Origin of the sequence: Neorhizobium sp. T6_25 (assembly GCF_002968555.1) — a bacterium.
Taxonomy (GTDB): domain Bacteria; phylum Pseudomonadota; class Alphaproteobacteria; order Rhizobiales; family Rhizobiaceae; genus Neorhizobium.
In genome coordinates this window covers 113,672-169,926 of record NZ_PVBL01000005.1, presented here as the reverse complement: position 1 = coordinate 169,926, position 56,255 = coordinate 113,672, and the positions used below count along the sequence as shown (strand labels likewise).

At 62.4% G+C, this 56,255-nt stretch carries 56 protein-coding genes (1 of these 56 cut by a window edge); 20 read left to right on the top strand and 36 right to left on the bottom strand.

Annotated features, from left to right (window positions below; translation table 11 throughout):
- Positions 1–134 precede the first annotated feature (134 nt).
- A complete protein-coding gene (locus C5L10_RS09040) occupies positions 135–332 on the top strand; it encodes a hypothetical protein (protein WP_105429364.1) in 198 nt (65 codons plus the stop codon).
- A gap of 46 nt (positions 333–378) precedes the next feature.
- Here the strand turns inward: C5L10_RS09040 and C5L10_RS09035 are convergent, their stop codons facing one another.
- The 4 genes from C5L10_RS09035 to C5L10_RS09025 all read right to left on the bottom strand — a co-directional run bounded on the left by C5L10_RS09035 (position 379) and on the right by C5L10_RS09025 (position 2,782).
- Positions 379–1,332, bottom strand: a complete 954-nt coding sequence (locus tag C5L10_RS09035) for a glycine--tRNA ligase subunit alpha (protein ID WP_105429489.1) — start codon at positions 1,330–1,332, stop codon at positions 379–381.
- Positions 1,333–1,538: 206 nt separating this feature from the next.
- A complete protein-coding gene (locus C5L10_RS34715; protein ID WP_256384673.1) occupies positions 1,539–1,667 on the bottom strand; it encodes a hypothetical protein in 129 nt (42 codons plus the stop codon).
- A 29-nt stretch (positions 1,668–1,696) separates the two neighbouring features.
- Entirely contained in the window at positions 1,697–1,888 is a 192-nt protein-coding gene (locus C5L10_RS09030; RefSeq protein ID WP_105429363.1) for a hypothetical protein, read from the bottom strand.
- 27 nt (positions 1,889–1,915) lie between these two features.
- Positions 1,916–2,782, bottom strand: a complete 867-nt coding sequence (locus tag C5L10_RS09025; protein ID WP_105429362.1) for a S49 family peptidase — start codon at positions 2,780–2,782, stop codon at positions 1,916–1,918.
- Between the two features lie 166 nt (positions 2,783–2,948).
- On the opposite strand from C5L10_RS09025, the gene C5L10_RS09020 reads away from it, so the two are divergent.
- Positions 2,949–4,289, top strand: a complete 1,341-nt coding sequence (locus C5L10_RS09020) for an Nramp family divalent metal transporter (protein ID WP_105429361.1) — start codon at positions 2,949–2,951, stop codon at positions 4,287–4,289.
- On the opposite strand, the gene C5L10_RS09015 is transcribed toward C5L10_RS09020, so the two are convergent.
- A complete protein-coding gene (locus C5L10_RS09015) occupies positions 4,258–5,058 on the bottom strand; it encodes a tRNA1(Val) (adenine(37)-N6)-methyltransferase (protein ID WP_105429360.1) in 801 nt (266 codons plus the stop codon). The genes C5L10_RS09020 and C5L10_RS09015 overlap by 32 nt on opposite strands.
- 324 nt (positions 5,059–5,382) lie before the next feature.
- The gene (locus C5L10_RS09005; RefSeq protein ID WP_105429359.1) at positions 5,383–5,604 is read right to left on the bottom strand and encodes a DUF2007 domain-containing protein; all 222 of its coding nucleotides are present in this window, start codon (positions 5,602–5,604) and stop codon (positions 5,383–5,385) included.
- Between the two features lie 106 nt (positions 5,605–5,710).
- On the opposite strand from C5L10_RS09005, the gene C5L10_RS09000 reads away from it, so the two are divergent.
- From C5L10_RS09000 to moaB, 4 genes are all read left to right on the top strand, one after another.
- Positions 5,711–6,727, top strand: a complete 1,017-nt coding sequence (locus C5L10_RS09000) for a polyprenyl synthetase family protein (RefSeq protein WP_105418655.1) — start codon at positions 5,711–5,713, stop codon at positions 6,725–6,727.
- A gap of 163 nt (positions 6,728–6,890) precedes the next feature.
- Complete coding sequence (locus tag C5L10_RS08995) at positions 6,891–8,726, top strand: tetratricopeptide repeat protein (RefSeq protein WP_105429358.1); 1,836 nt, start codon at positions 6,891–6,893, stop codon at positions 8,724–8,726.
- A gap of 5 nt (positions 8,727–8,731) precedes the next feature.
- Positions 8,732–9,661, top strand: a complete 930-nt coding sequence (locus C5L10_RS08990; protein WP_105429357.1) for a 4-(cytidine 5'-diphospho)-2-C-methyl-D-erythritol kinase — start codon at positions 8,732–8,734, stop codon at positions 9,659–9,661.
- Positions 9,658–10,206, top strand: coding sequence for a molybdenum cofactor biosynthesis protein B (gene moaB, locus C5L10_RS08985; RefSeq protein WP_105429356.1), 549 nt, complete (start codon positions 9,658–9,660; stop codon positions 10,204–10,206). The genes C5L10_RS08990 and moaB overlap by 4 nt, the downstream gene beginning before the upstream one ends.
- Positions 10,207–10,209: 3 nt before the next feature.
- On the opposite strand, the gene C5L10_RS08980 is transcribed toward moaB, so the two are convergent.
- A complete protein-coding gene (locus C5L10_RS08980; protein WP_105429355.1) occupies positions 10,210–10,728 on the bottom strand; it encodes a glycosyl transferase in 519 nt (172 codons plus the stop codon).
- 132 nt (positions 10,729–10,860) lie between these two features.
- On the opposite strand from C5L10_RS08980, the gene C5L10_RS08975 reads away from it, so the two are divergent.
- Both C5L10_RS08975 and C5L10_RS08970 read left to right on the top strand, forming a co-directional pair.
- Positions 10,861–12,018 (top strand): PA0069 family radical SAM protein, encoded by a 1,158-nt coding sequence (locus C5L10_RS08975; protein WP_105429354.1) that lies wholly within the window; start codon positions 10,861–10,863, stop codon positions 12,016–12,018.
- Positions 12,019–12,187: 169 nt separating this feature from the next.
- Positions 12,188–12,856, top strand: a complete 669-nt coding sequence (locus C5L10_RS08970) for a ribonuclease HII (protein ID WP_105429353.1) — start codon at positions 12,188–12,190, stop codon at positions 12,854–12,856.
- Between the two features lie 15 nt (positions 12,857–12,871).
- Here the strand turns inward: C5L10_RS08970 and C5L10_RS08965 are convergent, their stop codons facing one another.
- From C5L10_RS08965 to C5L10_RS08915, 12 genes are all read right to left on the bottom strand, one after another.
- Positions 12,872–13,378, bottom strand: coding sequence for a nucleotidyltransferase domain-containing protein (locus tag C5L10_RS08965; RefSeq protein ID WP_172716956.1), 507 nt, complete (start codon positions 13,376–13,378; stop codon positions 12,872–12,874).
- On the bottom strand, positions 13,351–13,620 hold the full coding sequence (locus C5L10_RS33575) for a nucleotidyltransferase domain-containing protein (RefSeq protein WP_172716955.1): 270 nt from the start codon (positions 13,618–13,620) through the stop codon (positions 13,351–13,353). The genes C5L10_RS08965 and C5L10_RS33575 overlap by 28 nt, the downstream gene beginning before the upstream one ends.
- A gap of 76 nt (positions 13,621–13,696) precedes the next feature.
- Positions 13,697–14,182: a F0F1 ATP synthase subunit B gene (locus C5L10_RS08960; RefSeq protein WP_105429351.1), complete on the bottom strand. Its 486-nt coding sequence runs from the start codon at positions 14,180–14,182 to the stop codon at positions 13,697–13,699.
- A 4-nt stretch (positions 14,183–14,186) separates the two neighbouring features.
- Positions 14,187–14,783, bottom strand: coding sequence for a F0F1 ATP synthase subunit B (locus C5L10_RS08955; protein ID WP_105429350.1), 597 nt, complete (start codon positions 14,781–14,783; stop codon positions 14,187–14,189).
- Positions 14,784–14,867: 84 nt separating this feature from the next.
- A complete protein-coding gene (locus C5L10_RS08950) occupies positions 14,868–15,095 on the bottom strand; it encodes a F0F1 ATP synthase subunit C (RefSeq protein ID WP_007774919.1) in 228 nt (75 codons plus the stop codon).
- A 70-nt stretch (positions 15,096–15,165) separates the two neighbouring features.
- On the bottom strand, positions 15,166–15,918 hold the full coding sequence (locus C5L10_RS08945; RefSeq protein ID WP_046603390.1) for a F0F1 ATP synthase subunit A: 753 nt from the start codon (positions 15,916–15,918) through the stop codon (positions 15,166–15,168).
- Positions 15,919–15,979: 61 nt separating this feature from the next.
- On the bottom strand, positions 15,980–16,345 hold the full coding sequence (locus C5L10_RS08940; protein ID WP_046611044.1) for an AtpZ/AtpI family protein: 366 nt from the start codon (positions 16,343–16,345) through the stop codon (positions 15,980–15,982).
- A 268-nt stretch (positions 16,346–16,613) separates the two neighbouring features.
- On the bottom strand, positions 16,614–17,768 hold the full coding sequence (locus tag C5L10_RS08935) for a cell wall hydrolase (RefSeq protein WP_245447956.1): 1,155 nt from the start codon (positions 17,766–17,768) through the stop codon (positions 16,614–16,616).
- 169 nt (positions 17,769–17,937) lie between these two features.
- Positions 17,938–19,839: a potassium transporter Kup gene (locus C5L10_RS08930; RefSeq protein WP_105429348.1), complete on the bottom strand. Its 1,902-nt coding sequence runs from the start codon at positions 19,837–19,839 to the stop codon at positions 17,938–17,940.
- Positions 19,840–19,853: 14 nt separating this feature from the next.
- Positions 19,854–20,825 (bottom strand): magnesium transporter CorA family protein, encoded by a 972-nt coding sequence (locus C5L10_RS08925; RefSeq protein ID WP_105429347.1) that lies wholly within the window; start codon positions 20,823–20,825, stop codon positions 19,854–19,856.
- A 304-nt stretch (positions 20,826–21,129) separates the two neighbouring features.
- Positions 21,130–22,338 (bottom strand): iron-sulfur cluster carrier protein ApbC, encoded by a 1,209-nt coding sequence (gene apbC / locus C5L10_RS08920; RefSeq protein ID WP_105429346.1) that lies wholly within the window; start codon positions 22,336–22,338, stop codon positions 21,130–21,132.
- Positions 22,339–22,715: 377 nt separating this feature from the next.
- On the bottom strand, positions 22,716–23,447 hold the full coding sequence (locus tag C5L10_RS08915) for an autoinducer binding domain-containing protein (protein ID WP_105429488.1): 732 nt from the start codon (positions 23,445–23,447) through the stop codon (positions 22,716–22,718).
- 411 nt (positions 23,448–23,858) lie between these two features.
- On the opposite strand from C5L10_RS08915, the gene C5L10_RS08910 reads away from it, so the two are divergent.
- From C5L10_RS08910 to C5L10_RS08900, 3 genes are all read left to right on the top strand, one after another.
- A complete protein-coding gene (locus C5L10_RS08910; protein ID WP_105429345.1) occupies positions 23,859–24,740 on the top strand; it encodes an SMP-30/gluconolactonase/LRE family protein in 882 nt (293 codons plus the stop codon).
- A 190-nt stretch (positions 24,741–24,930) separates the two neighbouring features.
- The gene (locus C5L10_RS08905) at positions 24,931–25,548 is read left to right on the top strand and encodes a PRC-barrel domain-containing protein (RefSeq protein WP_105429344.1); all 618 of its coding nucleotides are present in this window, start codon (positions 24,931–24,933) and stop codon (positions 25,546–25,548) included.
- A gap of 265 nt (positions 25,549–25,813) precedes the next feature.
- Positions 25,814–26,719, top strand: coding sequence for a thermonuclease family protein (locus C5L10_RS08900; protein ID WP_105429343.1), 906 nt, complete (start codon positions 25,814–25,816; stop codon positions 26,717–26,719).
- Between the two features lie 5 nt (positions 26,720–26,724).
- On the opposite strand, the gene C5L10_RS08895 is transcribed toward C5L10_RS08900, so the two are convergent.
- The gene (locus tag C5L10_RS08895) at positions 26,725–28,080 is read right to left on the bottom strand and encodes a bifunctional diguanylate cyclase/phosphodiesterase (RefSeq protein ID WP_105429342.1); all 1,356 of its coding nucleotides are present in this window, start codon (positions 28,078–28,080) and stop codon (positions 26,725–26,727) included.
- A 100-nt stretch (positions 28,081–28,180) separates the two neighbouring features.
- Entirely contained in the window at positions 28,181–29,854 is a 1,674-nt protein-coding gene (locus C5L10_RS08890; protein WP_105429341.1) for a response regulator, read from the bottom strand.
- A 362-nt stretch (positions 29,855–30,216) separates the two neighbouring features.
- Here C5L10_RS08890 and mutL point away from each other — a divergent pair, with 362 nt between their 5' ends.
- Both mutL and C5L10_RS08880 read left to right on the top strand, forming a co-directional pair.
- Positions 30,217–32,031 (top strand): DNA mismatch repair endonuclease MutL, encoded by a 1,815-nt coding sequence (gene mutL / locus C5L10_RS08885; protein ID WP_105429340.1) that lies wholly within the window; start codon positions 30,217–30,219, stop codon positions 32,029–32,031.
- Positions 32,032–32,097: 66 nt separating this feature from the next.
- Positions 32,098–32,331 carry a DUF2093 domain-containing protein gene (locus tag C5L10_RS08880; protein ID WP_046630976.1) on the top strand — a complete coding sequence of 78 codons (234 nt, stop codon included), beginning with the start codon at positions 32,098–32,100 and terminating at the stop codon, positions 32,329–32,331.
- Here C5L10_RS08880 and lpxK read toward each other — a convergent pair.
- The 6 genes from lpxK to C5L10_RS08850 form a co-directional block, all read right to left on the bottom strand.
- Positions 32,328–33,374 carry a tetraacyldisaccharide 4'-kinase gene (gene lpxK / locus C5L10_RS08875; RefSeq protein ID WP_105429339.1) on the bottom strand — a complete coding sequence of 349 codons (1,047 nt, stop codon included), beginning with the start codon at positions 33,372–33,374 and terminating at the stop codon, positions 32,328–32,330. The genes C5L10_RS08880 and lpxK overlap by 4 nt on opposite strands.
- A 90-nt stretch (positions 33,375–33,464) precedes the next feature.
- A complete protein-coding gene (locus C5L10_RS08870; RefSeq protein WP_105429338.1) occupies positions 33,465–34,193 on the bottom strand; it encodes an HAD family hydrolase in 729 nt (242 codons plus the stop codon).
- Positions 34,190–35,509 (bottom strand): lipid IV(A) 3-deoxy-D-manno-octulosonic acid transferase, encoded by a 1,320-nt coding sequence (gene waaA, locus C5L10_RS08865; RefSeq protein ID WP_046611054.1) that lies wholly within the window; start codon positions 35,507–35,509, stop codon positions 34,190–34,192. Before waaA ends, C5L10_RS08870 begins: the two co-directional genes overlap by 4 nt.
- Before the next feature lie 169 nt (positions 35,510–35,678).
- Positions 35,679–35,921, bottom strand: a complete 243-nt coding sequence (locus tag C5L10_RS08860; RefSeq protein ID WP_046630968.1) for a DUF4170 domain-containing protein — start codon at positions 35,919–35,921, stop codon at positions 35,679–35,681.
- A 63-nt stretch (positions 35,922–35,984) separates the two neighbouring features.
- The gene (locus tag C5L10_RS08855; RefSeq protein ID WP_105429337.1) at positions 35,985–36,788 is read right to left on the bottom strand and encodes a 3'(2'),5'-bisphosphate nucleotidase CysQ; all 804 of its coding nucleotides are present in this window, start codon (positions 36,786–36,788) and stop codon (positions 35,985–35,987) included.
- A gap of 5 nt (positions 36,789–36,793) precedes the next feature.
- Entirely contained in the window at positions 36,794–38,140 is a 1,347-nt protein-coding gene (locus tag C5L10_RS08850) for a TldD/PmbA family protein (RefSeq protein WP_105429487.1), read from the bottom strand.
- 104 nt (positions 38,141–38,244) lie between these two features.
- On the opposite strand from C5L10_RS08850, the gene C5L10_RS08845 reads away from it, so the two are divergent.
- Positions 38,245–40,059 (top strand): monovalent cation:proton antiporter-2 (CPA2) family protein, encoded by a 1,815-nt coding sequence (locus C5L10_RS08845; protein WP_105429336.1) that lies wholly within the window; start codon positions 38,245–38,247, stop codon positions 40,057–40,059.
- Here C5L10_RS08845 and C5L10_RS08840 read toward each other — a convergent pair.
- Positions 40,056–40,676 (bottom strand): TetR/AcrR family transcriptional regulator, encoded by a 621-nt coding sequence (locus tag C5L10_RS08840; RefSeq protein ID WP_105429335.1) that lies wholly within the window; start codon positions 40,674–40,676, stop codon positions 40,056–40,058. The genes C5L10_RS08845 and C5L10_RS08840 overlap by 4 nt on opposite strands.
- A gap of 79 nt (positions 40,677–40,755) precedes the next feature.
- Between C5L10_RS08840 and C5L10_RS08835 the strand changes: the two genes are divergently transcribed.
- Positions 40,756–41,361, top strand: coding sequence for an NAD(P)H-dependent oxidoreductase (locus C5L10_RS08835; protein WP_105429334.1), 606 nt, complete (start codon positions 40,756–40,758; stop codon positions 41,359–41,361).
- Positions 41,362–41,373: 12 nt separating this feature from the next.
- On the opposite strand, the gene C5L10_RS08830 is transcribed toward C5L10_RS08835, so the two are convergent.
- Genes C5L10_RS08830 through C5L10_RS08820 form a run of 3 tightly spaced genes read right to left on the bottom strand, consistent with a single transcriptional unit; the run spans position 41,374 to position 45,031 of the window.
- Entirely contained in the window at positions 41,374–42,255 is an 882-nt protein-coding gene (locus C5L10_RS08830; RefSeq protein WP_037087681.1) for a patatin-like phospholipase family protein, read from the bottom strand.
- 10 nt (positions 42,256–42,265) lie between these two features.
- A complete protein-coding gene (rsmD, locus tag C5L10_RS08825; protein ID WP_046630955.1) occupies positions 42,266–42,826 on the bottom strand; it encodes a 16S rRNA (guanine(966)-N(2))-methyltransferase RsmD in 561 nt (186 codons plus the stop codon).
- A gap of 6 nt (positions 42,827–42,832) precedes the next feature.
- Positions 42,833–45,031: a pseudouridine synthase gene (locus C5L10_RS08820; protein WP_105429333.1), complete on the bottom strand. Its 2,199-nt coding sequence runs from the start codon at positions 45,029–45,031 to the stop codon at positions 42,833–42,835.
- A 147-nt stretch (positions 45,032–45,178) separates the two neighbouring features.
- Between C5L10_RS08820 and C5L10_RS08815 the strand changes: the two genes are divergently transcribed.
- A complete protein-coding gene (locus C5L10_RS08815; protein ID WP_105429332.1) occupies positions 45,179–45,634 on the top strand; it encodes a nucleoside deaminase in 456 nt (151 codons plus the stop codon).
- A gap of 10 nt (positions 45,635–45,644) precedes the next feature.
- On the opposite strand, the gene C5L10_RS08810 is transcribed toward C5L10_RS08815, so the two are convergent.
- Positions 45,645–46,274, bottom strand: a complete 630-nt coding sequence (locus tag C5L10_RS08810) for a hypothetical protein (protein ID WP_105429331.1) — start codon at positions 46,272–46,274, stop codon at positions 45,645–45,647.
- Between the two features lie 134 nt (positions 46,275–46,408).
- Complete coding sequence (ileS, locus tag C5L10_RS08805) at positions 46,409–49,396, bottom strand: isoleucine--tRNA ligase (RefSeq protein ID WP_105429330.1); 2,988 nt, start codon at positions 49,394–49,396, stop codon at positions 46,409–46,411.
- A 280-nt stretch (positions 49,397–49,676) separates the two neighbouring features.
- Between ileS and C5L10_RS08800 the strand changes: the two genes are divergently transcribed.
- Both C5L10_RS08800 and C5L10_RS08795 read left to right on the top strand, forming a co-directional pair.
- A complete protein-coding gene (locus tag C5L10_RS08800) occupies positions 49,677–49,949 on the top strand; it encodes a type II toxin-antitoxin system Phd/YefM family antitoxin (protein WP_105429329.1) in 273 nt (90 codons plus the stop codon).
- Entirely contained in the window at positions 49,946–50,404 is a 459-nt protein-coding gene (locus C5L10_RS08795) for a type II toxin-antitoxin system VapC family toxin (RefSeq protein WP_105429328.1), read from the top strand. The genes C5L10_RS08800 and C5L10_RS08795 overlap by 4 nt, the downstream gene beginning before the upstream one ends.
- Positions 50,405–50,408: 4 nt before the next feature.
- On the opposite strand, the gene C5L10_RS08790 is transcribed toward C5L10_RS08795, so the two are convergent.
- Complete coding sequence (locus C5L10_RS08790) at positions 50,409–51,389, bottom strand: bifunctional riboflavin kinase/FAD synthetase (RefSeq protein ID WP_105429327.1); 981 nt, start codon at positions 51,387–51,389, stop codon at positions 50,409–50,411.
- Positions 51,390–51,429: 40 nt separating this feature from the next.
- A complete protein-coding gene (locus tag C5L10_RS08785; RefSeq protein ID WP_046630939.1) occupies positions 51,430–52,278 on the bottom strand; it encodes a TIGR01459 family HAD-type hydrolase in 849 nt (282 codons plus the stop codon).
- Between the two features lie 556 nt (positions 52,279–52,834).
- Here C5L10_RS08785 and groES point away from each other — a divergent pair.
- Together groES and groL are read left to right on the top strand one after the other, a co-directional pair.
- Complete coding sequence (groES, locus tag C5L10_RS08780; RefSeq protein WP_007752582.1) at positions 52,835–53,131, top strand: co-chaperone GroES; 297 nt, start codon at positions 52,835–52,837, stop codon at positions 53,129–53,131.
- Positions 53,132–53,189: 58 nt separating this feature from the next.
- Positions 53,190–54,833 carry a chaperonin GroEL gene (gene groL / locus C5L10_RS08775; protein WP_105429326.1) on the top strand — a complete coding sequence of 548 codons (1,644 nt, stop codon included), beginning with the start codon at positions 53,190–53,192 and terminating at the stop codon, positions 54,831–54,833.
- A 104-nt stretch (positions 54,834–54,937) separates the two neighbouring features.
- On the opposite strand, the gene C5L10_RS08770 is transcribed toward groL, so the two are convergent.
- A protein-coding gene (locus C5L10_RS08770) for a translation factor GTPase family protein (protein ID WP_105429325.1) crosses the window boundary here: on the bottom strand, positions 54,938–56,255 show its 3' portion. 620 nt of this gene lie beyond the right edge of the window; 1,318 of the gene's 1,938 nt are visible here — the last part of the coding sequence; its start codon lies beyond the right edge, outside the window; the stop codon is at positions 54,938–54,940.

The following is a 56,255-nucleotide window of genomic DNA, read 5'->3' as shown; positions in this document are numbered from 1 at the left end:
TCGATTATTTTTTACGGTCAATTTTTTGACTTACCGCAAAGTCCCGACCGTCCGGATACCCTAGATTCTCTTACAGAAAAACGGGCGATTCCAAAGATTCGGCCCCACCTCAAAACAATCTGGATGGAATTGCCATGGCGTGCCTGGTGCGAACCGCCAATGTGCTGGCGTTTGCCGTGCTGTTTTTTCAGTACGGGGTAATGATGAGGCCCCCGGAGCCGGCCGGCACGCGTCGGTTTCTGCAGATCTATGCCGGGCAGCTTCCGACCGGCGCCTACCCGACAATCAAACCCGTCTGGCAGCTGGGCACTCAGTGGACGGGCGCCGTTTGAACGGTTCGCAGCGCAGCGTCAGTCCGACTCCAGGAAAACCCGGACCTCAGGCGGCCCGGCCGAAATTCGCACCACCGGCATCCGTCATCAGGAAGGCCTCGCCGCAGGCTTTCGCCAGGGTGCGGACGCGCAGGATATAGCTCTGGCGTTCGGTGACCGAGATCACACCGCGGGCATCCAGCAGGTTGAAGACGTGGGACGCCTTGATGCACTGGTCATAGGCGGGGAAGACGCATTTGTGCAGCATCTGGTTGGCGTTCGCCCCCGGAGCGCCGGCTGCGAGCAGCGCCTGGCATTCCTTTTCCGCGTCGGTGAAATGCCGGTGCAGCATGGCGGTATCGGCAAATTCGAAGTTATGGCGGGAATATTCCTGCTCGGCCTGCAGGAAAACGTCGCCATAGGAGATCTTTTCCTCGCCCTCGCGGCCGTTGAAATTGAGCTCGTAGATGCTGTCCACGCCCTGCAGATAGGTGGCGAGGCGTTCGAGACCATAGGTCAGCTCGCCGGCGACCGGCGCGCATTCGATGCCGCAGACCTGCTGGAAGTAGGTGAACTGCGAGACTTCCATGCCGTCGCACCAGCATTCCCAGCCAAGGCCCCAGGCGCCGAGCGTCGGGCTTTCCCAGTCGTCCTCGACGAAACGCACGTCGTGCAGCAGCGGGTCGAGGCCGATCGCCGCAAGCGAGCCGAGATAGAGTTCCTGCAGGTTCGGCGGGTTCGGCTTCAAGATGACCTGGAACTGGTAATAGTGCTGCAGCCGGTTGGGGTTTTCGCCGTAACGACCGTCGGACGGACGGCGCGACGGCTGCACATAGGCGGCCTTCCACGGCTTCGGCCCGAGCGCACGCAGCGTGGTGGCCGGATGAAAGGTACCGGCACCGACTTCCATGTCGTAGGGCTGCAGGATTGCACAGCCCTTGTCCGCCCAGTAAGTCTGGAGCGCGAGGATCAGCCCCTGGAAGGAGCGGGTCGGAGACATGTGGTCGGGCAGCTCGGTCATGGCCATATCTGTGTCGGTTCGAGGATGCGGACGAGTGCCACGCATCAGGGGCGCGGGTCAAGGATTTCATAGAAGAGATGCCGTGCGCATCACCGCAGATCGCGAGTTGGCGGAAATCGAAACGGCGACCTACCGGCTGGGCGACCTGCCATCCTCTGCGGAAGTTATGCGGGCTCCGACCGGACTTCACGCGTGAAGGAACGGCTTTAGTCGTTATTCGGATCGCGGCTGTTGACTTCCTCGCGATCGAATTTCCAGCCGTCCGGCAACTTCCACTTGAAAGCACGAATCCTTTCCAGTGCCGCACGCCGCTTGTCAGCATCGGTCTCCGCCACAGCAGGATTCCTCTCCTCGGACATAACGCCTATTCCTCGTCCCGCTTCACCCGGTATTCGCCCGTCGTCGGGTCCCGTTCCAGGGTGCCGATGGTGCCGGTCTGGCGTTCCTTTTCCTCGCGGCGAGTGCGCGACGACAGTCTTTCGGCGTCCTTGATGAACTTCTTATAGAGCATCCAGCCGCCGCCGATGACGATGATCAGAAATAAAAGCTGCGCCATTTCCCCTCTCGCGCTATCCTGACGACCTCAAAGGCCGTAGCGGCTCCACATTGCCTTTTCTTCCAGGCTCGCGGCAAGTCCCGTGACTGCACCTGCGGCGATTTCTCCAGCCCTGCCCTCGCCGAAGACGACGCCGGGCACGCGGCGGCCGAACAGCGTGCGGGCACTGCCGATCAGTTCCAGCCGCGTATCCTTGCCGTAACGGCGCTTGAGGACCTCGCGCATGTCTCCGAGGCTGTCGATCAGGCCGAGATCGAGGCCGCGCAAACCGCTCCAGAACAGGCCCGAAAAGATCGTCGCATCGTCGGCGAGCCGCTCGCCACGACGCATCTTGACCATCTCGATGAAGACCTTGTGGATTTCGAGCTGCAAGGCCTTCAGGTATTCGATGTCACCTTCCTTTTCCGGCTGGAAGGGGTCGAGGATCACCTTGTTTTCGCCGGCGGTATAGACGCGGCGCTCCACGCCGATCTTGCGCAGCAGTTCCGGAAAACCGAAACCGCCGGAAACGACACCGATCGAGCCGACGATGGAGGTCGGATCGGCAAAGATCTCGTCGCCCGCGAGGGCGATCATATAGCCGCCCGAGGCCGCGACATCCTCGACGAAGACCAGGACCTTCTTGTTCTTTTCTTCCGCCAGCGAACGGATGCGCTGGAAGATCAGGCGCGACTGGACGGGCGATCCGCCGGGGGAATTGATCGAGATCGCGACGACCGGCGCATCCTTCTTGGCGAAGGCCTTGTCGAGCATCGGCGCCACGCCGGCCAGGTTGAGGCTTTGCTTGAACTGGCCGCCGCCAGCCATGATCGCTCCGTGAAGCCGGACGACGGGTATCGTCAGCCCCTTCTTACGGAACCTTTTCGGCATCAACCTCTGCAAAAACCCGGCCATTTCTTTTCCTTCTGTCGCGTTCGGCTCTGCCAGAGCATGTATGTGACGGATTTTCAAACGCAATGGCTGCGCCACTTAAAGCAGGATTTTGATTTTCTAGTTGCGAATGACTTGCATTACCATTCCAACAAGGCATTATCTGCTCGCGAACGAAGAGAGAGTGACAATGGACGTGTTGGGTTCAAAGCAGGACAGCGGCTGGCGGAACAAGCGGGGAGAGGCATCGCTTTCCGACGTCCATCGAAGCATCAACGTCTCGCAATCCGGATCCCGTTGGCGGCGGCTCGCTGCCTTTGCGGGGCCGGGTTACCTGGTCGCAGTCGGCTACATGGATCCCGGCAACTGGGCGACTTCGCTCGCCGGTGGCTCCAAATTCGGCTATGCGCTGCTCGCGGTCGCGCTGCTTTCCAACCTGATGGCGATCGTGCTGCAGTCGCTCTGCGCGCGCCTTGCGATCGCATCGGGCCGAGACCTCGCGCAGGCCTGCCGCGACGCGTTTCCGAAATGGGTTTCCATCCCGCTGTGGGCGCTTGCCGAAATCGCCATCATCGCCACCGACATCGCCGAGGTGATCGGCACCGCCATCGGCCTCAACCTGATCTTCGGCATTCCGCTCGAGCTCGGCGTGCTGATCACGGCACTCGACGTCTTCATCATCCTTTATTTGCAGAAGATGGGTTTCCGCTGGGTCGAGGCCTTCATCATCACCCTGCTCGGCGTCATAGCCGTCTGCTTCGGAATCCAGATCTTCCTCGCCGACCCGCAGTGGGGCGGCGTCATCCGCGGCTTCTTCCCGACAACCGAGATCGTCACCAATCCGGAGATGCTCTATCTGGCGCTCGGCATTCTCGGCGCGACCGTCATGCCGCACAATCTCTACCTGCATTCCGGCATCGTGCAGACCCGCAACTATGGCCACACCCTGCCGGAAAAGAAGCAAGCTCTCACTTATGCAACGATCGACTCCACTGTCGCACTCTGTTTCGCGCTGTTGATCAATGCCTCGATCCTGATCCTTGCGGCAGCCGCCTTCAACAGCACTGGGCGGACTGAGGTAGCCGAACTCGGCGAAGCGCATTCGCTGCTGGCGCCGCTGCTCGGCCTTGCCATCGCACCGACGCTTTTCGGGATCGCCCTGCTCTGCTGCGGCCTCAACTCGACGGTGACGGCGACGCTTGCGGGTCAGATCGTCATGGAAGGCTTCCTCAAGATGAAGCTGCAGCCATGGATCCGCCGGCTTATCACCCGGGCGATCGCGATCATTCCGGCGGCGTTCGTGACGATCTGGTACGGCGATGCGGGCACGGCGGAACTGCTGATCCTGACCCAGGTCGTGCTCAGCCTTCAGCTTTCCTTCGCGGTCTTCCCGCTCGTCATGTTCACCGCCAGCAAGGCCAAGATGGGTCAACTGGTGGCGCCGATCTGGCTCTCCGGCATCGCTTGGCTGATTGCCGTCGTCATCGCCGGCCTCAACGTCAAGCTTCTCGTGGATTTCGTTTGGGGCTGAGGCGGGAATAGGCGGCCCGGCCATTGTTCAGGTCGTCGACGAACGCCGAAAACCCATGGCCATCCGCGCCATGCACGAAAAGCGGCGCCCGGAATGTCAGCCGGGCGCGCGATCCCTTGACGGCGGTGACGAGGATGCGTGTGGCGCTTTCGTCCGGCCGGGGATGTAGGGCGGTGATTTCCAAGCCGCCGAAACGCCTGCCACAGGCATCGATGATCTCGGCGATCGATTGCGGCCGGGCGATCAGCGACAATTGCCCGCCGGGTTTCATGATCGCGCCGGCGGTGCGGATCCAGGCTTCGAACAGGTCCTCGGTCATCGCATGCGCCTCGGCCTTCAACGCATCGGGCGTCTTGCGGTCGCTGGCATCGTTGAAGGGCGGGTTCATGATCACGTGGTCATGGATTTCGTCGACAAGGCCGGCGGCGAGCCGCGGCTTGCCGGTCAGGGTCACGTCCGCTTCCAGCACCTCGATGCGACCTGCCAGGAAAGCGTTTTCGGGAAGCGCCAGCGTCCTGCGGGCATAGTCGGCCATCAGCGGCGATTTCTCGATCAGCAGGACTTTCGAATGCTGCAGCCGTGAGGCGACAGCAAGACCTGCCGCCCCCGCGCCGGAGCCGAGATCGGCGACGCTGACCGGCTTGTCGGAGGCGACCAATGAGGCGAGCAGCATCGCATCCACGCCTGACCGATGCCCGCCGCCCTTCGGCTGCATGACGTGAAAGCGGCCGCGATGGAAGGCGTCGACGGTGTGGGTTGGAGTGCTCATACTTTGCGGCACCATTGAGCGCTGGTAGTCGGCAGCCCCCCTCTGCCCTGCCGGGCATCTCCCCCACAGGTGGGGAGATCACAAGCGGCGTGATCATCGCCCTCCCAAATACGGCGTGCCGGAAGAGAGGCCAGATAAAAATGTGCGAGAAGATACGCCGCACGTTGGTGCGCAGAATGAGACGTCAAATTTGAAGCGGCGAGCGTGCGCCCAGCCGATCTCCCCACCCGTGGGGGAGATGCCCGGCAGGGCAGAGGGGGGCGATCCGCGAGAACGCTCAATGCTAAAGCTCCGGAAAAACTGAGGACCGAGGATCCACAACCATCAAGGCCGCAACTCCGCTTCCAGCCCCGCGTCCTTCAAGATCCGCCGGGCCTCGTCGGCGCGCTCGCCGTCGACCATCAGCCGGCGCTGCAACAGGCCGAGCGAGCCTTCGAGCACGCTCATCGACTGGTCGGCGACCATGCAGTAGATGCCCGCATCCTTCATCAGGCTCTGTGCCAGCGACAGGATCACGACGTCGTTGGTGCGGATGATCTCCAGCATGGCTTGTTTGTTACCCCATTATATCTGGCGGGATACGATTTGCGCTTGCCGCACTATCAGCCTCTTTCTATTGTCGTTTGAAAGATTTCGATAGGGAGGCCTGACATTGGGCGTCGTCATACCGCTTGAAGAAGGCAAAAACAAACTGGCATCCGTCAAACCGCTGGTGGATCTCACCAAGGCGGACATGGATCGGGTCAACCAGCTGATCCTTTCCAAGGCCGGCTCCGATGTGCAGATGATCCCGGAAGTCGCCAACCATTTGATCTCGTCCGGCGGCAAACGGCTGCGGCCGATGCTGACGCTCGCGTCAGCGGCCCTGTTCGGATACCAGGGCGAAGGCCATGTGAAGCTTGCGACCAGCGTCGAGTTCATGCACACAGCAACGCTGCTCCACGACGATGTGGTGGACGAAAGCGATCTGCGCCGCGGGCGTTCCACCGCACGGATGATCTGGGGAAACCAGGCAAGCGTTCTGGTCGGTGATTTCCTGCTCGGCCAGGCCTTCCGCATGATGGTGGAAGTCGGCTCACTCGAGGCGCTCGACGTGCTGTCGGCCGCAGCGTCCGTGATCGCCGAAGGCGAAGTGCTGCAGCTTTCCGTCGCCAAGAACATGGAGACGACCGAGGACGACTATCTTTCGGTCATCCGCGCCAAGACGGCCGCGCTGTTTGCCGCCGCCGCCGAAGTCGGGCCGATCATTGCCAATGCCGACAAGGCCGGCCGGGGGGCGCTGAAATCCTACGGCATGAACCTTGGCCTTGCGTTCCAGCTCGTCGACGACGCGCTCGATTACGGCGGCAAGGCTGCCGATCTCGGCAAGAATGTCGGCGACGATTTCCGCGAGGGCAAGATCACGCTGCCCGTCATCCTCTCCTATCGCCGCGGCACCGAAGCCGAACGCGCCTTCTGGCGCCAGGCGATCGAGAAGGGTGAAAGCAGCGACGAGAACCTGGAAAAGGCGCTCGGCCTGATCAACAAATACGGAGCCCTGAACGACACGATCGGCCGCGCGCTGCATTACGGCACGATCGCCCGCGATGCGCTGGCACCGCTTCCAGCCTCGCCGCTCAAGACCGCCCTTCTCGAAGTGATCGACTTTTCGATCCAGCGCGTCAACTGACGCTCGGCGTCCGTTGACGAAGGTGTGACCGGCGCCGCGCCCATGCGACGCTGGGGATTTCCTTGCGGACGTGCTTCAAAAAAGCCATTCTATCATGAATCAATAGGGCGGAATTGGCGGCGGTATCTCATCGAATCGCCATGCTCTTACGAAAGGCATGTTTATGCGGCAGAAATCCAGCCTTCTTCTGCTCTCCAGCGCGGCGCTTGCAACCGTTCTCCTGTTCGGAACGGTAGCCAATGCGGCGACGGCGGAAGTGAAGCCAGCGGTGAAAGACACGGTGACGTTCGCCCCTGGCAACGTGAAGACGTTTTCCGGTGCATTTCTGGCCGCGCGGACAGCCGACGTCGACCACGACTACGACACTGCGATCGCGCTCTACCGCAAGGCGCTGGCTTTCGATGCCGCCAACCTGGAAATCCGCGAGCGGCTGATGATCTCGCTGTTGCTCAACGGCGATTTCGACCAGGGCCTCGCTGAAGCCAACGCGCTCAAGGACGACAAGGCCGTCGAGCGGATCACCAAGATCGTCCGCGGCCTCGATGCCCTGCGCGCCAAGAAATTCGATACCGCCAAGAAGGTTCTCGCCTACGAAGGCCCGAACGATCTCGACCGGCTGACCCACCAGCTTCTTTCCGCCTGGGCGGATGTCGGCGCCGGCAAGGGCAAGCAGGCGATGGCCGGCATCAACAACCTCAAGGGGCCGGCCTGGTACAAGGTATTCACCGATTACCATCTCGGCGCCATGGCGCTGGTGACCGGCGATATCGGCACGGCGCGGCAGCACCTCAACACCGCCGTCACCAACAAGGAAGCCGTCGCCACCGCGCCGGACACCTTTATGCGCGCGGTGATGGCGCTTGCGCGGCTTGAAGCGGCTGCGGGCAACAAGCAGAAGGCGCTGGACGCGATCTCCGTCGGTGACGGCATGGTCTCCAACTATGCGCCGCTGAAGGCCCTGCGCCAGAGCATCGAGAAGGGCCAGAAGCCCGAACAGCAGGTGAGCAATGCCGCAGAAGGCGCGGCCGGCGTCCTGTTTTCGATCGGCGGGGCGCTGAACCGCCAGGGTGCCGAGGACATGGTCTCGCTCTACCTGCAGATCTCCCACGCACTCGACCCCAAAAGCGCCGACACGCTGATCCTGCTCGGCGGCATCGCTGAGAAGCTGAAGCAGCCGGAGCGCGCCATCAAGTTCTATGCCAGCGTCCCGGCCGATTCGCCGATGCGCCGCATTTCCGAGCTGCAGCTCGGCGTGACGCTTTCCGATACCGGCAAGGTGAATGAGGCCAAGCAGCACCTGAAGTCGCTGATCGATTCCGATCCGTCCGACATCCGCAGCTATATCGCCTATGGCAGCGTGCTTTCCGACGCCAAGGACTACAACACCATGGCGGAGACCTACGACAAGGCTGCCGAGGTCATCGGGCCTGTGCCGAAGCCCAGCGACTGGACGATCTTCTTCCAGCGCGGCATCGCCTACGAGCGGCTCAAGAACTGGGCGAAGGCCGAGCCGAACTTCCGCAAGGCGCTTGAGCTCAACCCGGAACAGCCGCAGGTCCTCAACTATCTCGGCTATTCGCTGGTCGACATGAACAAGAACCTCGACGAAGGTCTCGACATGATCAAGCGGGCCGTCGATGCACGGCCGGATGACGGTTACATCGTCGACTCGCTCGGCTGGGCCTATTTCCGGATGGGCAAGTTCGACGATGCCGTGACCGAGCTGGAACGTGCGGTGCAGCTGCGCGCCGGCGATTCGACGATCAACGACCATCTCGGCGATTCCTACTGGCGCGTCGGGCGCAAGCTCGAGGCCGTCTACCAGTGGAACCGGGCTTTGATCTCAGAAGGCGAGGACATCAATCGCGAGCAGATCAAGGAGAAGATCGAGAAGGGCCTGGCGCCGCTCGATCCGAACGCCACGACTGCCGACCGCAGCCCGACGGAGCCCGTGGCACCTGCCCCGCCGGCGCCGGCCAATCCCGACAAGAAATCCTGACGCGCATGTTCCTGGACAATTCGTCATCCGACAAATGGCTCGCCGACAAGGCGGGCCTCTTCGAACTGGCGCCCGCCAAGATCAATCTCGCGCTGCACGTGACCGGCCAGCGGGCCGACGGTTATCATCGGCTCGAAAGCATCGTGACTTTTGCGGACACCGGGGACCGGCTGTGCTTTAGCGAGACGGAGGCCGACGATTTTTCCGTTTCCGGCCGGTTCGCCTCGCTGCTGCCGACCTCGGCGGAAGGCAAGAGGGGCAATCTCGTGCTGAAAGCCCGCGATCTCCTGCGCACGGCGCTGGAGGATAAAGGCGTAGCGGCGCCGCCGGTTGCCATCCATCTCGAAAAGAACCTTCCGGTCGCAGCCGGTATCGGCGGCGGTTCGACGGACGCGGCAGCAGCCCTGCGCGGCCTGATGCGCTTCTGGAACGCCAGCCTGCCGGATGGGGAACTGGCAGCGCTCGGGCTTTTGCTCGGCGCCGATGTGCCGATGTGTCTCAAGAGCGAGGCGCTGATGGCGAGGGGCATAGGCGAGGAACTGACCGCGCTTCCGGACCTGCCTTCGCTGTCGCTGGTGCTCGGCAATCCGCTCGTCGGCGTCTCGACCCCCGATATCTTCCTGCGCCTGACGCAGAAGGAAAACGCCGCGATCGGCCCGTTCGACAGCGACTGGATCGGCTTCTTGAAAACCCTGCGCAACGATCTTGAACCGCCGGCGCGCTCGCTGGTGCGCGAAATCGACCAGATTTCCAGCCTGATCGGCGCGGAAGGCACGATGCTGACACGGATGTCCGGTTCCGGCGCCACCTGTTTCGGGATATTTCCTTCCTTCGAAGCGGCGGAAAAGGCGATGGAAAACCTTAACGGCCAGAAGCCGGAATGGTATTTTCAGGCGGTGAGAACCGTCGGACAGGTGCCCGAGAAAACCCAATGAACCGGATCGACGAAACCCGTTCCTTCATCCCCGTCGGCATCGCCGTGCTGACCGTCTCCGACACGCGCACGCTTGCCGACGACAAGTCCGGCGACACGCTGGTGGCGCGGATCACTGAAGCCGGCCACGAGCTGAAAGCGCGGGCGATCGTGACGGACGACAAGGACCGCATTGCCGGCCAGGTGCGGGAATGGACGCTCGATCCCGATATCGACGTGGTGATTACCACAGGCGGCACGGGCTTTACCGGCCGGGACGTGACGCCTGAGGCGCTGGAGCCGCTGTTCGAAAAGCGCATGGACGGCTTTTCGGAAGTGTTCCACCGGATTTCCTATGACAAGATCGGCACTTCGACGATCCAGTCGCGGGCGACCGGCGGCGTGGCGAACGCCACTTTCATCTTCGTGCTGCCGGGTTCGCCCGGCGCCTGCAAGGATGCCTGGGACGGTATCTTGAAGGCGCAGCTCGACTACCGCCACCTGCCCTGCAATTTCATCGAGATCATGCCGCGGCTCGACGAGCACCTGAAGCGCGGCGGCAAATAGCCGCTACCTGACTGCCGCCGCCACCCAGGCCGGAATAATCTCGCTGGAAAGCTTCGACACCTTCTGGCCGCGTGCCAGCGCTTCCAGGTCCATCCCCGATTTCGCCAGCGCGATCGCCTGCCGCTTCGGCAGCAGCATGCCGTATTCCAGCGGCGGCACCGCGCGGCCGATACGCTGGAAGAACGGCCGCCGGTAATTGCGCGCCGGCGCGAAGCGGGCCGGCTGCTTGTTGAGCGCTATATATTCCATCACCTCGTCGATCCAGCCGGCCTGCAACCGGGCGCCGGGTTCGACCAGCAACAACCATTCTCCGCGGGCGCCGCGCAAAATATCCTTGATGTCCCAATGGCCGTAAAAACGGCAGCCAGCCGCATCGGCGACGCGGGAGGAACCGTCCCGTGAACCGTGGTCGAGCACCACGACATCGCTCACAAGTCCCTCCACCGCAGCGGAAACGAGCACCGAGAGCGTTTGCGCCAGCTCGGATTCCTGATCGCGGCATTCCATGATGACAGTCAGCATTCCTGACATGTAACGCATTGCCACAAGGAACGCCAGAAACGCCGACCTTCAATTTTGTTCTTGCAATGTTCTCATTTCGGCGCTAGGAATTTAGTCATCAGGAACGGGGAATTTCCCCTTCAGGAGCTAACCATGAACGAGCTGCATCAGTTGCGGCAGGACGCTTTCGCGCCTGCCCATACGGCCGATATTGCCGATGCGTTGGTCGAATCCTCCGGTCTTCGGGTGGAGATCGACCGGCGGCGCGGGCGCGGCGCGGGACTTAACCCGAGCGGCCGTTTCGAGGAAGGGCGCCGCGAGGCATTCGATGACGGCTGGCAGACGCTGGAGGAGCTCGAACCGTTCAGGACCGAGGTGCAGGTGGAGAAGCCACGCACCGCGATCACCCGCAACGAATCTCCGGACCTTTCCTTCGATCGCTCGATCAATCCCTATCGCGGCTGCGAGCATGGCTGCATCTATTGCTTCGCCAGGCCGACGCACAGTTTCATGGGGCTTTCGCCCGGCCTCGATTTCGAGTCGAAGCTGTTCGCCAAGCCTGACGTGCCGAAACTGCTCGAACGGGAGCTGAGCCGCCCGGACTACAAGGTGCGGGCAATCGCGATCGGCACCAATACCGACCCCTATCAGCCGATCGAGCGGGAATGGCGGATCATGCGACAGATCCTCGAAGTGCTGCAGAAGGCCAATCACCCGGTCGCGATCGTTACCAAGTCGGCGCTGATCACCCGCGACATCGACATCCTTGCCGACATGGCTTCGAAAGGGCTGGCGAAGGTCGGCATTTCGGTCACCACGCTCGACCGCAAGCTTGCCCGCACCATGGAGCCGCGCGCCTCGACCCCTCCCAAGCGCCTCACTGCCATCAAGGCGTTGACCGATGCCGGTATTCCGACTGCGGTCATGGTGGCACCTGTCATTCCGGCGCTCAACGACCATGAAATCGAGCGGATTCTCGACGCCGGCCATGCGGCGGGGGCGACGGAAGCGACCTACGTACTCCTGCGCCTGCCGCTGGAGGTGAGCCCCCTCTTCCGCGACTGGCTGCTGCAGAACTATCCGGACCGCTATCGGCATGTGATGTCGCTCGTCCGCTCGATGCGCGGCGGCAAGGATTACGACGCCGAATGGGGAAAGCGGATGAAGGGTGCCGGTCCCTACGCATGGCAGATCGGCCGGCGTTTCGAGATGGCGACCAAGCGGCTCGGCATGGTGCGGCGCGGCCTGCCGCTGCGCGACGACATTTTCCTCCGCCCCGACGGCGGCGGTATCCAACTCTCGCTGCTCTGACCGGACCCTCTCCCGGTTTCATTGCGAATTCCAATTTTCGACGCGGCCCCGCCCTGTCCCCCGCGTCGGAAAATACCCCGGTTCCACCGCCGCCCCTCGGTGGATAGCGACGCCGCAATCGCTTGGCCGGGGGTTGCAGGAGGTCGGGACGACGTGCGAGGTTGCCGCCATGTTACCTCGCACGTCGCCCGATTCTCCGATGCTTTTCGAAGATGTCCCGCTGGTTCCGGATTTCAGTCTGGAGCTTGTGGCACGCCAGGCCGGCCATTGGCCTGTCGCGGGCACCGACGAGGCAGGACGCGGGCCGCTGGCAGGCCCGGTCGTGGCGGCCGCCGTCATCCTCGACCCCGACAATATCCCGCACGGTCTCAACGATTCCAAGCAACTCACCGCAGCCCAGCGGGAAAGCCTGTTCGAGGCAATCATGGCGACGGCCGAAGTGTCGATCGCCGCGTCCGGCCCACGCCATATCGACGAGCGCAACATCCTGCGCGCCAGTCTCGACGCCATGCGCCGCGCGGTGGCGGGGCTTGCCGTGACGCCGGCCTATGTGCTCGCCGACGGCCGTGACGTGCCGCAGGGGCTCTGCTGCCCCGGCAAGGCGGTCATCAAGGGCGATGCCCGCTCCGTGTCGATCGCCGCCGCCTCGATCATCGCAAAAGTCACCCGCGACCGGATGATGACCCGCGCGCACCTGGTCTTCCCCGGTTACGGTTTTGCCAATCACGTCGGTTATGGGACGCCCCAGCATCGCGCCAGCATCGAGGCGCATGGGCCGTGCTCGCTGCACCGGATGAGTTTCCGGCCGCTTAAAAAGGATGATCTGCCGGAAAGCTAACCGGCACTCCTTCCCTCATTTACGCCATTCGGGCAACGCATCGGCGCGATAGCCATCGAACAGCAGTCCCCCATGTGCGGCGAAGACTTGTTCCGCGCAATCCAGGGCCGGCTTAGCCTCTCCTTCGCGAAACAGCATGTCGAAGGCCTCGACGAATGCACCGCCCAGCACCGGATCGAATGCCGTCATCTGCCGCGGCAGCCATTTTCCGGCTCCCGACCATTGCCCGTTGCTGCGCAGGATGAAATCACCGAGCGCCTGATAAAGCGCCGAGCCAATCGCCACCCGCTCGAAGTCAGGCCGTTCGTCGGCAAGATCGGTCAGCAGGCTCGAGATGACATAACGCATGCGGTCGAGCGCCTCCTGGTCCAACTGCGGCGGACCTTTGACCAGGAGAGCCTCGGCCTCGCGGCGAAGCTCATCCGCTCGCTGCGGCCGCGGACCAATAGGAATTCCTTCGATCACCATGCGGATCAGCACGGGGCGGCCCGCTTTTACATCCGCCTCAAGGAACCAGCGCACGGTCCCCTCGTCATGTACCAGGGCTTCGAATGGCACGCCTTCGAAGACCTCCGAGCGACGATGGGATGCGGCAGGGCAGAATGCAGCACGACGAGATCGATATCGGAGGACGGCGTTCCTGTGCCACGCATGATGGAGCCGGCCACGAAGGCGAAATCCGCATCGGTAAGGCGCTCGGTCAGAAACCGTTCGGTTAGCGACAGTGCTCGTTCCCTCGACAGCCTTCCCACAACCAAAGCCATCACGATCCTCCTTTCGCCCAAAACAAAAAAGCCGGGGTTTTCGCCCCGGCTTTTGGAAAGTCTTGCGTGACTGAAATCAGTTCAGTCTCGACTGTACCTTGCCGACGGCGTCCTGGAAGAGCGTGTCCTGGGTGGAGGCGTCGGCCTTGCGGGCGATGACGCTCTGGGCGGCGGCAATTGCCAGATCGACTGCGGCAGCGCGCACAGCGCCGATCGCTTCGGCCTCGGCCTGTTTGATCTTCTGCTCGGAAAGCGCGTTGCGGCGAGTGACGAATTCGTCGGTCTTCTGACGAGCTTCCTCGGTCAGGGCCGCGGCCTCACGCTCGGCGACGGCTACGATCTGCGCGGCTTCCGCTTCGGCTTCCTTGCGCTTGCGCTGGTATTCGGCGAGCAGGGTTTGCGCTTCTTCGCGCAGGCGCTTGGCTTCGTCGAGTTCCTTGCTGATGTTGGCGGCGCGCTCGTCGAGCGACTTCGCCATCATGCCCGGCACTTTCAGGTAGACGACCAGGGCCAGGAAGAGAACGAGGCCGACCAGTGCGAAAAATGTTGCATCGAATGCCATAGGATCAGGCCTCCGTCTTCGCGGCTGCGACTGCAGCCTTGATGTCGTCGCCGCTCGCCTTGGCGCCGATCAGCTGATCGACGATGGCGGTGGCGGTGTCTTCGGCGATCTGGCCGACTTCGGCAAAAGCTTTTGCCTTGATTTCGCCGATCCGGGTTTCGGCAGCAGCGAGCTTGTCGGCAAGTTCGGCCTCGATCGCGGTGCGGTCGGCGGCAGCCTTGGTCTTGGCGGCCTCGCGAGCGGTTTCGGCGATCTTGTGGCCTTTGGAACGGGCAGCCGCCAGTTCCTTTTCATAGGTCTCGACGGCAGCGTCCGCTTCCGCCTTCAGGCGGGCGGCTTCGTCGAGGTCCTGAGCGATCCGATCGTGGCGGTGTTCGAGAATGCCACCGACGCGCGGAACGATGACCTTCTTCATCAGAAGATAGAAGAGGCCGAAGGTGATGACGAGCCAGAGCAGCTGCGACGAGAAATGGGTCGCATCGAATGGCGGAAAGGTGCCGCCGCCATGGGCGCCGGTTTCGGTATGCGCTTCGCCAGCAGGCGCGGCATGCGGATCAGTAGCGGCCGGCGCGGTCTGCGCATATGCCGAGGTCACGAACATCATCACCTCCAGGTGTATTCCAAATGCGAAGGATCACGGCGCGCCTTCTGCAAGCGGCCGCGATCCGAATTTCCTGGACAGATCTTAGACTGCGTACAGGAGCAGGAGAGCGATGAGCAGCGAGAAGATGCCCAGAGCTTCCGTAACGGCGAAGCCGAACACCAGACGGCCGAACTGGCTGTCAGCGGCGGACGGGTTGCGCAGAGCGCCCGACAGGTAGCTGCCGAAGATGTTGCCAAGGCCAAGAGCCGTGCCGGCCATGCCAAAGCAAGCCAGGCCTGCACCGATGAACTTTGCTGCTTCCGCTTCCATGAGAAACTCCTTCGAAATGGTTGTTGCGGCTGATGACTGACGCTTCAGGACGCCAATGTCGTTTTTATCCTTAGTGCCCGCCTGGATGGATCGCGTCGTTGAGGTACATGCAAGTCAGCACCGCGAAGACGTAAGCCTGGAGGAAGGCGACGAGGAATTCGAGACCGGTCAGGGCGACCGTCATGATGAGAGGCAGGACTGCGCCACCGATGCCGAGCGCGCCCATGGTTCCAAGCGAGGCGACGAAGCCTGCGAACACTTTGAGCGTGATATGGCCAGCAAGCATGTTGGCGAAAAGACGGATGGAAAGCGAAATCGGCCGAGACAGGAACGAGATCAGCTCGATCGGAACCACCAGAAACAGCAGCAGGAACGGCACGCCCGAAGGCACGAAGAGTTTCAGGAAGTGCAGGCCGTGCTTATAGAAGCCGTAGACGAGGACCGTGCCGATGACCAGGATGGCCAGGGCGAAGGTGACGATGATCTGGCTGGTGATCGTATAGAAATAAGGGAACATGCCGAGCAGGTTGGCGGTCAGCACGAACATGAACAGCGAGAAGACCAGCGGGAAGAATTTCATGCCGCTGCTGCCAGCGCCTTCGCGCAGCATGCCGGCGATGAATTCATAGGACATTTCGGCGACCGACTGTGCCCGGCCAGGGATCAGGCCGCGCTGCGAGGTCGAGAAATACAGGAAGCCCGCGGCGCAGGCGACGGTTGCCACCATGAACAGAGATGCATTGGTAAAGGAGAAATCGATGCCGCCGATCTCGATCGGAACGATCTTGCTGATCTGGAACTGATGGATCGGATCGTTTGCCACCGTCTACCTCTTGGTCCTTAGCCGCGCCGGGCGGCCAGTTTCATTTCCGGAAACCGAGCCTTCACAGGCCGCCGTTTCCCTTACCATCCTTGCCGCTACGCTGGTTCGTGGTCGGCGGCGGAGCCACCTTTCCCACAGAGCGAAGCACATTCAGCACACCGGCACAGAACCCGAGGAGAAGAAGAACAATCATCCCCCACGGCGCAGTGCCGGCAAAACGGTCGAGCAAAAAGCCCAGAATAGCCCCAACCGCGACTGCGGAGATGAACTCGGAGGAAAGCTTGAAGCCCAAGGCCATGCCTTTTCGGCTTTCCTCGGATTGCGCGTCCCTCTTCGCCTCTGCCGCGTCGTCAGCCTTCCTGTCCGCAAGTTTCGCGGACAGGCGCTTCCGGCGCTCTTCCAGACCATCGTCGCGGTGATCCGTCATGTGCGTCCTCCCCTATTTCTGCTCCCGGCACAACCGGTTTTATGCTTTCCAACAGCAAAAAAGTGCAGTTGGCGGGGGATTTCGCGCCGTCCGGCCCGTTTTCAAGTCGCGCGCAACATAGTTTTGCCCGCCCCCATAGTCAAGGCATCCAAGGTTCTTCGAACGAGGTAAATTAACCAAGCAAATTCAACCGGTTATAACGAGCACAACCGAAGTCGGGTAAAACTGTCGCGGGAATCGCCGCCTGTTGAAGCGACGGGAACCGGGCTCAGCTCCAGCCGCCGCCATAGGTGCGGTAGAAGACGTGCAGGCCGATGCGGCCGACCTTCTTCATCGTGCGCGCCCAGTCGGGACGAACATAGACGGCATGATAATGGGTGGCGGAACCGACTTCCGGAAGCCAGATCTTGCCGGCGGTCACGGCCATGGCCACTTCGCGTGCCATCTTCCAATGATATTCGGAGCGAATGCGATCCTTGATATTGTCGCAGGCGAAGGAAAACTGGCAGCGGTTGCGCCAGTCCTCGTTCTGGTAGACGACGTCGCAGATCGTATCCGGATAGGCCGGATTGCGGACGCGGTTCAGGATAACCTGGGCGACAGCCGCCTGGCCGCGGGCGGATTCGCCGCGGGCCTCGAAATAGATGCCGGAGGCGAGGCATTGCTGCTCGCGTGCCGAAAAGGAGGCCGGCGGCAACGGTGTCGCAGCCCAGGCGTGATCGTCGAAACCGATCGGCGGAATGAAGCGGCCGGCGCTCGGCTTTTCCGTGAGGATCGCATCGAAGGGCGATTCCTTGGCGAAATCCTGCGCCGCCGGCGCATAGGCGGTTGCCAGCACATCGGCCTGATTGTTGTTGATGAGGCTCGCGATCATCGGCATCAGATCGTCTTCCGGCTTCGGCTCGTCCTTCTTGCGGAAATAGAAGGCGGCGAGTTCGACGGGCTTCTCGCTCTTGCCGGCCTTGGCAAACCTGGCCAGTCCGTCACGGGCGTCGAGCGGTAGGGTCAGCCCACTCGAACGCTGCAGCACGGAGCCTGCGGAAAAGGCCTTGGGCGGCTGCATGGGTTCGACGGTGACGATACGGCCCTTCTTGGCGGCGCGGTTGACGCGGTCTTCATCGGGGCGTGGATCAGAGGATTTCTTTTCGTCGACGAGCGCGATCTTGCGGCCGTCCGGGAGTTCGAGACCGGCATTGCCGGAGACCGCGTTCTTCAGACCGGGAAATGCCAGCGAAGCTTGATGGATCGAACCCGCCGGCGAATCGGTCAGCACCATGCGCCATTGTTCGGCGCCGTCGAAGCCGGTCAGAAGGTCGGCGAGATCGCCATGAGCCGGGGCGGACGGAAAGATCAGCCAGCAGGCAAGGCCGAAGACGGCCGGGGAAGTCCATCCACTCAGTCCGGATGAGGACTTGCGACGCAAAACGCTATTCGAACGCAAAACCTTAACACTCCACAGGGCAACAAGAACCCGATGAAGATCAATCATTAACCTTGATGAGCGGTTAACGCCGGCTGCCGAAACGCCCGGCAGCCGGCTTGAATTAGCACATTCACATCAATGTCAGCGAAGGGCATCCCAATCGCGCGTCTTAGATGATGACATGCGAGCCGAGCTCGACGACGCGGTTGGCCGGCAGGTGGAAATAGTCGGACGGGTCGGTCGCGGTGTTGGCCATGGCGATGAACAGCCGATCCTGCCACATGGGCATGCCGGACGCGGCATCGGGCACCAGCTTGCGGCGGCCCAGATAGAAGGACGTCGACATGATGTCGAACTTGAAGCCCGTCTTGCGCAGATAGGCAAGCGCCTGCGAGACATTGTGCGACTGCATGAAGCCGAAGCGCAGTTCGATCAGCGTGAAACGCTCCGAGACCTTCTCGATCTTGAACCGCTCCTCGAGCGACACGCGCGGCTTGTTGACCGTGATGATGGTCAGCACGACGTTCTTTTCGTGCAGGACGTGGTTGTGCTTGATGTTGTGCAGCAGTGCTGCGGGCGCGGTTTCCGGATCGCTGGTCAGGAAAATCGCCACGCCTGGCACGGAGACCGGCGCATGATCGCTCTTCTTCTCGACCATCGGAATGAAGGTTTCGAGCGGCACGTCGATGCGGCGGGTCTTTTCGAAGAGGATCGCGGTACCGCGCTTCCAGGTCCACATGACGATGGTGAAGATGATCGCCATCGAGACCGGGACCCAGCCGCCGTCGTGTACCTTCAGGAGGTTGGCGCCAAGGAAGACCAGTTCCAGGGCAAGCAGCGGAGCCAGAATGCAGATCGCAAAGGTCTGCGGCCATTTCCACTTCACACGCACGAACTCGAACGCCATCAGCGTGGTGACGACCATGGCACCGGTCACCGAGATACCGTAGGCGGTGGCGAGCGATTCGGAGCTTTCGAAACCCAGAACCAGCGCGATGACGCCGACCAGAAGCAGGGTGTTGACCGACGGCAGGAAGATCTGCCCGGTATTGGTTTCCGAGGTGAACTGGATCTGCATGCGCGGCAGGTAACCGAGATGGATCCCCTGGCGGACCAGCGAGAAGGCACCGGTGATCACCGCCTGGCTGGCGATGATGGTGGCTGCGGTCGCGAGAATGACCACCGGCAACAGCGCCCATTGCGGAAACATCAGATAGAACGGATCGGACATCGCTTCCGGATGCTTCAGCACCAGAGCGCCCTGCCCCAGATAGTTCAACGTCAGCGCCGGGAAGACAAGCGTGAACCAGGCCCACTGGATCGGACGGCGGCCGAAATGGCCAAGGTCCGCATAAAGCGCTTCGGCACCGGTGACCGTCAGGAAAACGGCGCCGAGGACGACGATGCCGACGAAACTCTCGTTCAGCATGAATTCGACCGCATAGACGGGATTGAAGGACGCCAGGATGCTGTAGTCGTCCGATATATGGGCGACGCCGCCGGCGCCCATGACGATGAACCAGACGGCGGTGATCGGCCCGAAGAAGCGCGATACGAGGCCGGTTCCCTTCGACTGGATAGCGAAAAGACCAATCAGGATACCGACCGAGATCGGCACCACGGCGCTGCTCATCGACGGCGCCACCAGCTTCAGACCCTCGACGGCGGACAGGACCGACAGTGCCGGAGTGATCATCGCATCGCCAAGGAAAAGCGCCGCGCCGATGAGGCCGAGCAGCATCAACACTGCCCTGTGGCCATTGGCGGACTTGGTCAGAAGTGCAAGGAGCGAGAGCGTGCCGCCTTCGCCGTCGTTGTCGGCGCGCAGCAGGAAAAGCACGTATTTGAACGTGACGATAATCGTCAGCGTCCAGATCATCAGCGAGATGAGGCCGATGATCTCAAGTTCCGTGACGCCATCGTGGGCGATCGGCTTCAGAGCCTCGCGGAATGCATAAAGCGGGCTCGTACCGATGTCGCCGTAGACGACGCCGACGGAGCCGAGTGCGAGCGCAAAAAGGCCTTGGACCTTCGTTTTCTCGGCGTCGTTATGTTCAGCGGGGTGACCCATGGGGGATGTCCGGCTTAAAGCCAGCCTTTCCAGCGAAAGAAGAAGAAGGGGATGATGGCGGACAGGAGCATCGCGAGGATCGCGAGCGGATATCCGATATGCCACTCGAGTTCCGGCATGAATTTAAAGTTCATGCCGTAGATCGAGGCAACGAGTGTCGGAGGCAAGAATACGACCGACGCGATGGAGAATATCTTGATGATGGAGTTCTGCTCGACATTGATCAGCCCGAGCGAGGCATCCAGCAGAAAGGCGATGTTGCCGGCGATGTAAGAGGCGTGTTCGGAAAGCGAGTCGACATCACGCGCAACGGTGCGGCAGAGGCTGTCGTCGCTCTTGTCCTGGCTGATCAATGGCACGTTCATGAGAAAGGTCAACAGTCGGGCGAGCGAACCGAGGCTATCGCGCACCTTGCTGATCAGCCGGTGGTATTCGGCGATATCGGCCAGCTTGCGTTCCAGGAACTGCGGCGGGCGACGCTTGCCGCGGTCGCGGAAGATTTCCGTCGACAGCGCATCGACGTGATCGACCGTCTGCTCAAGAATTTCGGCCGTGCGATCGGCGATGGTTTCCAGAAGTTTTGCCAGCAACGTGGCGCCATCGCGCCCCGCTTCCGGCAGGCGGCTCAAGCTGGCGATGAACAGCTGGAAGCTTTTCGGCTCGGCGTAGCGCACGGTGATCAGCCGGCCGCCGGAGAGGATGAAGGCGACGTCGGTGAGCTGCGGATCCTTGCCATCGGCGCGCCAGACGAGCGACGCGGTCATGAACACTGAGTCCTTCTCCATATAAAGGCGGCTCGAAGGTTCGATGTCCTTCAGGTCGTCACGGGTCGGAACCTGAATTCCGAGGAGACCTTCGACATAGGCATCCTCCTGCGGAGTCGGTTCGACCAGATCGATCCAGACGATATCGTCGGCAAGATGTCGCAGCGCCTCAGCTGGCGCAAGCGTCTTCATCGAGCCAGTGGCGCTATAGGCATTGATCAATCGTGGTCTCCGGCCGAAAATCGTCGGCACTGAACGAGAAGCGGGCTTGCCGGCCCCTAGGGGCCACCAGCCGGCCACCAGCGGGACGGGCCTATAGAGACAGCCATAGTCAAAATCAAGAGCCGTCCCAATCTCGTAGTGGGCGCCGCAACATGACTCCCGCGCCGAATATGTTCAAGGGGGCTTCGGCAACAAGATGATTCGCGACCTACATCAACGCCTTGACCGGAAACGGCCGCCAAAGTGACTGTCCATCGGCGCGCGGGAGGTATTCCAAAATGGCGAGGAACATACAGGCGAACTCTTATTCAAAGACGATTGCAGGCGCCGGTCGGGGAGTGAGGCCACCGAGCTCGGCCCAGACCCTGGCGGCAATCTCACGGTAGATCTTCGCCGAGGCTCCTTCGGGATCGGAGGCGACGACGGGGGTGCCCGCATCGGACCGTTCGCGGATGTCGATCGTCAGCGGAACCTCGCCGAGGAACGGCACGCCGATCCGTTCCGCCTCGCTTCTCGCGCCGCCATGGCCGAAGATGTCGTAACGCTTGCCGGTATCGGGAGCGAGGAAATAGCTCATGTTCTCGACGATGCCGAGCAGCGGAACTTCGACCTTGCGGAACATGGCGATCCCCTTGCGCGCGTCGAGAAGCGCCAGGTCCTGCGGCGTCGAAACGATCACCGCGCCGGCCAGCGGCACCTGCTGGGCCATGGTGAGCTGCACATCGCCGGTACCCGGCGGCATGTCGACGACGAGCACGTCGAGGTCACCCCAGGCGACTTCGCGCAGCATCTGCAGCAGCGCCGACTGGACCATCGGCCCGCGCCAGATCATCGCCGTTTCCTCATCGACGAGGAACCCCATCGACATCGCCTTCAGGCCGTAATTCTCCATGGGCTTGATGATGCGGTTTTCGATCTGCTGCGGACGGCCGGTGATCTTCAGAAGCCGCGGCACGGACGGGCCGTAGATATCGGCATCGAGAATGCCTACCCGCAGGCCGTTCGCCTGGAGCCCGAGGGCAAGATTGACCGCCGTCGTCGACTTGCCGACGCCGCCCTTGCCGGATGCCACGGCGATGATAGCGCCGACGCCCGGCACACCCGGCTTTTCCCGCTGCTGCGGCTGGGTCGGTTGCTGTCCCGGTTGCTGGCCTTGGGGCGGATGGCTGTGCCCGTGAGCATGGGCGTGCCCGTGCGAATGCGAATGCGAATGAGCAGCCGGAGCGGCAGGCTGCGGGCGCGGCGGCGCAGCGGAACCGGCCTTGCGGTCCGCCGTCAGCGTCACCAGCGCGCCCTTGACGCCCGGCATGGCCTTGACGGTACGTTCCGCTGCCACGCGCAACGGCTCCAGTTCGTTCGCCCGCGCTGCCGGCACGGTAATCGAGAAATAAACCTTGTTGTCGGAGATGAAGACGTCCGAGACCATGCCGCGCGAGACGATATCGCCCTCGAGGTCCGGCCCGCGCACCTTCGCGAGAACCGCCAGCACTTCCTCTTTCGTCACGTCGGCCATGATTTCAAAACTCCCGAATGCCTGATGCGATATCGATCCCTCAGAACGGGACGCCGCTTTCGCAGATATATAGGAGTTCGGCATTGCCGGGGGCAAGCAAGATAAACCGCCGTTCGACCGGCAGCCATCTGGCGCACTGATCGAACGGCAGCTTTTCTTGTCACGCCTCTTGGGGCGCTTGCAGTCCCCTCTGGACCTGCCCCTACAGAAGCACGAAACATGCCAGACGGGAAGATACTTCCTATTGATGAGCTTTTTCAACCACTTCTGGCCGAAAGCCCTGCTGCGGCGCAACATCCCTTGATGGAAGCGGCATTGCGTGGCCGGTCAATGCTTGAGCAGTGGTGAAATTTTGTGCGCCGCAGCATTCGATTTGGTTACTTGATCAAACCGATTCTGAGCGCCTTGGCGACCGCCTGGGTGCGGTTGACCGTATCCAGCTTCTTGGCCGCACGGTTCAGGTAGTGATTGACCGTGTGTTCGGAGAGGCCGAGGATCTCCGCGATTTCCGCGCTGGTCTTGCCGGCGGCCGTCCAGTTGAGGCAGTCGATCTCGCGGTCGGTCAACACGTCAGTGGTGCGCACATCGAGGTTGCGGATCTCGGCCAGGCGCTCGAAGACGTGGATGGAGATGTACATCAGCTCCATCATCTGCTGGTGCGTGAACGGCAGGCCGTCGCCTGCGAAGGAAACGGCACCGCGGCTGCCGGACATGTCATGGACTGGGAAATAAGCGCCGCGGACGAGATTGAACCTTCCGAACATGCCGCGGATGGCCGGTCCCTGGCGCTCCGGCGGCACCGTTTCGAGATCGAAGGTGAACGGGATCGTCGAGACGCGCAGCCGCCGAAGTACGGGGCTGGTCTGCATCATGCCTTCGCGGTCGAACAGAGACAGCAGTTCCGCGGGCCAGTTGGTAATGACCGTGTTGTTGGACAGTTCGCGCGACGTGGCGTGGGGCAGGTTGAGAACCATGAACGTGCGGCAGCCATAATGCTCGGTTACCCGCTTCATGAACCGGAACACATCGAACTGTGTCTTGAGATCAGCAATTTCTCCGACATTTCCGCCAAAGACACGAGCTTCTTCTGCTTTCTCGGTATTGGCCATCATCTGCTTCTCTGTCCGCCGGGTGGCGTCGAGCGATCCCTGGTATTTCCCATACATCCGCCCAATCCGGTCCTTTATATTCGCATTGCCCGCCTCCGACGCGTGGAACGGCAAAAGGCTCTCCGGATTTGCCCGGATGCCTCCCGCCGAACGTGCTTACGTGGTGGAGGCTGCTATTTGAGATTTTAATTAGATGCTAAATTTGTGGCTATTATCAATTCCGAATAATGACGGCCATTATCAACTTTCGACAATGATGACATCCACTCGGATTTGCAAACCTTTTGCATGCCTCCAGCCGTTTGTCAGGAGATAAATGTTGGGGATCAAATCCCCTATGCCGCAAGTTTGCCGACTCTCTCCCGTCGATGATACTAATCGATCACCTCGGTATGCAATTGGAGATTTCACATGGCGACCACACACGCGTTCGAAGGCCGCGTCCTTTCCTCCTCCCTGTGCGAACTTGGAGAAGGCCCTTCCTTCGAATCGGAAACGGAGACGCTCTGGTGGTTCGACATTCTCGGCAAGGGATTGCACGAATTGCATCTGCCGACCGGGCGGGAGATCGTTCATGCGTTGCCGGTGATGGGCAGCGCGCTTGCCTCAATCGACGCCGCCCGACAGATGATCGCGAGCGACAAGGGGATGTTCATCCGTGACCGCGCGACCGGCGCGCTATCCCCCTATCTCGAACTGGAACCGGAGAAGCCGGGGAACCGTTCGAACGACGGAAGGGTCCATCCCTCCGGCAGCCTCTGGATCGGAACGATGGGAAGAAAAGCCGAGGACGGCGCCGGCGCTATCTATCATGTCCGCAGTGGCGAGGTGACGAAGCTTTTCGACCGCATCAGCATCCCCAACTCGATCTGCTTCTCGCCTGACGGGGCGATCGGTTATTATGCAGACACTCGTATCAACCGACTGATGCGCGTGTCCCTCGACCCGGCGACAGGCTTGCCAAACGGCGAAGCCGAGCTCCTGGTCGACGAGAACGGCAAGCCGGGCGGCATCGACGGATCGATCTGCGCCAGCGACGGAACGATCTGGAACGCCCGCTGGGGCGAGGGCGCCGTCGACCATTATTCGGCTGACGGCAGGCATCTGTCACGTCATCTGGTGCCGGCAAAACAGACCACCTGCCCCGCCTTCGTCGGCAAGGACCGGTTGGCCGTGACGTCGGCGCGGGAGGGACTGGATGACGCCGCTCGCGCCGCCGACCCGCTCGCCGGCTCGCTGTTCGAAATCGCCGTTTCCATCCAATGCGATCCGGAGCCTGCCTATCGCCTATGAAGAGCGCAAAGAGCGCTTCAAACAAGCAAAACGCGAAAAAGTTCCAGCCGAAACGCCTAAAATTTCAGCAATCTTAGCCGGAACCAATCCGTCCTCATAACATTTTCCTCTCGAACCAGCGCGGTCGGAGAGCTCCATATGGAGGGGCCGCGTGTTCAGAGATAATTGAGCAGAGGAAGGTAGGTTCGTTATGAAGAAGACCCTTAGCACGATGGCAGCCGTTGTTCTTTTGGCGTCCACCGCCATTGCACCGGCATTCGCCCAGACCCAGCCGACGCCGCCGGCCTCCCCGGCTCCGGCAACTCCTGCCGCTCCGACAGATCCGGCTGCAAAACCGGCTGACAGCGCCGCAACGCCGGCTCCGAAGACCGGCACCGACACGGCCGCTGCTTCCGGCAGCTACCTCACCGAACAGGCTGAAAACCAGATCAGCGCCAACGACTATATCGGCAAGTCAGTCTACAACGCAGAAGACAAGAGCATCGGCGACGTCAACGATCTGATCCTCGAAGAAAACGGCGGCATCGTCGCAGCCGTGATCGGTGTCGGCGGCTTCCTCGGCATCGGCGAAAAGGAAATCGCTCTGCCGATGGACAAGATCACCATGACGCGTGATGCGGATAACAACAACGAAGTCCGTCTGACCACCACGGAAACGGCAGAAGCCCTTCAGGCCGCGCCGGAATTCAAGACCATGGCAGACAAGCAGGCAGAAACCGACCGGACGACCACGTCCTCCACCGGCACCTCGATGCCTGCAGGCGGCGCCACTAACCCGTCGACGACACCGGCTGCCCCGAGCAAATAAGCGCTCGATCAGTCAAAGATCCGGAACGGGTGACACGTCGTCACCACGAAACGGGGCGGTACCGCAGGTGCCGCCCCTTTTTGCATTGAAACAACGCTACATACGGCAAGGCGAATGATCCCCACCTCGCCCGGAGCGATAGGGCTTGCCTTCGGCAACCTCCACTTCCATGCCACTGCAATTTCCGCCGATCGCTACGAGAAAGGATTTACATCCGGTTGTGTCGCGACTAATAATGCACGCCTACGGGAGCGAGGGGTTAAACATGCCATTCTTCGTCATTGCCGGTAAATTTCATTGCGTGAATTACTCTCCCGACGGGGACACGATACGATTTGCCCCCAATGACCTTTCGGAGCTGGCCCTTCTCCAGGGGGTGCCGGCCAAGGTGAATGCGCGCGGGCATACGAGCGTGCGCGTCGAGGCCATCGATGCTCTGGAAACACATTATGGCGGTCGCCACCAGCCGCTCGCGCTGGCGAACGAGGCCCGCAACGCGCTCCTTGCATTTCTCGGCATAAGCGACGTCGTTTGGGACACCAACCAATCAAGCGTTCTCTCGGCCACGGATGGCGTCGACGGCTATATCCTCGCTCGGGCTACCGACAAATTTGGGCGCATCATCGGCTTTCTCTTCCCAGGCGCGCCCTCCGGCCCTAGCGGCTCCGACGTGTTCGTTCGGCCCGCCATGCTCGACGCGAGCCTCAACCGGTTCATGCTGCAGGAAGGACTGGCTTTCCCGACCTATTACCAGACGCTTTTCGGCGAATTGCGCACGGCGCTGACCCAGACAGTCCAGCAAGCCCGGGCCGCGAACAAGGGAATATACGCCGTCGACCGCACCAACACCCTATCGGCCATCGAGAATATCGGATCCCTGACGGAAACGCTCGTGCTGATGCCGAAACTCTTTCGTCGCGCTTCCGACTATGTTGCGGAGGCGGGATCGATCAGAGGCTTCAAGGACGCATTGGAGCTCAACGAGGAGCCTGTCTTCGACCTCGTCGAACTCAACTACACGCATTTCGATACGTTCATCGAGGAAGTCGGCGACCAGATACGCCTGACGCGCAAGCCGGAAGAGCTGGTATTCGACCCGATGCCGGAACGGCCGGGCGGGGAGTTCCGGGCAATGGTCAACGAGATCGAGCCCGTTCTCCAGGAGGGGTGACCGCTTCAAGCCCGCTCGATGGTCATGAAGTCGCGATAGTGTTCCTGGAGGTAGCGCAGGGTGACAGCGCTGTCAGCCGGTCTGCCGTAATAATAACCCTGCCCCATCGCACAGCCGAGCTCGCTGAGCTTGTCCGCATCGGCCTTTTCCTCGATGCCTTCCGCGACCACGGCAAGGTTGAGACCGTCGCACATGGCGATGATCGCCTTGACGATGTGTTCCGACGCGCGGTCCGTGGTGATGCGCGAGACGAAGGCGCGGTCGATCTTCACCTTGTCGAAGGTGAAGTCCCGAAGCCGCCCGAGGCTCGACTGACCGGTGCCGAAATCGTCGAGCGAGATGCGTACGCCCTGCTGGCGCAGGTCGGTGATGATGCGCTGCGCCGTATCGGCCGAAGTCATCACCGCCGTTTCGGTAATTTCCAGTTCCAGGCGATGCGGATCGAGGCCGACGCGTGCGAGGGTCGCGAGGATGGTCTCGGTCGTGCCGGGGTCCATCAACTGCGCTGAAGAGAGGTTGAAGGAGAGGAAAAGCTCACGCGGCCAGGAGAGTGCGGCCTCTGCGGCCTTGTGCAGTAACGTTTCAGAAAGTGCGTCAATAAAACCCCGCTCTTCGGCAAGGGGCACAAAAACCGCAGGCGAGACGAAGCCGAGATCGGCATCGATCCAGCGGGCCAACGCCTCGAAACCGACGACTCCACCATCGCTGATGCGCACGATCGGCTGGAAGTGGACATCCACGGCATCGGCGATGATGGCGTTGCGAAGCGCCTGCTCCAGCTGTGTCGCCCGCTTCATCTCCTGGGCGATCTCGCGGGAGTAGACAGTGATCTGTCCGCGGCCGCGGCGTTTGGAGCGGTAGAGCGCGGTTTCGGCGCTTTTCAGCAGTTCCTCGAAATCCTCGCCGGCGAAGGGATAGATCGCAAAGCCGAAGGAGGCCGATAGGCGGACGTTGCGGTCGCCAAGATCGTAGGGGGCGGACAGGACGTCCTTGATCATCTGGCCGATACGTTCGGCGCCGATGCGCTCGAAAACCAGGGGCAGGATGAAGGCAAACTCGTCACCGTCATGGCGGGTGACGGTCGCGCCGTCCGGAATACAGGCTTTCAGGCGATGAGCGACCTGGCAGAGGATCTCGTCGCCCGCTTCGGCGCCGAACAGATCGTTGATCGGCTTGAAGCCGTCGAGATTGGCAATGCAGATGGTAAAGGGTGCAGGATCCTGGGCCCGCTCCGCAGCCAGCAGGCGCACCTTGTCACGCAGACGGTATCGATTTCCGAGTCCCGTCAGGGCGTCACTGTAGGCCATTGCCTGCAGTTCATTCTGGCTGACCTGCGGCAATGGGTTTCCCGCCGACTTCATGAATAATCCCGTTGCGCTTCACAGACGGGCGCAGGATGCGGGAAAAAGATTAAAAAATAATGGCTTGGGCTTAACTTACATGGACGGATTGATTAATCGGTTAAGCATAGGACTGTCTTGCCGGTATGCCGAGAAACGTCTGGAAGACGGCTTCCAGCGCCTCGGGGCTAATCGGCTTGAGGATCACCTCGTTCATGCCTGAGGCAAAACATTGGTCGCGGTCGCGTTCGAAGGCCTGGGGAAGGACACCGATGATCGGAATGGAGTTGTCGATCGTCTCCAGGTTCCGGATGCGCACGCTCGCATCGAACCCACTGAGCTTCGGAAGGGTGATATCCATGAGGATCAGCCGCGGCGACCGCTCCTGCCAGAGCCGCACCGCTTCTTCGCCATCGGCGGCGATCGCATAACGATAACCCAGACCCTCGAGGATCTGCGAAAAGACGATCTGATTCACTGCGTTGTCTTCGGCGACCAGAATGTCGATGCCGACGCTTTCGTCGGCTTGCGAGGCAATCCAGGCGTCTTCGTCGCGCGCAGTCTCGTTTGCGGCAGGCTGGCTGAACTGGCGAGTGACGCCGGCGGCTAGTTCCCGCTTCACCCGGACCCCATTAATCGCCAAGGCGGGAATGCGGTGCCGCTGGACGATTTCGAGGCAAGCCTTGTCCGCCAGCGTATCGACGACGACGAGATCGATCGCGATGCTGGCTTCCTTTGCCAGTTGCAGGAAGAGTTCCAGTTCCTCACCGTCTGAAACCGAGGAGGTGTCGAATTCCAGATTGTCGAGAATCTCCAGCGCCTCGGCGCTCGTCCTCGGGTCGGAGGAGGCGACAAGAACCTTGCGGTTGGAAAGATGGATCGTATCGGACTCAACCGCCGCCTTCACTGGCACCTCGCGCTCCTGCCGGGCCAGCGACGTGGTGATCAAACCGCCCCGGCTCATGCGCGGCTTGATCTGCTCGCCGTCTTCATCGGTCGCGACCAGTCCGGTAATGTCTTCCATGGCGGTGACCAGATAATAACGGCCCGGCTTTCCAATGCGGTATTTGTTGGCGATGATGACGGCCTGCGAGCCGTCCGGCCGCGTCACCAGTTCGGACATCTGCTGGGGTTCGCCAAGATCGAGGACCCCGCGATTGATGCGGTCCAGGCGCTGCTCCACCTGCGGCGGATGAACATCGGATCCCTTGTGACCGAGAATTGCTTCAGGCGGCAGATCGAGGAAACTCGCGGCCATCTTGTTGACGGCAACAAAGGTCAGGCTGCTGTCCTTGACGGTAATCGGGAACGGCAGGTTGTCGAGCACCTCTTCGGTGATCTGCACCCGCTCCATGTCGGCGCGCCACTGTTCCTCGCGCTTTTTGTGATCCGAGATATCCCTGACGACGCAGACGCCGTAACCGGACGACAGGCGGCGCTTGGTGAAGCTCACCCAGCGGTCGGTGCCGCGGCGCTCCTGCGACTCGGCCCGTTCCTTCCAGAGAGTGGCGATCTGCTCAGCGATCCAGTCCTCACGGCTCAGCATCCGGCGCGGACCGGAAGCATCGGTCAGGAAGCGTCCACCGCCATCATAGACGGCCCCGAGGAAATCGCGAAGGCGCGTGCCGGGCGTTAGAAAGCTCTTCGGAACCGGCAGGAGGGTCAGCAATTGCTGGCTCGCAAAGACGATCAGGTCATTCCTGTCATAGACAAAGACGCCGCCCGAAATGCCCTCGGAGATCACTTCGAGCATGACAGCTTGAATGTTTGCGTCCGCCGACGCCAAATCATCCATAGGATGAAACTCCCCGTATGCTTTTTCGGACCGAATGAAAAATCGGACCGTAATGCCGATATTCGCCTGTCGGCGTTATTCCTTCTAGTTTTCGTCTTGTCGGCGCGGGAACATGCTGGCTCCAAGTCCTCAACGGGTGATCAGGGCTCGCATGACGGTGCCCAGCTGGCCGCCATCCCGGTCACTCGCGGGAAGCTGGCGCCTCCCCGGTTTCATCCAAGTTTAATACGGAACAAATTATCCCGTTTATCTTAAAGCCGGATTAATGAACGGCCGTGCATCAACCTTAAAGTTCATTTCAATCGGCTAGGAAAGGTGCGATCCGGGCTTTCCTTCCGGCGCCGAATCCGGGAAAATGGCGCATGTCCGTCAAACAGCTCCCCGAGACCCTGATCAACCAGATCGCTGCCGGCGAAGTCATCGAAAGGCCCGCCAGCGCCGCGAAGGAACTGATCGAAAACGCCATCGATGCCGGCGCGACCCGCATCGAGATCGCCACCGCGGGCGGCGGCAAAAGCCTGATCCGCATTACCGACAACGGTACCGGCATGGATGCCGCCGATCTCGATCTAGCCGTGCGGCGACACTGCACGTCGAAAATATCCGAGACGCTCGACGACATCCGCACGCTCGGTTTCCGCGGCGAGGCCCTGCCCTCGATCGGTTCGGTGGCGAAGCTCACCATCACCAGCCGCCGCAACGGTCATTCTGAAGGATCGCAGGTGGCGGTGATCGGCGGCAAGATGTCCGGCGTGAAGCCGGCGCCGGCCAATACCGGCACGGTCGTCGAGGTGCGCGATATCTTCTTTGCGACGCCGGCTCGGCTGAAATTTTTAAAGACCGAGAAGGCCGAGGCCGGCGCGATCACCGAAGTGGTCAAGCGCATGGCGATCGCCTTCCCGCATATCCGCTTCGTACTGTCGGGTTCCGACCGCACGACGCTCGAATTCCCGGCGACCGGCGACGACCATCTCGCCCGCATGGCGCAGATCCTCGGCGCCGATTTCCGCGACAATGCGATCGAGATCGATGCGATGCGGGAAGATGTCGGGCTTTCCGGCTTCGTCGGCGTGCCGACCTTCCATCGTGGCAACTCGGCGCATCAATATGCCTTCGTCAACGGCCGACCGGTGCAGGACAAGCTGATCCTGTCGGCGCTGCGCGGCGCCTATGCGGAAAGCGTGCCCTCCGGCCGCTACCCCGTGGCGGTCCTGTCGATCAGGATCGATCCGGCGCTGGTGGACGTCAACGTGCATCCGGCGAAGTCGGACGTGCGTTTTCGCGATCCCGGCCTGGTGCGAGGCCTCATCGTCGGGGCGATCCGCGAGGCGCTGCATCGCGAGGGCGATCGGGCGGCGACGACCGGAACGTCGGGCATGATGCGCGCCTTCCGCCCCGGCTTCCAGCCGGCTCATGCCGCACCGCGCACTCCTTGGGCGGCCGCGGCCTCGCCGTTCAGGCCGCTCCATCCGCAGCCGGCCAACGGCTTTGCGGAACAGGTGCAATCCGGCTTCGACGTGCTGACCATGCCGACAGCTCGTGCCGATACGGTGATCGCGGAACCCGCTCCGAGGACCGCTGGCGAAGACGCGCCGCGCTATCGCCTGGGTGCCGCCCGCGCGCAGGTTCACGAAAACTATATCGTGGCCCAGACCGAAGACGGGCTTGTCATCGTCGACCAGCATGCCGCCCATGAACGGCTGGTGTTCGAGGCGATGCGCAAGGCGCTCGACACCAAGCGGCTGGTGAGCCAGGTCCTCCTGATCCCGGAGATCATCGACCTTCCGGAAGAGGATTGCGACCGGCTGATGGCGAATGCGACGGAACTCGACCGGCTGGGCCTGGCGATCGAACGTTTCGGTCCGGGCGCTGTCGCGGTGCGCGAGACGCCCGCCATGCTCGGCGAAGTCGATGCGGCCTCGATGGTCCGGGACCTCGCCGACGAGATCGCCGAATGGAACACCGCCGGGGGCCTGCGCGGCAAGCTCGAATATGTCGCCGCCACCATGGCCTGCCACGGCTCGGTGCGGTCCGGCCGGCGGCTGAGGCCGGAGGAGATGAACGCGCTTTTGCGCGAAATGGAAGCGACGCCCGGCTCCGGTACCTGCAACCATGGCCGGCCCACCTATATCGAACTCAAGCTTTCCGACATCGAGCGGCTCTTCGGCCGAAGCTGAAAAAGCTGGCAATTCAGGTTCAATCGGGGTAGAGCAGGCGCCATGTTTTTCCGCAGGAGACGACAGATGAACCGGTTCGAGGGAAGCGGATTCCGCGAAGCGAAGATCCGGTATCTCGATGGCGACTACCAGATCCTGACCGCCGGCTCCTATGTGATATGCGCCATGACGGGGGCGCAGATTCCGATCGACGAATTGCGGTACTGGAGCGTCGCCCGGCAGGAGCCCTATGTCGATTGCGCCTCCTCGCTGGAAGCCGACAAGCGCGCCGGCATTCTGCCCAACCAGAGCCGCGGCTAAACCTTCGCGGCGTTTCCTTCCCTGATACGCCGCTCTCGGAAATTGGCGATCGCCGTATCGATGATCTTGGCCGGTGCCTGCGGATCGTCGAACGCCATGTCGACCTCGACCACGCTTACCTTTTCCGCCAGTTCCTCCATGCGCCCGTGATGTCCCTGCAGCCGCACCGCATCCTTGGCGGTGGTGACGAGCGTCAGTTTGTCCTTGGCGGCATCATCCAGGAGGTCCGAGATCTCGTCCTCGCTGAAATAATGATGGTCGGGGAAGTCGCGCTTTTCCATGACCAGCCCGCCGACTTCTCTGACGGTACGATAGAATTTCTCCGGATCGGCGATGCCGGCGAAGGCGAACAGCGCCTTGCCGGCGATGTCGCGATTTTCACGCGGCTTCAGCGCCGCGACATAGATCTGCTTGCCGGCGCGGGCAGCCTGGCGCACCAGCTTGTCGGCCGCCTCGCCGTTGCCGACCTTGAGGATCGCCGAGAGCTGACGCATCTGCTCGGATATCGGCGCCCTCACCGGCCCGCCCGGCACGAGATGGCCGTTGCCGATGCCGCGCACCGTGTCGATAACGACGAGGGCGAAATCCAGCGCCAGGCGGGCGCTCTGGAAACCGTCGTCCATGATGATCAGGTCGGCGCCTTCGGAGACCAGTCGATGAGCCCCCTCGACGCGGGTGCGGGAAATCACCGTCAGCGTCTCGCGGCAGAGCAAGAGCGCCTCGTCGCCCACCGCCTCGGCCCGGTGGTGTTCGGGATCGACGACGGTCGTGACGTCAAGCGAACCGCCGTAACCACGGCTGAGGAAACCTGGCTTCAAGCCCTTTTCTTTTGCCGCTCGGGCAAGGGTGATCGCGGTCGGGGTCTTGCCGGCGCCGCCGACCGTGAAATTGCCGACGCAGATGACCGGCACGGGAATGCTGGCGCGCCTGGCTTTGGCCATGCGGCGGCCGGCGATACTGCCATAAAGAAACGAAACGGGGGCAAGGCCCCAGGCACGCCAATCCGCTTTCGTCCACCAGAATGGCGGTGCTTCCGATACCATACCCAAACTCCGGCTGATCCGTCCTGAAACAGCCCGCGAACAAAATGGCAGTTTTGGAAAAAAGGCAAGTCTTTGAAACCAAAGCCCGGTTCAGGCGTGAAGCTTTTCCGGCAGAAGGTCCATGAGCGCGGTGATATCGGCAAGGCAGATATCCGCCGATGCCGACAGCGTTTCGCGGGAGCCGGTGCCGGTCAGCACCGCGACCTTCAGGCCGACGCCCGCGCTCGCACCCATATGCATGTCGTGATTGTTGTCGCCGACCATGGCGACCTCGGCGGGATCGAGGCCGGTGGCGCGGCAGAAACCGAGCACCATGCCGGGCTCCGGCTTCACGCCGTGACCGCTGTCGTAGCCGGCGATGAAATCGACATGATCGATGATGCCGAAGCGGATGGCGGTCTGGCGGATCGCCTGCTCGTTGTCGCTGGAGGCGATGCCGAGCTTGAAGCCGCGCGTCTTGAGTTTGGCAAACAGTGCCGCGAGATCGGTGACGGCCACGGAAAATTCAGCCGAGCGGATGAAGAGGTCGTCGAGCAGCCGGGTGAGTTCACCCACGTCGAGCGGCGAACCGGCGGCGACAAATCCCGCGGCGATCTCGGCGGCGTTGCCGGCGGCCAGCAGGCTGTCCGGACGGGTGTGGCCGGATACCGGGTCCATGCCGCCGGAAAACAGAAGCTGCGGTTCGAGCTCGGCGTCGCCGGCGGAAGCGATGCGGGCAGCCTCGCGGTTCACCGGTCCCCAGCTCTCGTCATAGAGCAACAACGTGCCGTCCTTGTCGAACAGGATGCCGGCGATGTGTGCGAGCTTTTCCGGGGTCATCGAACGGCGGCGGCTTTCGGCTGCAGCCTGGCGCTCACCGTCAGCGGATTGACATAGGGCTCCAGCGCCTTGATCGTCTTCGACAGCGCACCGCGCATCTCGTCCATCGCGTCATGGCCGGAATCGATCATCTTTACGCGGGCGAGATCGTTGATCATCAGGTAGTGGACCGCCTTTGCCAGCATCTCCACGTCCTTGACGATGCGGGCGCCGCCCTTGCGCACCAGATGCTGGTAGGCGTCGCGGAAATTCTGGACATGCGGGCCGGACAGCACGGCGCAGCCGAGCATGGCCGGCTCCAGGGGGTTCTGCCCACCCTCGTTCGTCAGCGACCTGCCGACGAAGGCGATTTCGGTCAAACGCAGGTAAAGCCCCATTTCGCCGATCGAGTCGCCGAGGAAGACGTCGGTCTCCGGGGTTACGACATCGTTGCGCGAGCGGCGCGCCACGGTCAGGCCCATTTCCTTCAGCATCTCTTCGACCGCGTCGGCGCGGTCGGGGTGGCGCGGCACGAGAATGGTCAGCTGGCCGTTCTTCGGTTTCAGCGCCTTATGGACGGTCGCCGCCGCCTTTTCCTCACCGTCGAAAGTCGAGATCGCCGCCCAGGTCCGGCGGCTGCCGATCTGCTTGCGATAGCTTGCCAGCACTGCCTCGTCGCAGGGCGGCGGATCAGTATCGCTCTTCAGGTTGCCGGAAGCGATGACAGGCCAGGCGCCGAGATCGCGGAAGCGCTCGGCATCCAGATCCGACTGAGCGACCACCAGAGCCATCTTGCCGAAGATGGCTTCGGCGATCGAGCTGCGGTTGCGCCAGCGATCGAAGGACCGGTCGGAGATGCGGGCATTGACGCGGATCTGCGGAATGCGGCGGCGGGCGAGTTCGGCGATGGTGGTCGGCCAGATCTCGGATTCCGCGGTGATGCAGGCATCCGGCTTCCAGTAGGCGATGAACCGCTTGATCGGAAATTTCAGGTCGAGCGGCACGTATTGGTGGATCACCTCGTCGGCCAGCCGCGACCGGACGAGATTTGCGGAGGTGACGGTGCCCGTCGTCAGAAGGATGTGAATCTCGCGGCGCCGCAGCTCGCGGATCATCGGCATGATGGCGATGGTTTCCCCGACGCTTGCCGCGTGCACCCAGATGAGCGGGCCACGGGGCCGGGCAAGGCTTGCATAACCGAGCCGTTCCAGCTTGCGGGTCCTGTCTTCCTTGCCCTTCATGGCGCGATAGGCAAGATAAGGGCCGACCAGGGGATAAAGGGAAATACCGGCCACCCGGTAACCAACGAGAGCCAGGCGCGCAGAAATCTTGCTCACCGTGTTTGCCCCCGATGCGTGATGGCCGCCATCAATGTGATAGACCCTCCGATTGCTCATCCGTAACCCAGTTTTTTGTGTTTTACAAATGCGTCAAAAAAGGGTCCCCGGGATCGATACCAGGCGAGGGACCAGCATTGCGAGCACATTGTAAAACGCGAGGCTTATCTCAAGCCGACTTAGTATCAGGATCGAGCAGACGGTGCATATGGACGATGAAATACCGCATATGGGCGTTGTCGACCGTCTGCTGCGCCTTGCCCCGCCAGGCGATCAGCGCGCTTGCGTAGTCCGGATAGATGCCGACGATATCAAGCGCCGAAAGGTCCTTGAATTGAAGGCCCTCCAGGCTCTGCAGTTCGCCACCGAAGACCAGGTGCAGAAGTTGTTTCTTTTCGCCCGTTTCCGTCATTGTCCGATATTCCGTCCGTTCCAGCTCCCCCGGCTCTTCCTCTGCTGCATTCCCATGGAAAGGTCAACCCGGAGCGAGCCTCGCGAGCTGGGGTAAAAGGCTGTGGAGCGCGTGTTCGGCGCCGGCGGCCAGCATTTCGTGGCTGACGGTCTCGCGATTGTAGACAAGCCGGTTGCCGGCGAGATCGACGAGGCGGCCGCCCGCCCGTTCGAGAATAAGGTCGGCGGCCGCCAGATCCCAGTCATGGGAGGCACGCTTGACGACGGTGCCGTCAATACCGCCATCGGCGATCATGGCGAGCCGGTAGGCGAGCGACGGCACATGCCGCACCCGGCGGACTTCGTCGCGAAAATCCGGCTCGAATTTCTTGACGAGGTTCTCGTCGGCCGCGATGACCAGTTCGCCATTGCTGCGGGCGACGGTGACTGAAATCGGCCGGCCGTTCTTCAGAGCCGGCCCATCCTTCACCGCGGAAAACTCCTCGTCGAGTGCCGGCGCCACAAGAACACCGGCCACCGGCTGGCCGCGATGCACGACGGCGACCGAGACGCACCAGGTCTTCTCGCCGTTGATGAAGGCGCGGGTGCCATCGATCGGATCGACGACGAAGAGCGTTTCGCAGCTGAGCCGGGCGACATCGTCGTCGGTTTCCTCGGAAAGCCAGCCGTAGTTCGGCCGGGCCATCAGGAGCAGGCTCTGCAGCCGGTCGTTGGCGGCGAAGTCGGCGGCGCTGACCGGCGACTTGCCCTCGTTCTTCCACCAGACTTCCGGCGAGCGGCCGAAAAATCCGTGGGCGATGTTGCCGGCCTGGCGCGCCGCGTCGAGAATGAGTTCGAGATCCTGGCCCCAGGCTTCAGCAACCGTCATCGGGATCAGCGTCCCGCCAGCGTCATGCCCTCGATGGCGATGGTCGGGGAAGCGACGCCGAACTTTCGGTCGATGTCGTTGGCCGGCGTCAGGCGCATGAACATGTCCTTGAGGTTGGAGGCGATCGTCACTTCCGAAACAGGATAGGCGAGCTCGCCGTTCTCGATCCAGAAGCCGGTCGCGCCACGCGAGTATTCGCCGGTGATCATGTTGACACCCTGGCCGATCAGTTCGGTGATGTAGAAACCGTTGCCGATCGACTTGATCAGATCCTCGGGCGAGATGTCGCCGGGCTCCAGCGCCAGATTGGTGGAGGCAGGCGAGACGGCCGTGCCGCCGCGCACGCCGCGGCCGTTGGTGGCAAGCCCTAGTTCGCGCGCCGTCGAGGTCGACAGGAACCAGTGGTTCAGGACGCCGTCCTCGATCATCACCATGCGTTTTCCGGAGACACCCTCGCCGTCGAAAGGACGCGAAGAGGAGCCGCGCACGATCAGCGGATCGTCGGTGATGCTGAGCCCGGCTTTGAGCACCTGCTGGCCCATCTTGTCGCGCAGGAAGCTGGTCTTGCGGGCGACGGACGCGCCGTTGATGGCGCCGGCTATGTGACCGACGAAACCGCGGGCGATGCGCGGATCGAAGACGACGGTGACGTTGCTGCCGGTATCGACCTGGCGCGGATTGACGCGCTTGACGACGCGCTCGCCGGCGCGGAGGCCGATCAGCTTCGGATCGTCGAGGTCGGCGGCATAAAGGCGGCTGTCGAAATCGTAGTCGCGCTCCATCTTGGTGCCCTCGCCGGCAATGACGCTGACAGAACGGCCGAAACGGGATGCCATGTAGCTGCCGGAAAAGCCGTGGGAGGTGACGAGCACGAGGCCACCCATGCCGGACGATGCGCCGGAACCGGAGGAATTGGTGACACCCTGGACGTCGAGCGCCGCCTGCTCCATTTCGAGCGCCGCTTCGCGCAATGCATCGGTCGGCACATCGGTCGGGTCGTAGAGTTCGAGGTCCGGATAGGATCTGGCGAGATCGGCTTCGTCCGCAAGGCAGGCAAAGGGATCGTCGGGAGAGACCTTGGCCATGGCGACGGCGCGCTCGGCAAGCACCTTCATGTCGAAGCCGGGATTGGCCGAGACGCTGGCGACCTGCCGGCCGACGAAGACGCGAAGCGAGAAATCGTCGCTCTCGGACGCTTCCGTGCCCTCGACCTTGCCGAGACGGACGCTGACGGAACGGGAGCGGGAGCGAACCACGACCGCATCCGCCTGATCCGCTCCCGCGGCCTTGGCTAGATCGATCAGTTGGCTGGCGCGGGAAAGCAGTTCGGCGGAATCGATTTCAGAGGTCATGATTGCAAGCCTTTCATTCTCGTCCCATTTATTGTGCACTGTCAGAAGCATCAAGGGCGGCTCGCCGATTCTTGATTTCCCACCTTAGACTGAAAGTATCCCGCATGACCGCTCCCGGCTCGCTATTTTCCCAAATGCTTCTCCTGCTTGCCGGCGCGGTGATCGCCGCCCCGGTGTTCAGAAAGCTGGGACTCGGCACGGTGCTCGGTTATCTCGCCGCCGGCGTGGTCATCGGACCGATCATGCAGCAGATCGTCGAAACGGAAGAAGTGCTGCATTTTGCCGAATTCGGTGTCGTCTTCCTGCTGTTCATCATCGGGCTCGAACTGAAGCCTTCGCGTCTCTGGCAGATGCGCGGCGACGTGTTCGGTCTCGGGCCGGCGCAGGTGGTGATCTCGGGACTGGTGCTGACCGGACTGGCCTATCTGAGCAACATGGCGGATTGGCGCGGCAGCCTGATCGTCGGTTTCGGCCTTGCATTGTCCTCGACGGCGTTTGCGCTGCAGATCCTCAACGACGACGGCGAGATGAACAGCCGACACGGCCAACGATCGTTTTCGGTGCTGCTGTTCCAGGATCTCGCCATCGTGCCGCTGCTGGCGCTGATCACCATCCTGGCGCCAGGGACCACGGAGACGGAAGCCTCGCCGCTTCTCGATTTTGCCATCGCGGTCGGGGCGGTCGGCGCCATGGTGATCGCCGGGCGCTATCTCCTGACGCCGATGTTCCAGATCATCGCCCGCACCGGTGCGCGCGAGGTGATGATCGCCGCAGCCCTGCTGGTGGTGCTGGGGTCGGCAGCCGCCATGCAGGCGGTCGGCCTGTCGATGGCGATGGGCGCCTTCCTGTCCGGCGTGATGCTGGCCGAGTCTTCCTACCGGCACGAACTGGAAGCGGATATCGAACCCTTCCGCGGCCTGCTTCTGGCGCTGTTCTTCATGGCCGTCGGCCTGTCGCTGGAAGTCCATGTCATCCTCGACAACATCTTCTTCATCCTGCCCGCGGTGCCGATCTTCATGGCACTCAAGGCGCTGATCGTCTACGGGCTCTCCCGGCTGTGGGGTTCGCCGCACAATGATGCGGTGCGCATCGCGTTCCTGCTGCCGCAGGGCGGCGAATTCGGCTTCGTGCTGTTCACCACTGCAACAGCGAGCGGCCTGTTCTCGTCGGCTACCGCCTCGCTGCTGATTGCCGGCGTGACGCTGTCGATGGCGCTCACGCCGTTCGGTGCGGCACTTTCCAAACGGCTCCTCAACGGCGAGAGCCGCGAGGAACTGGAGGAGGATTTCAACGGTGCCGGGGCCGACGTGCTGATGATCGGGTTTTCGCGTTTCGGCCAGATCGCCGCGCAGATCCTGCTGGCCGGCGGCCGCGAGGTGACCGTCATCGACGATTCCGCCGACCGCATCCGCCAGGCCGCCTCCTTCGGTTTCCGTATCTATTTCGGCGACGGGACGCGTCGCGACGTGCTCATCGCGTCGGGCATCGAAAAGGCGAAGATCGTCGCCGTCACCACCCAGAAACGCGAGACGACTGACCAGATCGTCGATCTCATCCGCTCGCAATTTCCGGACGTGCGCCTCTATGTCCGCTCCTACGACCGTATCCATGCGCTGTCGCTGCGGGATCGGAACGTCGAATACGAGCTGCGCGAGACCCTGGAATCCGGCCTGCTGTTCGGAAAAAAGACGCTGGAAGCGCTCGGCATGAGCGAGAACGAGACCGACGAGATCGGCGACGACATCCGCCAGCGCGACGAGGAGCGACTGCAGATCCAGGCCGTCCAGGGGCTCGGCGCCGGCCGCGAGATGCTGTTCAACAGTCCGGTCCGGCCGGAACCGCTGATCAAGCCGAAACGGTCGATGGTGGTGGACGCCGACGAACTGAGCACGGAACCGGCGACGGCGGAGAACGGCTAGGGCCGCACAGCTTTTCCTCTTGCGACCATCGCGACGATCGTTTCGAAAAGCTCGGCCTTGGCCTCTGCCGCCGTGATGTCGCCGCTGGCGGCGGCGTTGGAAAGCGCTTCGGCTGCACCGAGCATGGCCCAGAGCCCGGGCGACGCTATATGGCCGGCCTCTGCGAACGGGAGAAGCGCAAGCCGGCATTTTTCCATGAATATGCCCTCGTATTCATGCTTGATCCGTTCAAGTTCGGGAGAGCTCTCCAGGGCCGCAATGACGCCCGGTATCTCCCGGCCCTGCAACAGGACACAGTCCACATAGGAGGAGGCAATGACCGCAGCCCGGTCAGCGAGCGTCGGCCCGCTCGATTGCAGGGCCGCGTCCATGATGGCCGTCTGGCGGCTGTCGAAATCCTGATAAAGCGCGGCCAGGAGAACGGGCCGGGTGCTGAAATGATCGTAGACGACGGGCTTCGCGACCCCTGCCTGCTCCGCCAGCCGGGGCAGCGTCAGGGCATCCGTGCCTTCTTGCCGGACGATGCGCCACGCAACCTCCATCAACTGCTGGCGCCTTCCCTGCCGCGAGAGGCGCTGCCGGAGACGCGCCGGTTCTTTCATTTCGGTGCTTGACATGACTATATACCAAAAGTAACTTACTAAAAGTATATAACCACTGCCCGTGAGTTTCAATCTGCCAGCAGGAGTTTTCGCCATGCACGCGCTGATCGTCGTTTCGCATCCCGAACCTGGATCCCTCACCCATAACGTCGCCGCCCATCTCGCCGAAGGCATCACCATGTCCGGCGGCTCTTTTGAAATTGCCGATCTTGCGGCGGAGGGCTTCGATCCGAGATTTACGCAGGCGGATCTGGCGGCGCATCGCAGGGAGGCACTACCCTCGGCGGATGTCACGGCCGAACAGGCGAGAATCGACCGCGCCGATGCGCTGGTGCTCGTCTATCCCGTCTACTGGTGGTCGATGCCGGGGCTATTGAAAGGGTGGATCGACCGCGTCTTCGCAAACGGCTGGGCCTATGACGATGGGCAGGGTGCCAAGGTGGTGAAGAAACTTCGCCACCTTCCCATCCACCTAGTCGCGATCGGCGGCGCCGACATGCGGACCTATGCGCGGCACGGTTATTTCGGCGTGATGAGGACGCAGATCGATCATGGGATATTCGATTATTGCGGCGCGCCGGTCATGGCATCCGAGCTTCTCCTGGAAGAGGAACTGGATAGACCCGATTTCCCATCTGAGATCGCACGCAAGATCGGCCGTAATGTTTTCAGCGCGCCCCGGAAAACCGAGGCCGCATAGCTGGCCAAAACCTCAGGCTTCGGCTGCCGCCGCATGAAGCGCGTCGATGGCGCGCTTCAGCTCGTCCTTGACGTGCTCGGATTCGTCGAGGATGTCGCGGGCCTTCAGGAAATCCAGCACCCGGAAACGGTTGACCGACGGCCGAAGGAAGATCTGGGGCGGATTGAGCTTCAGCTTGAGCGCGATGCTTGCCTGCATGGTCAGCTGGCTGGCGCCGAACAGGCTGTCGATGCGATTGGGCGCATGGGTGCCGTCGCCTTCCGGCGCACCGACCACGTCGACGCCGATCACCACGTCGGCGACGTCCATCAGCTGCTCATAAGGGACGGGATTGAAGACGCCGCCGTCGATCATCACCCGCCCGTTCACCCGGACCGGCATGAACAGGCCGGGAATGGCGGCAGACGCCGCGATCGCGGTGCGCAGCTCGCCCTGTTCGAGGATCACCTCCGCCTGGCCGTAATAATCGGTAGCCGAGATCTTCATCGGGATTTCGAGATCGGCGAAATCCTCCGGCACCTGCGGCGGCAGGAAGGCATCGAGGATGAGTTCGAGATTGAACTGGCCGAAGCGGAAACCGCCGAGCTTGTCGCGCATGGTCGCCGGGCCGAGACCCCAGAGCTTGTTCAAAAGGGTGCCGCGATGGCCGACGGTCTCCAGCGCGTATTCGCGGATCTCGCGTCCGGTCATGCCCGAGGCCATGCCGGCGCCGATGATCGCGCCGATCGACGAGCCGGAAATCGCCACGGGCCGTATGCCGAGTTCGTCGAGCGCCTCGATGACCTGGATATGCGAGAGGCCGCGCGCGCCGCCGCCGCCGAGAGCAACCGCAAACGTCAGGCCACCCTTGGCTCTGACGGCTTCGAGATCGGGAACTGCAAGCCTTGTATTCATTCCTCTGACCTCAGGCCGGCTGGTAGCGGAAAAAATCCATGCGGGTATCGCCGAATGTCCGGCTCTCCAAAAACTTGAAGACGGCATCGACGGCGGGGTTTATGTCGGCCCGCTCCTCCAGAATGGCAAGGGCTCCGGGTGCGAGCCAGCCGCCGGCATGGGCCGAAAGCATGGCGCCCTCGCCGAGCCCCTGACCATAAGGCGGGTCGGCGAACAGGAAATGAAACGGCTCGATATTGTTGGCCGTGCCGAGCTTGGTGGCATCACGGCGCAGGATGCGCGCCCGGCCATGCAGGCCGAGGCTGTCGATATTCTCCCACAACAGGCCCCTGCCCTCGACGCCGTTCTCGACGAAGAGCGCACTCTTGCAGCCGCGCGACAACGCCTCCAGCCCGACCGCGCCGGTGCCGGCGAAAAGGTCGATCACCCGGCCGCCATCCAGTGCCTGCGGATAGACGTGGCCGATGATGTTGAACAGGCTTTCACGCGTCCGGTCGATGGTCGGCCGGATGTCGCTTGTTTTGGGCGTGGCCAGAGACCGGCCGCGAAATTCACCACCGACGATCCGCACTGCGCGTTACCCTCTCGGCGTGCGCGGCTTGCCGCCGGCCGGACGTCCGCCCGAGGCGGGCCGGCCACCAGGCCTGCCCCCGGGCTTGCCACCGGCACCCGTCGGTTTCCCGCGGCCGCCGGAAGGTTTTCCGCCAAAGCTCTTGCCGCCGCCCGGCTTTGCGCCGAAGGGCTTGCCGCCAGGCTTTCCACCGCGCGGCCTGTCGCCGGCGGGCCGATCACCTGTGGGACGGTCACCACGCGGCGGCCGATCCGAGAACGGCCGGTCGCTGCGCGGACGCTCGAAGCGCCCCTCGCCTGCGGAGAAGGACCGTGCGGGACGCTCGCCATCCTCGCGCGGCTTGCGGTCGCCGAACGACCGTTCGCCTCTGGGCTTGTCACCGAAAGAGCGCTCGCCCCTTGGCTTATCGCCGAACGGACGGTCACCACGGGGCGGACGGTCACCGGAAGGACGCTCGCCGCGCGGACGCTCGGAACGGCCTTCGCCGAAGGAACGAGCAGGCCGATCACCATCGGCGCGCGGCTTACGGTCAGCAAACGGGCGGTCGCCTCTGGGCTTGTCGCCGAACGGGCGGTCGCCGCGGGGTTTGTCGCCGAAGGGACGGTCACCACGCGGGCGTTCCGAGCGAGCATCGCCGGAGAAGGATTTGGTCCGGGGACGGTCGCCGTCCTCGCTCGGCTTGCGGTCGCCCCTCGGCTTGTCGCCGAAGGGACGGTCGCCACGATCCGGGCGGTCGCCAAAGGATTTCTTGCGGCCGAAATCGGCCTTTTCCGGCTTGTCAGGCCCGTCGGCGCGGATCCAGTCGCGGTCCTCTTCGGCGCGGTTGACGATGACCGGCCGGTCGTTCTGCGGGGTGGGCTTCTTGAAAAGCTGCTCGGCCTCGGCACGGACGGAGGATTTGCGCGTCTTGTTTTCGGTGGTCGGGCGGGCGCCCGGCGCCATCCATACATTGGCGGTGCGGCTGGTGCCCATCGGCGGACGCTTCTTCGGCCGGTCATCCTCGTCCTCAGCGCGACCGCCGAACGGCTTTGCGCCGCGCGGCTTGTCGGCGAACTTGCGGTCGTCGCGCTTGGTATCCAGACGGCCGAGCGCCTTTTCGCGCCGGTCCTCCGGCTTGCCGGCGCGCGGACGCTCGGTCCGCTCCGGCCTTGCCGCCCATTCCGAGTGCTCAGTGCGGGCCGAGCGCTCGGCACGGGCGGGCTTCTCATCCTCTTCCGCAGCCGTCTCGGTATAGATCGGCGCGTCGAAATTCGCCTTGGATTCCTCGATCAGGCGCGGGCCGAGCTGGTCGCGCAGCATGCGGCCCCGCACCTCCACCACCTCGCCTTCCGGCAGGTCCCCGAGCTGGAACGGTCCGTAGGAAATGCGGATCAGGCGGTTGACCTCGAGGCCGAGCGCGCCGAGCACGTTCTTGATCTCGCGGTTCTTGCCTTCGCGAAGGCCCATTGTGATCCAGACATTGCTGCCCTGGGTGCGGTCGAGCGTCGCGTCGATCGAACCGTACAGCACGCCTTCGACAGCGATGCCCTCCTTCAGCTTGTCCAGTTCCTCCTGCTTGATCTCGCCATGGGCACGCACGCGGTAACGGCGCAGCCAGCCGGTGGTCGGCAGTTCCAGCACGCGCGACAGGCCGCCATCGTTGGTCAGCAGCAGCAGGCCTTCGGTATTGATGTCGAGGCGGCCGATGGAGAGCACCCGCGGCAGCCCTTCGGGAAGGTTGTCGAAGACTGTCGCGCGGCCTTCCGGGTCGGAATTGGTGGTCACCAGGCCGGCAGGCTTGTGGTAGAGCCAGAGGCGGGTGCGCTCGATGCCGCGGATCGGCATGCCGTCAACCTCGATCTTGTCGGCGAGCGTCACGTTGACGACCGGGGTATCGAGGACCTTGCCGTTCAGGCTGACCCGGCCTTCCATGATCATCCGCTCGATATCGCGGCGCGACGCGACGCCGACGCGTGCGAGGATCTTGGAGATGCGCTCGGGCTTGCCCTCGGCCTCCATGGTTTCCGGTGCCGGGGGCAGCTTGCGGACGGGCTTTGCCGCCTTTTCAGCGCCGCTCTTGGCCGCGGAACTCTTCCTGGGCGCAAGGCCTTCCTTGGCGGAAAAGCCCGCCTTGCCGCCAGCGCCGGCCTTCGGAGCGGCTCTCGGTTTGGTTTCGCGAACGAAAGTCTTGCCTTCGCCGCGCTTCGGCTTGTCTTTGGAATTCATTTGTTGTTTGCCTGAAGCGTGATGTCTACGGAGCGATCCGGACATTCTTGTTCGTGTTGACTGAGATGGATTCGTGCCCGCAGCCGGGCGTCCAGTTGGATGCTTCCTACCAGTTCGCGCGATCCGGGTTAAGAGGAAATCGCCGAAATGCCTAATACCGACGGGTTCATGAATGCTGCCCTTGCGGAAGCCAAACACGCCGCCGCCCGCGGCGAGGTTCCGATCGGCGCCGTTCTGGTCATCGACGGCGTTATCGTCGCCCGCTCCGGAAACCGGACCCGCGCCGAAAACGACGTTACCGCCCATGCCGAAATCGCCGTCATCCGGGATGCCGCGGCCGCCCTTGGACAGGAGCGGCTATCGGGTGCCGACCTTTACGTGACGCTCGAACCCTGCACCATGTGCGCGGCGGCGATCTCGTTTGCGCGCATCCGGCGGCTCTATTACGGCGCGGAGGACCCGAAAGGCGGAGCGGTGGACAACGGCGTGCGCTTCTTTGCCCAGCCGACCTGCCATCATGCGCCGGAAGTCTATTCCGGCCTCGGCGAAAGCGAGGCCGCGATCCTGCTCACCGGCTTCTTCAGATCGAAAAGAGAGAGCTAATAAAGCGGGCTTAGAAGAGCTTCCACCAGTCGCTGCCCTTCTTGGCTTCCGCGGCTTGCGCCTTGCGGCGCTTTTCCTTCTGGCTTTCGGGCTCGCCGACATCCGACAGGGCAGCCGCATCCGCCGACCGGAACTCCGCCGGCGGATCCGCGAGCGAACGGCGGCGTCCGGTGACGCTGACGGTCTCGGCGTTTTCCTTGGCCTTGCGGAAGGCTTCCCACTTTTCCGTTTCGGTCATCTGACCGGCCTGACCGCTGCCCGCGAGTAGCGGTGAGCGATAGTTGGGATCGTTCTCGTGGGCCGCCGCTTCGTCACGCAGACGCTTGCGGGTTTCTTCCGGAGATTCGACCCAGTTGGGGTTGCTTTCGCGGTTCGCCAGCGATTGCTGAGGCGCCGGCAGCGTCTGGTCCTGGCCCTTGGCGACAACCAGCGAAGGACGCGGGTTGTATTTCAGGCTGGCTTTCTTCTCGGCGCTCTTGCCGCCGAGCGAGACGGACTGACCGAGGTCGTCGGTCAGCTGCTCCATGGCTGTCTTGTCAGTGCCGTATGTCGGGCCGCCGATGCAGCCCGAAAGGGTCAATGTCGAGGCGAGGACGCCGGCCACGCCCATGCCGACACGAAACGCATATGTCGCTTTCATCAAAACCCTTCCAGCGGCGCCCGTCCTGACGCCTCAGACACACTCAAACGCCTGATGACCGGAAAATCCGGCCAATTTCAGGCGGTTTTACCGGATGATTGCTCAAAGCGCAATCATCCGGTAACTTTCAACCATCAAAGCCGGCCGAGAGCGGCCAACTCGCGCAATGCGGCAGCGTCGCGCGCCGAAACATCCGGATAGGCAGGATCGGAGCCGACATCGGTCGTCACCCGCCACGAGCGGGCACATTTGGTGCCTTCGGCGAGCTTCGGATCAACGGAAACGCCCTGCACTTCCGGCAGACGGAAGGCGCTTTCCGGCCCCTCGCCCGCTACAATCGCGATGCCCGAGGTGATGCAGGTCTCTTCGAAGTCCTGGCCTTCCAGCACCTTCATCAGCTCCGGATCGTTGACATAAACGACCGGTGCGGCCTCCAGCGAAGAGCCGATCCGCTTGTCCTTGCGCTCGATTTCAAGCGCTCCTGTGACAACCGAGCGCACCTTGCGGATCCGCGCCCACTTCTCGGCCACCGCTTCGTTCTTCCACTCGGCCGGAACCGTCGGGAACTGCTCGAGATGGATCGAGACGGCGTTCGGGTTGCGCGACAGCCACGATTCCTCGGTGGTGAACGGCAGCATAGGTGCAAGCCAGGTCACCGTGCAGTCGAAGATCTTGCGGATGACGGCGAGAGCCGCACGACGGCGCAGCGACGACGGCGCGTCGCAATAAAGCGCATCCTTGCGGATATCGAAGTAGAAGGCCGACAGCTCGATATTGGAAAAATCGATGAGGGCCCGGGCGATCTTCTTGAACTCGAAGGCGTCGTAGCCCTCGCGCACGAGCTTATCGAGCTCGGCGAGACGATGCAGCATCAGCTTTTCGAGTTCCGGCAGGTCGGCATAGGCGATCTCCTCGCCCTCGTCATGGGCGAGCGTGCCGAGCATCCAGCGGATCGTGTTGCGCAGCTTGCGATACGCATCGACATTGGTCTGGATGATGGTCTTGCCGAGGCGCTGGTCTTCCCAATAGTCCGTCGTCATCACCCAGAGGCGCAGAATATCGGCGCCGGCATCCTTCATGACGTCCTGCGGGGCCACGACATTGCCGAGCGACTTCGACATCTTCTGGCCCTTCTCATCCATGGTGAAGCCATGGGTGACGACCGTGTCATAGGGTGCCCGGCCGCGAGTGGCGGCGGATTCCAGAAGCGAGGAGTGGAACCAGCCGCGATGCTGGTCAGATCCTTCCAGATAGACGTCGGCCGGCCATTTCAGGTCCGGTCGGTCTTCCAGCGTGAAGGTGTGCGTCGAGCCCGAGTCGAACCAGACATCGAGGATATCCCTCACCTGGGTCCAGCCTTCATTCCCGCGCGACCCCAGGAAGCGCTCGCGCGCTCCTTCGGCGAACCAGGCGTCGGCACCTTCGAGATCGAAGGCTTCGAGGATGCGCTGGTTGACGGCTTCGTCCTGAAGGATTTCCCCCTGCTCATCGACGAAGACGCAGATCGGGACGCCCCAGGCGCGCTGACGCGAAAGCACCCAGTCCGGGCGCTGTTCGATCATGGCGCGCAGGCGGTTCTGGCCGGCTGATGGCACGAAACGGGTGTCGTCGATCGCCTTCAGCGCGCGTGAGCGCAGCGTGGTGCCGTCGGCAAGGTCCTTGTCCATGTAGACGAACCACTGCGGCGTGTTGCGGAAGATGATCGGCTTCTTCGACCGCCACGAATGCGGGTATTGATGCTTCATCCGGCCGCGCGCAAACAGCGCTTTATGGTCCTTCAACGCCTGAATTACGCGATCATTTGCATCGCCCTTCTTGCCGTTGTCATCCATGACGCGAGCGCCTTCGAAGCCGGGGGCGTCGGCCGTGTAGAAACCGCCGTCGTCGACCGTGAAGGGGATTTTCGACGAGATACCGCGGGCTTCGAGCTCGCGAGCAACCGATGTCCAGGCGTCAAAGTCCTCGCGGCCGTGGCCGGGGGCGGTGTGAACGAAACCGGTGCCCGCATCGTCGGTGACGTGGTCGCCGGCGAGGAGCGGGACGTCGAAGTCGTAGCCGCCACCGAGGCCCTTGAAGGGATGGGCGCAGACGATCGCACCAAGCTCATCGGCGGAGATATCGCGCAGGCGTTTGTACTGGAGCTTCGCCTTGGCGAAGCTCTCTTCCGCCAGCTTGTCGGCAAAGATCAGCTTTTCGCCCGAGCGCGGGCCGAAATCATTCGCCGCCTCGGTAACCTCGTAGAGGCCATAGGAGATCTTTGGCGAATAGGAGATCGCCCGGTTACCGGGGATGGTCCAGGGCGTGGTCGTCCAGATGACGACGTAGCTAGTAAGCAAATCAGCAAAGTCAGCTTCAACGTCAGCAGGCTCGGACGCTTCACCCTCTCCTTTGAGGATCTCTGCAATAGCAACAACCTGATCGGCATAGCCTTCACGGCGAACACCCTTGACTGGGAACTTCACCCAGATCGTATCGCTCTCATAGTCGTGATATTCGACCTCAGCCTCCGCCAGCGCGGTGCGCTCGACGACCGACCACATGATCGGCTTCGAGCCGCGATAGAGCTGGCCGCTCTGGGCGATCTTCAAAAGCTCGCCGGCGATGCGGCTCTCGGCGTGAAAGTTCATGGTCAGGTAGGGGTTTTCGAAATCGCCGACGATGCCGAGGCGCTTGAATTCTTCACCCTGGACCTTGATCCAGCCGGCGGCGAATTCGCGGCATTCCTGGCGGAATTCGTTGATCGGAACCTCGTCCTTGTTCTTGCCCTTGGCGCGATAGGCTTCCTCGATCTTCCATTCGATCGGAAGGCCGTGGCAATCCCAGCCCGGAACATAGTTCGAGTCATAACCACGCATCTGGAACGACCGGGTGATGACGTCCTTCAGGATCTTGTTCAGCGCGTGGCCGATGTGGATGTTGCCGTTGGCATAGGGCGGGCCATCATGCAGCACGAATTTTGTCCGGCCCGCGGCAGAGGCGCGTAGCTGCTTGTAGAGGTCCATCTGCTGCCAGCGGGCAACCAGTTCCGGTTCCTTCTGCGGCAGCCCGGCACGCATCGGGAAGTCGGTTTCGGGCAGATAGAGGGTTTTCGAATAGTCGAGCTTTTCGGCGGTATCGGTCATGGAAGCAATCGTCCTGGCGCCGCGACGGGGCGCATCTCGATGAAAATTCGCTGGCGGAAGGCGCTCATGAAGCGCCAAAAACCCGGACCCTCCGGCCGCTCTTACAGCGCGCGGAAGGCCGGGCCTATAATTCGAATGATCTGGGCCAGCCGGAATTTTTTCATGGTGGCGGTTCTTAAGGGTTTTTGCGGCGGAAAGGAAGGGGCAAAACCAAGATGTCGTCCTAGACTTTCAAACACGCGGAGACTATATCTGACTATCTGACCAGTCGGAGATTTTCATGCCGGGCAAGCCCACCGCTCACGACAATAGCTGGAAGCTGGAGGATGCCAAGGCACGCTTCAGCGAGGTGGTGAGGCGCGCGCATAGCGAAGGCCCCCAGCGTGTGACCGTGCGGGGTCGCGACAGCGTCGTCGTGATCAGCACGGAAGAGTTGGAGAGGCTGACCAGAGCCGAACCTGAGAAATCCTTCCTGGAGTTCATGGAAGGCCTGGGGCTGGACACGCTGGAGCTGGAGCGGGAAGCGGATCGCGGCCGGGATATCGACCTGTGATCGGCTGGCTGCTGGATACCAATGTCGTCGCTGCGCTGATCAATCCAAACGGAGCACCTTCCGTCAAACGGTGGGCCGCCGGGCAAGATGAAAACCGTTTCCTCATCAGCATCCTGACCTTGGCGGAATACGACAAGGGCATCGAGAACCTGCCGACGGATGACGAAAACCGCTACCGTTATGCCGCGGCCCGTGATGCGCTCGAAGACAGGTTTGCCGGCCGGACCCTTTCCGTCAGCGACGCGATCGTCAGGCGGTGGGGCGCTATATCCGGAAGGGTGAAGCTGGCGACCAGCCATGCGCCGCCGGTGATCGATACGCTGTTTGCCGCGACGGCGATCGAGCATAATCTCTATCTCGCCACCCGCAACGTGAAAGACACCCGCGCGTCGGGCGCGGCAATCTTCGATCCCTGGCAGGACGACCCCGAGCGGTTTCCGCTGAGCCGCCGCTAACCCCTCAAAACGCGATCTTGGCGTCCACCTCGCCGAGCGGCCTGATGCCGGACAGCAGCGCCCGCGCCTCTTCCTCGTCGCGCCTGATCTGGGCGACCAGGGCATCCAGCCCGTCGAACTTCAGTTCGTCGCGCAGGTGGCCGAAGAAGGAGACGGAACAGGTTTCGCCGTAAAGGCTGCCGGAGAAATCGAAGAGGTAGGTTTCAAGCAGGGGCGCACCGTTTTCGGTCACCGTCGGGCGGCGGCCGTAGCTGGCGACGCCGTCGAAAAGCGTGCCGTCGGGGCGGCGGAAGCGCACGGCGTAGATGCCGGCCTTGAGTATGGCCTCCGGCGGCAGCTGCATGTTGGCCGTCGGGAAACCGAGCTGGCGGCCGAGCTTTTCACCGCCGATCACCTCCGCCTCAAGCGTATAGCGATAACCGAGCAGGCCGGCCGCGGCAGAGACATCGCCTTCCGCCAGCAGGTCGCGGATGCGGCTGGACGAGATCACCTCGGCATTTTCGTCTCGGAAGGCATCGACCAGCTGCACGTTGAAACCGTGCTTGGTGCCCGATGCCATCAAGAAGGCCGGCCCGCCTTTCCTGTCCTTGCCGAAATGAAAGTCGAAGCCGGTGACGACGGCGCTGGCTGCCAGCCAATCCACGAGAATGGTCTGGATGAATTCTTCCGCCGAGCGGGTCGCGAACTCGCGGGTGAAGGGGTATTCGATCACCGAGCGGAAACCCATGGCCTCGAGCAGGCGAGCCTTGAGCGGCGCCGGGGTCAGGCGGAAGACCGGTTCCTCCGGGCGGAAAACGGTGCGCGGATGCGGCTCGAAGGTCAGCACCAGGGCGGGTACGCCGTGCTGTTCGGCAAGTGCCAGCGCGCGCTCCAGGACGCTGCGATGGCCGCGATGCACGCCGTCGAAATTGCCGATGGCGATGACGCCGCCCTTCAGTTCCTCGGGCAGCGGTTCCTTCTTCTCGTTGCGGTGGAAGACAGTCATGCGGCGGGTTCCGGTTCAGGCCGAATTCAGGCCCAGGGGGCTATGCGAGGCGCGGCATCCAGTATTTCGGCGCGGCATTTTCCCGCTTTAGCCAGGCATTGAGGATCGCCTCGTCGGTCTGGCCGTTGACGGTGTATTCCGCGACATGGATGCCCGCGCTGATATAGAGCAGGTCGAGGCCGTATGCGAGCGCGCCGCGCACGTCGGTCGGCATGCCGTCGCCGATCGCCAGCACCCGGTTCATCGGGAAATCGCCGCGCACTTCGCGGGCAGCTTCGATCGTCGCCTCGTAGATCGGACGGTGCGGCTTGCCGGCAACGCGGGTCTTGCCGCCGAACTCTTCGTAATAGGCCGCCACCGCCCCGGCGCAGGGGATGATCTTGTGGCCGCGCTCGACAACGAGATCCGGGTTGGCGCAGATGAAAGGCACGTCACGCTTGGCAAACGCCGCCAGCATGTCGGTATAATCTTCCGGGACTTCCTTCTCGTCGTCGAAGAAACCGGTGCAGACGATGCATTCGGCTTCGTCGGCAGAGACCACCTCGACGCCGAGCCCGTCAAACAGGTTGAGGTCGCGTTCGGGACCGATGAGGAAGACCTTTTTCGGGCCGTCGACGATCAGGTGCTGGGTAACGTCGCCGGACGTGACGATCCGGTCATAGGTGCCGTCTGGCACGCCGAGCGTGCGCATCTGCTCGATGACGCCGGGTGCCGTGCGCGGCGAATTGGTGATCAGCACGACGGTGGCACCGGCTTCGCGGGCCGCGGCGAGCGCCCGGCAGGAATGCTGGAAAGCCTCGACACCGTTGTGAACCACACCCCAGACGTCCGAAAGGACCACGTCGTAGTCGCCGATCACTTCGTTCAGATTGCCGATGCGCTTTGCCATGTAACCTTCCCATCTCGCAAGTCCCGGGTCACATGACAAACCCGGTTAAGGATTACAAGAGATATTCGGGAGAAAAGCCGCGACGGCATCGGCGATGTCAGCGGGGTAACTTCCCCCACTTCGTCCCTAGCCCGCTGCCGTCAACCTGACGGCAAGGCCCACGGCCGCGCTGACGACCAGGACCGGCACCATGCCGATCTTCATGCGTCCGGCGGCGCATTCGCAACTGCATACTGCCCTCAAACGCGCCAGCGCCTTTCTTCCACCAAAGTCCGGTGCAACATGCCGACCTGCCCGGAGAGGTGGCTTAGACCGAAGACCCGATGTGGCCGGTAGCGGCCATCAGTTCCGCCAGGCGCAGGCGTTGCCGAGCATCCGTAATCGTTAAGCGTATTTCCCGTGAGTTTCGAGCCGTTCTGAAAATTTTACGGCCGTTCTTGACTCATCCGCCGGGCACCCTTATCTCGACGCGGCTGGCACTCTCCAAACGGGAGTGCTAACAGCACCGAGATACGGGTTTCCACCCGTCCATGTCATTTGATCGAGGGATTAGACAATGGCAAGCACCAATTTCCGCCCCCTTCACGACCGCGTCGTTGTTCGTCGCGTCGAATCCGAAGCCAAGACCAAGGGCGGCATCATCATTCCTGATACCGCCAAGGAAAAGCCGCAGGAAGGCGAAATCGTCGCCGTCGGCACCGGCACCCGCGACGACAAGGGCAACATCACCGCTCTCGACGTCAAGGCAGGCGACCGCGTCCTGTTCGGCAAGTGGTCCGGCACCGAAGTCAAGCTCGACGGCGAAGACCTTCTGATCATGAAGGAATCCGACATCATGGGCATCATCGGCTGATCTCAGTCGGTTGCTTTCACTGAAATATCGCTGACACCCCTTTTCAGGAGTTCCCAAAATGGCAGCTAAAGAAATCAAGTTTGGCCGCACCGCGCGCGAAAAGATGCTGCGCGGCGTCGACATTCTCGCCGACGCAGTCAAGGTAACGCTCGGCCCGAAGGGCCGCAACGTCATCATCGACAAGTCCTTCGGCGCTCCGCGCATCACCAAGGACGGCGTTTCGGTCGCCAAGGAAATCGAACTTGAAGACAAGTTCGAGAACATGGGCGCCCAGATGGTCCGCGAAGTCGCTTCGAAGACCAACGACATCGCCGGCGACGGCACCACGACGGCTACCGTTCTTGCCCAGGCGATCGTTCGCGAAGGCAACAAGGCCGTTGCCGCCGGCATGAACCCGATGGACCTGAAGCGCGGCATCGACCTCGCAGTGGCAGACGTCGTCAAGGATCTCCAGGCCAAGGCCAAGAAGATCTCGACCTCGGAAGAAGTCGCACAGGTCGGCACGATCTCCGCAAACGGCGACAAGCAGGTCGGTCTCGACATTGCTGAAGCCATGCAGAAGGTCGGCAACGAAGGCGTCATCACGGTTGAAGAAGCCAAGACCGCCGAAACCGAGCTCGAAGTCGTCGAAGGCATGCAGTTCGACCGCGGCTACCTGTCGCCCTACTTCGTCACCAACCCGGAAAAGATGGTTGCCGACCTCGACGACGCTTTCATTCTCCTCCACGAGAAGAAGCTCTCGAACCTGCAGGCGATGCTCCCGGTTCTCGAAGCCGTCGTCCAGACCGGCAAGCCGCTCCTGATCATCGCTGAAGACGTCGAAGGCGAAGCTCTTGCAACGCTCGTCGTCAACAAGCTGCGCGGTGGCCTCAAGATCGCTGCCGTCAAGGCTCCCGGCTTCGGCGACCGCCGCAAGGCCATGCTCGAAGACATCGCCATCCTGACGGGCGGCACTGTCATCTCCGAAGACCTCGGCATCAAGCTCGAAAATGTCACGCTCGACATGCTCGGCCGCACCAAGAAGGTCTCGATCTCCAAGGAAAACACCACGATCGTCGACGGCGCCGGCTCCAAGGCCGACATCGAAGGCCGCGTTGGTCAGATCAAGGCTCAGATCGAAGAAACCACTTCCGACTACGACCGCGAAAAGCTGCAGGAACGTCTGGCCAAGCTGGCCGGCGGCGTTGCCGTGATCCGCGTCGGCGGCTCGACGGAAGTCGAAGTCAAGGAAAAGAAGGACCGCATCGACGACGCTCTCAACGCGACGCGCGCTGCCGTTCAGGAAGGCATCGTACCGGGCGGCGGCGTTGCCCTGCTGCGTTCCTCCGTCAAGATCACCGCAAAGGGTGCAAACGACGACCAGGAAGCCGGCATCAACATCGTTCGCCGCGCTCTTCAGTCGCTGGTTCGCCAGATCGCTGAAAACGCTGGTGACGAAGCTTCGATCGTGGTCGGCAAGATCCTCGAAAAGAACGAAGACAACTACGGCTACAACGCCCAGACGTCTGAATATGGCGACATGATCACCATGGGCATCGTCGACCCGCTCAAGGTCGTTCGCACGGCTCTGCAGAACGCAGCTTCGGTTGCTTCGCTGCTGATCACCACCGAAGCCATGATCGCCGAACTTCCGAAGAAGGAATCGGCTGGCGGCGGCATGCCGGGCGGCATGGGCGGCATGGGCGGCATGGACATGATGTAAGACCTCCGGGTCTTCACATCTGAGCCAACCGGTTCAGTTGAGAAAAGGGCGATCTCGGATCGCCCTTTTTGTTTGTCGTTGATCCCGGCCAATCCGACAACGTTTCAGCGCATACGGAGCAGGTATTCCGCAGCATTGAAGGGATTGGCGCCCGAACGTTGGCGCGAACGCGGCGGATCGGGCATCCGGGCATAGTGATCGAAGGAATATTGCATCGTACCCATGCCGCTTGTCAGTCCCGGCAATTGTTGCAGTATGCCCTGGGTCGTCGTGGATGCAGTCGTGCCTTCCAGCCGGGCTACGCCATTTGCAATCGCTGCTTCCCTGGTTATCGCGCCGGATTTCGCAAGCATGGCATGCACACCGCTTAAAGCCGCGGCAGGCACTTCGAGGCAAAAGCGGTCGATCGGTTCGCAGACGATGGTTTGCGCCGCCGAAAGAGCGGTCGCCAGCACCAGCGGCGTCAACCGACGGAAATCGGCAGCGGTGCTCACCGGCGAGCTATGCCGGGCCGCGGTCATTGCAACGTGGCAATCGATGATCTGCCAGCCGAAAGGCCCCTGTTTCAACGTTTCGAATACGGTGTCCTCGACCGCCCGATAAAAGCTTGCGGGCATTTGGCCGACATCCACTTCCAATGCAAAGCTGTTGCCGGCGCCTTCCGGGCGTGGCTCGACGCGCAGCCCGACTGTCGCCATGAAGGGATTGGGCTCCTTGAATATGATCTCAAGGCCGGCACCGGTTCCGACAAGCCTTTCCACGCAGATGACCGTGCTCTCCTCGAAGATCGCTTCGAGACCGAAATCCGCCAGCAGGGTCGATTGGATGACCTCCTTCTGCACCTCGCCATACAGCGACACGAAGACTTCGTCGGCGTCGTCGTTGCGACGCAGATTGATCAGCGGATCCTGTTCGGCCAATTGGTTCAGCGCCAGCCAGAGTGCCGCGTTGTCGGAGGGGCGTCTGGCCAACACCCGGGTTTCAAGGGTAGGCGGAGCAAAGTGATGCCGGCCGCCGGAAAGCAGATCGCCTCCCACCGCATCCCCTATCCGAGCGCCGGCCAGTCCGTTTACGCGGGCGATCTGCCCTGCGTGGAAACTGGTGACGGGATGGGTCCCGCCGGCCTCGAAAATCTGGATTCCCGTCACCCTTGCCGGGCCTTTGGGCAGATCCAGGTATTGCCGGAGCTGGACCGTGCCGGATGTCAGATACATGTAGGACAGCTTTTCGCCGCCCCACCCGCGTTCGATCTTGAAGATCTTCCCTTCGATCGGGCCATCCGGGTCGAGCGCGCGGCTGGGCAACAGCGTCGCGATGGCCGATGTCAGCGCAGACAAGCCGGCGCCGGTCATCGCCGCTCCTGCGAATGCAGGATGCACCAGCCCCCTCGCGACCTGACCGACCAGAGAGTTTCCGAGCCTT

Bases quoted from the DNA above. Each gene is read 5' to 3' on its own strand.
- C5L10_RS09040 (WP_105429364.1), top strand. From the start codon at position 135: ATGGCGTGCCTGGTGCGAACCGCCAATGTGCTGGCGTTTGCCGTGCTG.
- C5L10_RS09035 (WP_105429489.1), bottom strand. From the start codon at position 1,332: ATGACCGAGCTGCCCGACCACATGTCTCCGACCCGCTCCTTCCAGGGG.
- C5L10_RS09030 (WP_105429363.1), bottom strand. From the start codon at position 1,888: ATGGCGCAGCTTTTATTTCTGATCATCGTCATCGGCGGCGGCTGGATG.
- C5L10_RS09025 (WP_105429362.1), bottom strand. From the start codon at position 2,782: ATGGCCGGGTTTTTGCAGAGGTTGATGCCGAAAAGGTTCCGTAAGAAG.
- C5L10_RS09020 (WP_105429361.1), top strand. From the start codon at position 2,949: ATGGACGTGTTGGGTTCAAAGCAGGACAGCGGCTGGCGGAACAAGCGG.
- C5L10_RS09015 (WP_105429360.1), bottom strand. From the start codon at position 5,058: ATGAGCACTCCAACCCACACCGTCGACGCCTTCCATCGCGGCCGCTTT.
- C5L10_RS09005 (WP_105429359.1), bottom strand. From the start codon at position 5,604: ATGCTGGAGATCATCCGCACCAACGACGTCGTGATCCTGTCGCTGGCA.
- C5L10_RS08995 (WP_105429358.1), top strand. From the start codon at position 6,891: ATGCGGCAGAAATCCAGCCTTCTTCTGCTCTCCAGCGCGGCGCTTGCA.
- C5L10_RS08990 (WP_105429357.1), top strand. From the start codon at position 8,732: ATGTTCCTGGACAATTCGTCATCCGACAAATGGCTCGCCGACAAGGCG.
- moaB (WP_105429356.1), top strand. From the start codon at position 9,658: ATGAACCGGATCGACGAAACCCGTTCCTTCATCCCCGTCGGCATCGCC.
- C5L10_RS08980 (WP_105429355.1), bottom strand. From the start codon at position 10,728: ATGCTGACTGTCATCATGGAATGCCGCGATCAGGAATCCGAGCTGGCG.
- C5L10_RS08975 (WP_105429354.1), top strand. From the start codon at position 10,861: ATGAACGAGCTGCATCAGTTGCGGCAGGACGCTTTCGCGCCTGCCCAT.
- C5L10_RS08970 (WP_105429353.1), top strand. From the start codon at position 12,188: ATGTTACCTCGCACGTCGCCCGATTCTCCGATGCTTTTCGAAGATGTC.
- C5L10_RS33575 (WP_172716955.1), bottom strand. From the start codon at position 13,620: ATGGCTTTGGTTGTGGGAAGGCTGTCGAGGGAACGAGCACTGTCGCTA.
- C5L10_RS08960 (WP_105429351.1), bottom strand. From the start codon at position 14,182: ATGGCATTCGATGCAACATTTTTCGCACTGGTCGGCCTCGTTCTCTTC.
- C5L10_RS08955 (WP_105429350.1), bottom strand. From the start codon at position 14,783: ATGTTCGTGACCTCGGCATATGCGCAGACCGCGCCGGCCGCTACTGAT.
- C5L10_RS08950 (WP_007774919.1), bottom strand. From the start codon at position 15,095: ATGGAAGCGGAAGCAGCAAAGTTCATCGGTGCAGGCCTGGCTTGCTTT.
- C5L10_RS08940 (WP_046611044.1), bottom strand. From the start codon at position 16,345: ATGACGGATCACCGCGACGATGGTCTGGAAGAGCGCCGGAAGCGCCTG.
- C5L10_RS08930 (WP_105429348.1), bottom strand. From the start codon at position 19,839: ATGGGTCACCCCGCTGAACATAACGACGCCGAGAAAACGAAGGTCCAA.
- apbC (WP_105429346.1), bottom strand. From the start codon at position 22,338: ATGGCCGACGTGACGAAAGAGGAAGTGCTGGCGGTTCTCGCGAAGGTG.
- C5L10_RS08915 (WP_105429488.1), bottom strand. From the start codon at position 23,447: ATGGCCAATACCGAGAAAGCAGAAGAAGCTCGTGTCTTTGGCGGAAAT.
- C5L10_RS08910 (WP_105429345.1), top strand. From the start codon at position 23,859: ATGGCGACCACACACGCGTTCGAAGGCCGCGTCCTTTCCTCCTCCCTG.
- C5L10_RS08905 (WP_105429344.1), top strand. From the start codon at position 24,931: ATGAAGAAGACCCTTAGCACGATGGCAGCCGTTGTTCTTTTGGCGTCC.
- C5L10_RS08900 (WP_105429343.1), top strand. From the start codon at position 25,814: ATGCCATTCTTCGTCATTGCCGGTAAATTTCATTGCGTGAATTACTCT.
- C5L10_RS08895 (WP_105429342.1), bottom strand. From the start codon at position 28,080: ATGAAGTCGGCGGGAAACCCATTGCCGCAGGTCAGCCAGAATGAACTG.
- C5L10_RS08890 (WP_105429341.1), bottom strand. From the start codon at position 29,854: ATGGATGATTTGGCGTCGGCGGACGCAAACATTCAAGCTGTCATGCTC.
- mutL (WP_105429340.1), top strand. From the start codon at position 30,217: ATGTCCGTCAAACAGCTCCCCGAGACCCTGATCAACCAGATCGCTGCC.
- C5L10_RS08880 (WP_046630976.1), top strand. From the start codon at position 32,098: ATGAACCGGTTCGAGGGAAGCGGATTCCGCGAAGCGAAGATCCGGTAT.
- lpxK (WP_105429339.1), bottom strand. From the start codon at position 33,374: ATGGTATCGGAAGCACCGCCATTCTGGTGGACGAAAGCGGATTGGCGT.
- C5L10_RS08870 (WP_105429338.1), bottom strand. From the start codon at position 34,193: ATGACCCCGGAAAAGCTCGCACACATCGCCGGCATCCTGTTCGACAAG.
- C5L10_RS08860 (WP_046630968.1), bottom strand. From the start codon at position 35,921: ATGACGGAAACGGGCGAAAAGAAACAACTTCTGCACCTGGTCTTCGGT.
- C5L10_RS08855 (WP_105429337.1), bottom strand. From the start codon at position 36,788: ATGACGGTTGCTGAAGCCTGGGGCCAGGATCTCGAACTCATTCTCGAC.
- C5L10_RS08850 (WP_105429487.1), bottom strand. From the start codon at position 38,140: ATGACCTCTGAAATCGATTCCGCCGAACTGCTTTCCCGCGCCAGCCAA.
- C5L10_RS08845 (WP_105429336.1), top strand. From the start codon at position 38,245: ATGACCGCTCCCGGCTCGCTATTTTCCCAAATGCTTCTCCTGCTTGCC.
- C5L10_RS08840 (WP_105429335.1), bottom strand. From the start codon at position 40,676: ATGTCAAGCACCGAAATGAAAGAACCGGCGCGTCTCCGGCAGCGCCTC.
- C5L10_RS08835 (WP_105429334.1), top strand. From the start codon at position 40,756: ATGCACGCGCTGATCGTCGTTTCGCATCCCGAACCTGGATCCCTCACC.
- C5L10_RS08830 (WP_037087681.1), bottom strand. From the start codon at position 42,255: ATGAATACAAGGCTTGCAGTTCCCGATCTCGAAGCCGTCAGAGCCAAG.
- C5L10_RS08820 (WP_105429333.1), bottom strand. From the start codon at position 45,031: ATGAATTCCAAAGACAAGCCGAAGCGCGGCGAAGGCAAGACTTTCGTT.
- C5L10_RS08815 (WP_105429332.1), top strand. From the start codon at position 45,179: ATGCCTAATACCGACGGGTTCATGAATGCTGCCCTTGCGGAAGCCAAA.
- C5L10_RS08810 (WP_105429331.1), bottom strand. From the start codon at position 46,274: ATGAAAGCGACATATGCGTTTCGTGTCGGCATGGGCGTGGCCGGCGTC.
- ileS (WP_105429330.1), bottom strand. From the start codon at position 49,396: ATGACCGATACCGCCGAAAAGCTCGACTATTCGAAAACCCTCTATCTG.
- C5L10_RS08800 (WP_105429329.1), top strand. From the start codon at position 49,677: ATGCCGGGCAAGCCCACCGCTCACGACAATAGCTGGAAGCTGGAGGAT.
- C5L10_RS08790 (WP_105429327.1), bottom strand. From the start codon at position 51,389: ATGACTGTCTTCCACCGCAACGAGAAGAAGGAACCGCTGCCCGAGGAA.
- C5L10_RS08785 (WP_046630939.1), bottom strand. From the start codon at position 52,278: ATGGCAAAGCGCATCGGCAATCTGAACGAAGTGATCGGCGACTACGAC.
- groES (WP_007752582.1), top strand. From the start codon at position 52,835: ATGGCAAGCACCAATTTCCGCCCCCTTCACGACCGCGTCGTTGTTCGT.
- groL (WP_105429326.1), top strand. From the start codon at position 53,190: ATGGCAGCTAAAGAAATCAAGTTTGGCCGCACCGCGCGCGAAAAGATG.